This is a genomic window from Fictibacillus aquaticus (assembly GCF_002245695.1).
GTDB classification, from domain to species: domain Bacteria; phylum Bacillota; class Bacilli; order Bacillales; family Fictibacillaceae; genus Fictibacillus; species Fictibacillus aquaticus.
The window spans coordinates 1145462-1201852 of record NZ_NOII01000001.1 but is presented as its reverse complement, the minus strand read 5'-3'; the positions used below and the strand labels follow the sequence as shown (position 1 = coordinate 1201852).

The following is a 56391-nucleotide window of genomic DNA, read 5'->3' as shown; positions in this document are numbered from 1 at the left end:
GTATTGAAAGAAGAGGATTAATTTTGCCAAAAAAAGATAAAGAACATCATATACCAGGCTTAGGCAAAGCGGGTGTTGATACGAGTGTGTGCACGGCTCAAGTTACGACTAGCGGTTTGCTAAGCGCCAATATTTGTCCGTTTTGCACATTACAATACAGCTCTTTAAGATATAGAGAGTTTATCGCAACAAGTTTTGATCAATTCATTTATAACCCTAAAAAAAATGAAGTAACCGTGACTGGAAATGCATTGTTAGGAGATATTCCATACCAATATATTGTAACGTTTAAACCTAAGGATCATGATATTACATTTACTGCAATCAGAGGAGAAGAGCGAAGAAAATTCTCTGTTCGTCAATCTATTACAATTACACCGTGCAGCGTTTAACGTTCTATTTTATTTAAAATGATTGCAAAATAAAAGGCTCACAGAGCTTACTGTGAATATAGCTAATTTATGAAAAGTTTCCGTTAAGCGTCTTTGTCAAGGAGACGCTTTTTGTATTTTAAGAAAAAGTTGACAATCTAATTTTCTCTCCTTATAATACTGAATAATTTTGCCAAATGGTATAATTGATTCGTTAAAAAGCGAATCAAAGGGTGGTTGATGTGAATTTAAATAAATGGCTTTATAAAACAGTAAAAGTGACCTACTCACCATTTCGTGAACTTATTTGCAGTCTGCATGTCTTAAGCTATCCCGATCACCATACAGCACGTCTGGGTTGGACCCGCGATATGCAGCAAACCATGTCACCAAAATTAAAGGAACAATTACTGAAATGGGGGGAAGTGACCAATCAATGGTTGTATCTGCTGGATTATGTAGATACAGTTCAGCTAGAAGAAAGTTATGCAGAGGAAGCGATTGACCAGCTGAGGTATTTGAGCACAGATGATTTCAGGAAATGTATCCTTGGAGCAAAGATGGAAGCACCGATTGAAACACTTACTGAATTTGAACAAGCGATAAAAACCGATGCCGAACGGATGCAGAGAGAGTTGTCTGATCTGCTTTTTGAGTACCACCAAAACCATTTCTCGAGAGAGCTATACCGAATTGAGCCGTGGCTTGTTAAAGCAAAACATGAGCTGATGTCGGAAATGGAAACAGCTCCTTTATCAGCACTTCAAAGCATTCATCCGCGCTTTGAACTGAATGATAGTGAGCTGATCTTTTACAAAGCGCAGACGTGGAGATTTCGATACAGCGACCTGAATTCGATCACGATTTATCCATCAACGTTTATCGCGCCGCACCTTTTAGTAGGCATTGATACCCCGGATATTGTGGTCTTCCAGCATGTCGATATACCCGGTCAAGTCGAGCAAAGAATCGGGGTGCCTGAGGATTTGCTGCGGATGACGAAAGCTCTGGCAGATAAGAATCGGCTGCAGATGCTGCAAATGCTGTTTTATCATCCATACTGCACTCAGCAGCTCGAAGATATCACCGGGCTTGCGAAAGCAACGATATCGAAGCATCTCAAAATCCTCATGGAAGCACGCTTCGTTTATACCGAACGAAGAGGGCATTATGTGTTTTATCATATCAACAAGCATCAGATGGAAATGATCAAGGTGGATCTCGATCAATTCTTTGATCAGCCAAAGATCGTAAAAAAGGGGGATTACTAATGTGGCTGCCTTTTAGCGCTACATTTAAACGGAACTTTATCGTCATGAAAAGAGCATATCCGTGGTCGTTTTTCATCGGGCACATATTGAGCGGTGCTTATATCGTCTTTTTTGCTTATTTAAGCTATACCTTCGTTTTTAATAAGGATATGGATACGCGATTCACAGCTTATGCCGGAACAAATGATTATTTATCCTATGTCATCCTTGGCGGCGTCTTTTTTTCCTTTGCCGTTTCCATGCTCATGATTGTAAGCCGTTCGATCATTTCAGAGTTGAGAGAGGGAACATTGGAAGCCTTGCTATTAACGCCATCATCACGTAAAGGCTATTTCTTAGGAACGATGTCACAGGGTCTGACTAGAGCTGGCATAGAATTGCTGTCTATTTTAGTGATTGGATTCTTTTTCGGATTGCAGATGGCGATTCAGGACCCTATCGCAGTCATAATATTATTCATCATCCTTCTTTTCTCACTGTTCAGCCAGGCGCTCGTTCTTGGTGCCTTTATGCTTTATTTCCGCGATACATATATTACGCAAAATACACTGTTTGTCTTGATGGGACTCGTGTGCGGTGTGACGTTTCCAGCCGCATACCTTCCAAATTATGTGGAATGGCTGTCCTATTGCATGCCTTTAACTTACGGCATTGACGCTTTCAGGATGGTGATGACTGAAGGGGAAACATTGGCAGGTATTCAGTTCAATCTCTTTTATATGATGGCAGCCGGAATTCTTTATTTAGTGATCGGCTCGATTGCGATCAAGCGAATGGAATACGTCGTACTAGAAAAACATTTTGGCTAAGGGGGAGTACCGATGATAGAGGCGATCAATGTATCAAAGCATTATACATTAAAAGAAAAGAAAAGATGGTTCCGTTCTGAAAAGAAGACCATAGAAGCCGTTAAAGAGCTGAACCTGAGCATTAATAAAGGAGAAATCATAGGCCTGCTAGGGCTGAATGGTGCGGGGAAAACAACGACGATTAAAATGCTGTCCACCTTGCTAAAACCGAGTTCGGGAACGATTACTGTCGATGGAGTGGACATCGAAACCAATCCGATGGAGGTCAAAAGGAAGGTGAACATGATTGCAGGCGGCGAGCGCATGCTGTACTGGCGATTGACTGGATACGAAAATCTCATATACTTTGGAAAGCTCTACGGCTTGGCTGGTGATGTGCTGAGAAACAGATGTCAGAGCCTGCTTGAAAACATGGGGCTGGGCGAGGCAGCTCATATTCCTGTCGAGCGGTATTCTAAAGGAATGAAGCAGCGCCTGCAGATCGCGAGAGGATTGATCAACGATCCTACTTACTTGTTCCTAGATGAGCCAACACTTGGGCTCGATGCACCGGTTGCCAAGCATTTGCGGAAGTCGGTAAAAGAACTGGCGCATCAGCAAGGGAAAGGCATTCTATTGACCTCGCACTATCTTGAAGAAGTAGAAGAGCTTTGTGACAAGGTTTATATCATCGATAAAGGCATCATGGTGCTCGAGGATACGCCTAAGAATATCATCGAAACGTTTGTAAAAGAATTCCGGGTGACGGTTGAAGTTCAGAATGCCAGCACTGAGCAAATTCATTCTGTCCAGCGCAGGATTCATGAAAAAGGAGCATCGTTCGTGAGTACAGAAGCAGCAGGAGGCTTTGTGTTCGAGGTTATATCACCGTTCGATGCCACTCCGCTTGCCGCATCAGTTTGCTTCGAACTCGGTCTGGACATTCAAAGACTGGAAACGAAGAAACCAAAACTTGAGGATGCGATCATCCAAATGTCAGAGGGGCTGTCGGCATGAAGATTGCAGAGATCATCTTGGCTGAGATCAGTAAGAGCCACCGCCACAATTTTCATAATCGAATGGTGTATTTCTCACTTTTGATCTGGCCGGCGCTGCTGTTTGTGACAGCTTATTATTCTTTTAAACCGTTTAACCTCGAATCTTCAAGCCCTGTATTTGACCACATTCAGACTGACAGCTTAATTTTGTTTCTATTAACAGGGTATCTCGGCTACATCTTTTTTTGGAGTCTCGTTCAATCGGCTTGGCAGATGGCACACGAAAGACAGTCGGGTACTCTTGAAATCGTATTTCTGAGCCCTGTTTCAAGATACACCTTAATGTTCGGGCGTGCAGCAGGAAACCTGATCGAAGCCGTCTGGATGTTTACCGCATTCGCGGTCATTGCCATGGCCAGTGTTGCGGGAATCGAATCAATCGCCTGGTGGAATGTACCAATTGCCTTTTTCATTCTCGCTTTCTCGGCCATAATTTGGGGCGGATTTCTAAACATCGTATTTCTGTTCTCGAGAGATGCTGGGATCCTTTTCACTGTCCTCGAAGAACCGATGCAATTCTTTTCAGGAGTTAGGATTCCAGTCCTCGCCCTGCCATTATGGGGAAAAACGATCGCGTACATGTTTCCGCTGACATATGTGCTCGACATTATGAGAGAATTATTGTTAGAAGGGGCCAGTGTTGTGCAATTAGGTACATCGCTCGGGCTATTAGGAGTGGTGCTATTGGTGCTGTGTTCAGCATCGTTCTTCATTTTGCGCAGAGCGGAACAGCACGCCAGAACGACTGGGAATATGGTGTTGTTTTAAAAATAGATTGCAAGACACTTTTCTTGATGGAGGAAAGTGTCTTTCTTTTTTGCAAAAATAAAGGAATTCAAAAAGGACTAATGAATTGTAATATAGTGGAAAAGGACAGGGGGCGAAACGATGGAATGTACGAAGGTTAAGAAAACGTTCAAGGTTGTAGGAATTAAGGGACATGGTGTTTATGATAATTTTGGTCATGATGTACCGAAGCTAGCTCAGAAATTTCTTGTCCGCAAAGATGAAATTGAAAATCGATCAGACACTGAAATCGCACTTTTTGAACCGAAAAGGGATGCGAATCATATGGAAGGCCATTTTTATGTAGGATTAATGGTGAACGAGACCCTTAACACCGTTCCAGAGGGGATGGATTACATTGAAGTCGCTCAAAACTATGTCACGGTAAGAGGAGAAATAAGTAATATCGGCAGTCTGCATGACTATTTATTGAAATGGTCAGAAGAAAATAATCATAAAAGAGACTTAGAATCTCATATTGTCGAAACCTATCACCCAATGGAAAATGGTAAGGAAGAAGTAGAGATTTATTTGCCGGTCAAAGTATAGCATTACTAAAATGTAAAGGAGGTAGAGTAATGATTTACGAGGTTACGTTTCAAGTATGTGTTTCGGATTTTAACAAGGGCGTAGATTGGTATAAAGCACTGCTTCAGAGAGAGCCAGATTTCAAGGCTCATGGTGGTTTTGTGGAATGGGAGCTGCTGCCGGGGGCTTGGCTTCAGGTGGCGGAGGGAACACCTGTTGAAGGGAACGGTCCTTTCCGTTTAGGAGTTACTAGCATTGAAGAGGAGCGTCAACGCATTTGTACTGCTCTTAATGTAGAAGAGTTTGAGATTTTTTCGCGCGATGGGGTTCCGGTCACATGGGGAACTTTTACCGATCCTTGGGGTAACCGCATCGGACTGTTTGAGTACATAAATGAGGAAGAAAAGCAGGCGAAGGTTAGAAGTCTTGCAAACTTAACAGCAGGAAAGCTGTAAATGTTCATCTCCATCACAAGGCTCCATTTAAGAGGAAAACGGATGCTCCCAATGTTCGTTTTTCATACAGTCCGTTCTATAATGCAGGCAAAAAAAGCAGAAGGCATTCTACATTCTACATACATCAATGAAGGATGGCTCACTTACTGGACACTGACCGTGTGGGAAAGCGAGCAGCATATGAAAAACTACCGTAACAACGGGAACCATCTTAATGCGATGAAGGTTTCACGCAGAATTGCTAATGAATTAGAGAAGGTAAATTTCGAGGGTGAGAAAATTCCAAGCTGGAAGGAAGCGCAGGGAATTTTGCATGAGCACTATGGCAGGCAGGACAACGACAAAGTAATACAAGCAAGGTAGAATGCTTAAGAACTAGGGGGGAAAACTGCTTGTTATTTTTATTGATTTGTTTGCTGCTGTTATTCGCTGTATGGTTTGTGTTTAAAAAAGCAGGTATCTTGCAGCCTTACTCTAAAACGATATCAATTGCTATCGCATTAGCGGTTCTTTCCGTGCTGTCTCTATCACAAAATTACACGCAGAGCCTGATTCCAGAAGCTAATGATGGAATAGGCATCTCAAATATTCTAGCCTATTGGATTATTGGTGAAACCCAATGGACGCAGGAAATGTTTAAAAGCTTTTACGACCAATCGACATATCTAGCTTTATTATTGATCTTACTATATCCCGTTGTTCTATTGGCAGAGACAAAATTGAAAAGAAGATGAATGATAAAAGGACCCAATAACCAGGGTCCTTTTAATTATTTGTTTAATCGTTCTGAAACGTCTTCAGTATTATGGATAGCAGGGATTATGCCATTAGCATCCCTTGTAATCATGTATGAACCAGAATCGTCTTTATGTCTGACAATCAGCTCGATCTCTTTTGCGCCATCCTTTTGCAAAGCTTGATAATAGTTGAAGATTCCTTCTTCAATACTTGCTGCCTTTTTCTTTTTAAAGGAGTCTTTTAAATCTACATAAATGGTAATCCATAAATGATGCTGTATGTCTTCTATTGGTTTTGCCGGCAGGTGTTTATCCTTTGGCGATTCTTCACGGTAGCCAATATTTAAATGAACATTGTCCACACTGGGTATGAAGGTGTCAGCATAGCCCCATTTATGCAGCCCTTTCTTAGTCCAAATTGCTTCCTGATAAAAATCCACAACACCTGTTTGACGATTCCATGCATCAAAGGTTAGTCCGTCCTCTGTAGTTAAGGTGGCGCCATACCCGATAACATTTTCATAAAACCCTTTACTGTCAGTAATCACGATATCGTATTTATCTTCTATTTGATTTTTAAGGATTTGAGCCGTATTTGATACATGAACCGGATCGCCATTCAATCGTTTATCCAAATAGCTGAACCCAAAAATCCCTATAATAAGAATGCCAAGTAAGATAATTGTGAGAGTAAGCCTCTTTCTTCTCATTTCAATTGTGCCCCCACCTTAAGTTCTCTAATTCAACCCTGTAATCATCTGGCTCAACGATTTCGCGTTATTTACTACCCTCGCAAAGCTCTCCACGGCAGGCTCGATCTGCTCCTCGCTAATATTGGAGAAGGCAATTCTGACATGTCCGTTCTCAGCCCCGTAGACGGAACCTGGTACGACTAGCAGGTTTTCTTTTATGCATGCTTCAAGCAGATCGGAATCCTTCCAATAACCCTTCATTTTAACCCAAACGTACAATCCGCCATCCGGCTCTTGAAAAGAAAAGAGGTCAGATAAATGGCGATTTAGACTCTCCGTAAGCAGTTTTTTTCGATTTCGGAGCACGGTGTTTACTCTCTCAATATGTTCATCCCAGTGCGCAGCCAAAAATCTTGAGGCGAGCTGCTGAACGAGGTTCGGCACAGATAGCCCCATCTGGTATTTCGCATCGGTTAGTCTCTCGATAAAAATCGGCGAGGCAAGAAGCCAGCAGACAGGCAGGCCTGGACCGACCGTGTCATTAAAGCTGCCGGTGTTGATAACAAGCCTTTTTTTCTGGTCAAGTGTATAAAGAGAAGGCGGCAGTACCTTATCGCCATCATGCATGAGCGGCGCTGTACAATCGATTTCGACGATCGGAATATCGAGGTCTGAACACACGTTGATCAGTTTTTTTCTGCGCTCAAGGCTGAGAATACTTCCCGTAGGATTCTGGTGGGACGGTTCGGTGATCACAAGCTTGATTTTGTGCTTAGCATATAATGCGCTGACACCGTCCGGATCTAGTCCGTTTTCATCCACTGGCAGCCTGACCATCCTGACGCCGGCGCTTGCAAAGAGCTTTACTGTATATGAGTAAGAAGGGCATTCAATTGCCACAATATCGCCAGGATTTAGCAGACAACGCGTGATCAGAAGCAGCGATTGCTGAATGTTGGAAAGAAGCATCATGTTGTTTGGATCTGCATCAATCTGATGCTTCAGTAAATGTGACGCGAGTGTCTCTCTGAAATACCGATCATCTAGTGGGTGAGAATAGTCCGCTGCACCTTCTGTAATCAAATTTTGCATGACGCTATTCAGAATGGAAGCAGGGTATAAATCTGGCGAAAGCTCACCGTTCGCCAGATTGTAAATACCGTTATTCATTCTAGCATGCTCGATTCTTTTCACCATTGGTGCGGTCGGAGAAAATGAATAATTCTTAAAGTGGTTCCAGTTTAGAATTCTTTGAGGCGAGAGGTCCCATGCGTGCTGACTCACTCTCGTACCGCTTCCTTGCACCGATTGAATCAGTCCGGAAGCCCGCAGTTCCTCATATGCCGTGTTCACGGTACTGCGGTTTACGTTCAGCTGAAGAGCGAGTTCTCTTTCTGTCGGAAGCCTTGTATCTGGCGGAAGCTCTCCTTTTAATATACGATTTTCAAAATATGAAACAATTTCCCGGTAAATTGGCTTCGTTCGCTTTAGTTCAGGAATAATCATATTGTCATCTTCTCCCATTTATTTTTCTAAACACTTATATTCGGATATCGATTTAACATTCCTTCTAATAATCCAATTGGTTGGTAAATTTATTTTGGAATTGGTCGGTATAAAAGAAACCAATACCCGATAAGATGAAATTATCCAATCCAGCACAGGTCGAAGGGGCAGCAGCAACACTCACTTAAGAAGTTGATCTCCCCAAGACATTTTCTTATAAAATACAGCCGCTTCCCTTATGCTGGCAAGGTGAAAAACGAGGAAAGACAAAGGGGGATAACGATGAAAAAGACACCACTAAAGGTTCTGTCAGCTATTCTGTTTTCAAGTCTAATGCTGACGGCCTGCACAGGCACCGGATCAAAAAATGACAGCAGGACTGAAAACGGCAGCGGAAATGTTCCGCAAGTGCTGAACCTGCTCGAGAAATCCGAAATACCATCAATGGACACATCAAAAGCAACCGATTCAGTTTCGTTCGATGTTATGAACAACGTGTTTGAAGGGCTGTACCGACTTGATAAAAACAACAAACCGGTTCCCGGGGCAGCGAAATCCGTTGATATCAGCAAAGACGGCAAGACCTATACGTTCCATATTAATGAGAATGCGAAATGGAGCAACGGCGATCCGGTAACAGCAGAGGACTTCGTTTATGCTTGGAAGAAGGCGCTGCATCCAGAGACTCTCTCTGAATATGCGTACATCATGGGGCCAATCAAGAATGCGAATGCTATTCAAAACAGCAAAGATCCTTTATATGGAAAAGTTGACGAGCTTGGCATCAAAGCAGTAGATGCGGCAACACTCGAAGTGCAGCTCGAAGCACCGGCACCTTATTTCCTTGGTTTAACGGGTTTTCCTACCTTTTATCCGCAGAATGAAAAGTACGTAACATCACAGGGTGACAAGTATGCACTAGAAGTTGAGAACATGATCTACAACGGACCGTTCGTATTGAGCGAGTGGAAGCATGAAGAAGGCTGGGTGTATAAGAAGAACAGCCAGTACTGGGATAAGAAATCTGTGAAGCTGGATCAAATCAATGTGAATATCGTGAAAGATGTTGGAACTGGCGTCAACCTTTATAACACAAATGAAAGTGATTTTGTCTACCTTTCTTCAGAGTACGTTGATCAATACAAAGATAACGAAGACTTTAACACGATCCTTGATTCAACTGTTTTCTTTATGAGAATGAACCAGAAAACAAAGGGGCTCAATAACCTCGATATTCGTAAAGCGATCGACATGGCCTGGGATAAGCAAGGATTGACGGATGTTATCTTAAATGACGGGTCCATCCCTGCTAATTTCTATGTACCGAAAGATTTTGTATCAAGTCCTGGCGGCACCGATTTCCGGAAAGAGAATGGAAACCTTGGAGAGTACAATCCCGTTAAGGCAAAAGAGCTGTGGAAGAAGGGATTGAAGGCGATTGGAGAAAAAGGCTTGAAGCTGGAGCTGTTAAACTATGATTCTGAAAACAGCAAAAAGGTTGGAGAAATGATTCAAAGTCAGCTGGAAACGAATCTTCCGGGGCTGAAAATCACGATCAATCCACAGCCATTCAAGCAAAAGCTAAAGCTTGAAACAAAAAAAGAGTATGACATTTCTTATGCGGGATGGGGTCCTGATTACCAGGTTGCGATGACGTTCCTAGACATGTGGATCACAGACGGCTCACACAACCAAAGCAACTATTCGAACCCTGAATATGACAGGCTGATCCAAGAAGCGAACGCTGAGATCGATCAGGAGAAACGCTGGAAGCATCTTCTTGATGCAGAAAAGCTAATGTTTGCGGATCAAGTGATCAGCCCAATGTTCCAGGAAGGGCATGCCTACCTGCAGCGCGGCAAGGTGAAGGATATATTGTTCCACTCTTTTGGACCGAGAAAGAGCTTTAAGTGGACGTATATCAGCAGCGAATAACATTTAAAGGAGGAAACGAAATGGCGTTTCCTCCTTTTTTGAGTAAATACGGGTTTCGTTTTTGGTTCGCTTTAAGCTGATATTAGTTTGCGGCCGCATATTTTTAATCAAAGGATGTGGATAGCTCTTGAAGTTTATTCGTATGTTTGGAGTTCCGAGCAGCAGCGGGTCGCTGTATTCGGGCACAGATCTAGCGCCTGACGCTTTTCGAAAAGCCGGTCTGCGCGAGGCGCTTGCACGTAGCGGTTTTGCCGTAGAGGATAGAGGCGATATTCTGGTTCCGGCTTTACTGCCTAAGCATAACTGTGCTCCAATACGTAACTGGCCGGCTCCGCGTATGGTGTGGGAAGCGATCATTCAGGAGAAAAGCATGTGGGCAAATCCTGAAGATCTGACACTAATGATTGGAGGTGACTGCAGCATAATTATCGGAACAGCGGGTAAATTTTATCAGCGTTATAAGCAGGACACACACCTCCTAGTTATCGATGCGCATATTGATGAAGTGAAGCCGAAGCCAGATGTCTGTGTAGGAGCAGCGGCAATGGGACTTTGGGTGCTGACTAATGATAATGTTTTTTGGAATGAAAAAGTAAATATTCCATTACCGCAGATTACGGTGATGGGCTGCAGCGATCATAACAGCAATTCCTTTTCGATTATTTCATTGAAAGAAATAAAAGAGAAGGGAGCGAGTGCGGCAGCTCAGCGTTATTTGACTGACTTGCCGCAAAACGCTGCTGTGCTTCTTCACTTTGACGTGGATGTGATTGACCGGCTTGAAATGAACGCGGCCTATGCGCCTGCTGCAGCCGGCTTGACACTTCAGGAAACAAAAGAACTTCTGCAGCCGTTATTGGCTGACAGCAGAATCCGTTTCGTAGAGGTTACTGAGTTTTCAGGCTTGCGTGATCCAGACGGAGAAGAGGCTGCAAAAATCGTAAAACTATTAAAAGAATCGTTTTCTGCACGAATCGTCCAGCACGTTTAAAATCCATAAAATCGTACGGTGTTTTGATAAATTGTTTTATAAACAAGTTCAAGTTCAAGCTGTTGGATCTTTGCTATCTTTGCGATTGACTGATGAATCATGAGAGGGTGAGTCAGCTGTCCAGCAAAAGGACCTTGAAACGGCCAGGGTCCGTCGGTTTCTGTCATCAGCTGGTCAATTGGATAATCTTTAGTTAATTCTTGAATCTCACTCTCATACAGAACATCGGGTGTGACGGAAACGTAGTAGCCGTTGCGTGCCATCCGTTCTGTCGTGAGCGAATCGCCTTTAAACCAGTGAAAATGGGCACGACCGGCATTATGCTTTTCCAGTAAAGCGCATACGATTTGGGCATCATCATATACAGCATGCAGCACGATTGGCTTATTCCACTTAACAGCTAGTTTAATATATTCCTCTAAAAGCTCCACATAGCGGTCCCGGCATAAACCGGGATTTTGCTGTCTCATATAATAGGGAAGCCCGACCTCGCCGATTGCTGTCATATCGGTGCGGTGCTTGCTCATCCAATCCAGCAGATCCGCCATTTCTGAGTCAGAAGGGAGTGGCTGTTCTGGATGATAGCCGAATGCACACTTAATGAATGGTGAATAAGCTCGGGCTAGTTCCAGGTTTCTTTTATTGGAAGCAAGATTAAATGAAACAGAGAGCAACCCTTTTAGAGTACTTAAATCATGATTGAACAGTCGCGTTAGCTCATTATCGCTGTAATGATCCAAATGAATGTGTGCGTCGATAATGTGATTCATGACATCGACGCTCCTTGTTTCAGAGTATAATAGACTTCTTTCTTAACTTCTAAAAATTCTGGCGTTAGCAGTATTTCCTCGCTCCGCGGCCGCGGAAACGGAACTTCAAACTCTCGTAAAACACGTGCAGGCTTTTGCGACAGCACAACAATTCGGTCTGATAGAAATAGAGCCTCATCAATATTATGAGTAACAAATAAAATCGTCTTTTGATGCTCCTGCCAGATAGAGAGGAGCCATTTCTGCATCTCCAGCCGAGTCAGTTCATCAAGAGCTGAAAACGGTTCGTCGAGACAGATGACAGATTGCGGGCTGAGCAAGGCTCGAATGAATGCGGCCCGCTGCTTCATACCGCCGGAGAGTTCATGCGGATAGGCGTTTTCATAGCCGGCGAGTCCGGCTTTTTGGAGCATCTGGCGGGCAGCTGCAGTGTCCTTTACACCTGTTAGTTCCTGCCCGAGTATCACGTTTTGCAGCACTGTCCGCCATGGCAGGAGAGATGCTGACTGGGGCATATAGCTGATATGCCCTCGTTCACCTGTTATCTTGTTCTGATCAAGCAAAATGCTGCCTTTTTCAGGCTGCAGTAACCCGCCTATCAGGTGAAACAGCGTGCTCTTTCCACTGCCGGAAGGACCGAGTATGGTGACGAACTCTCCTTGATTGACGTGAAGATTAACAGAGTCAAGAATCTGTTTTTCTCCGAATGATAGGGAGACATTTTGAAGTTCGAGCTGTGCCATCATCTCAGCTCCTTTCTTTGATATCGGACGAAATAACGCTCCAGCAGAACGATGACGAAAAAGAACAGAAGGCTAAGAAGCATGATCGCAAAGATAGCAACAAAAACGCGGTCGGTCCGGAATGATGAGGAAGCGAGCGTCATGTACACACCGATCCCTTGCTTCGATCCGAGCCATTCGGAGATGACAGCACCCATCACGCTGTAAGTGGCGGCAATCTTCAAACCGGAAAAAATAGAAGGCAGGGAATGAGGGACTTCAAGCTTCCAGAACAGCTGCTTTTTCGAAGCGCCAGACATGGTGAAATAATGAACAAGATCCCGATCGGTCTGTTTGAATCCATCAAGAGCTGCAATCGTTACAGGAAAAAAACAGACGAGTGTGATGACAATGACCTTAGGCAGCAGCCCGAAACCAAACCAGATGACGAGCAGCGGTGCGAGTACGATGACGGGCACGTTCTGCGATAAGATGATGAATGGGTATAATGGATGCCTTAAGCCAGGTACTCGGTGAAGCAAGACTGCGGCAAGCAATCCTGCTGCAGCACCTGTCAGAAATCCGCCTAATGAAAGAGAAGCGGTAGACAGGAGATGAAGGTAGAACCTTGTCCAATCTTCAATACCAGCTTGGAATATTTTCAGCGGGGAAGGGAGGAGCCATGCGGGCACCTCCATCCAGCGCCCAGCCGCCTCCCATCCGATTAGAATGAAAAGGAGGAGCCAAATTGCGCTCCACCTTTTTTTCATCGGTATTTCTCCGTCAACTGACTCATCGTGATGCCTTCTGGCTGGTACAGCACTTTAATCTGCGAAATCACATTAGGGCTGCCGATCTCAATCATGCGCTCGTTCATCTTCTGGATGACAGCGAACAGCTCTTTGAGTTCGCCCTCCATCGTCGTTTCAAGCGGATGCACCTCATATTTCACGCCGCTTTCATCAATAATTTTGATAGCCTCGTCTACATACGGAATTACGCTTTCTCCGTCTTTTGTTTTCGGAATGATTTGAATGTTTACTAATGAATTGCTCATTTTAATGGGCCTCCTTATTTCGGCAAGAATTCGTTCGTGTACGCTTTTTTCGCATCTAGCTTTTTCTCTAACAGCTTATGGTCATACATCCAGTCACCGTAGTTCTGCCAAACAGACAGCTTCTGCTCGCCCCAGCGGTCTGCATCGTCCTGATATTTTGGCGACAGCCACTGCTGGCTCTTTTTCACAAGCTCAGGATCAAGGTCCGGCACTTCTTTTATTAAAATATCAGCTGCCTCATCTGGCTTGTCGATCGCAAACTCATAGCCTTTAGATGAAGCTTTTAGGAATGCCTTAACAGTTTCCGGATCTTTCGCGATCATTTTTTCGTTTGTCGCGAGCACAGGTGTATAGTAATCTAGCTTCTTGCTGTAATCCGTAAGATACTGCATGTTCAGCTTCTCTCCGCGAATCTCGGCTTCAATTCCTGTCCAGCCGTAAAAGATCCACGCAAAGTCGATATCACGCTTTACCGCTGTGAAAAAATCGGTGTCGCCCATGTTCACGATGTTCAGCTTCTCAACATCAGCGTTTTCTTTTTCCATTAGAGAAGAGATAATCTGTTTTTCAATCGGGGAGCCCCAGCCGCCGTATGTTTTCTTTTCATAGTCCTTCGGTGAAGTGATGTTCTTGTCTGCAGGTGATGCGAATCCTGACGTGTTATGCTGGATGACCGCTGCGATCGACACGATCGGAACATCTTGGATTCGAGCCTGCGTGATACCCTCCTGATAGCTCACACCGAAATCCGCTTTCCCGGAAGCGACAAGCTGATCCGCTCCTGCATCACCAGGCATGATGATATCCACGTCGAGCCCTTCTTCTTTAAAGAAGCCTTTTTCCTTTGCTACATAAAGTCCGGTGTGATTCGTGTTCGGCGTCCAGTCAAGGACGACCGTTACCTTTTTTAGTTTATCTGTTGTTCCTGTTTTTTCCCCGTCAGACGAGGTGCCGCAGCCGGCAAGTAATACGATGGCGCTTAACGCAGCAAGCCATTTCTTCATGTTGTTTCCCCCTTATTTTTTCGCAAGACAACAAAAAAGCACCCGAGGATGATACCTCGGGTGCATACGTGGTTTTTTACGTTTGAGTGATAGTGCGTTCGCGTATGTTCCCTCCGCTGGTATCAACCAGATCAGGTTCAAAGGGTCAACGCCTAACGGACGAAATCTCAACCGGCAACACCGGTCCCCCCACATGTCTTGCTATTCAATTGTTACGGCTAAATTATAGCATAGCTTTTCGTAGTATACTAGCCGTTGTCTATTCGGGGAAATAGTTGGGGTACGGTACCCAAATAGCACTGGTCAGCTTTTTACGGGTCTAAATGTAAATTTACAGATCTAAGTGAAGGTTTTGCGGGTCCAAACAAAAATTTACGGGTCGAACTGGAGATTTTGCGGGTCCAGCCTCAAAAAAAGTGAAAAGGCATTCAACTGTTTTTAGAGAATAATAGAAATGAAAAGGAGCTGAAGAGCAGGATGCTAGAATATACGGTAAAGCTGCGTGATACGTTCGCGCTGCATAAAAATGAAGAAATTGCTGGTCCGATGGAAGCTTACATGCGTGATCAGTTCGCATTTTTGGGGATAAAGTCGCCAGTCAGGAAGGACATTTTTAAGCAGTTTATTAAAGCGAACGGGTATCCGGCAAAGGCAGAGCTTCATACTGTTGTGAGGGAGCTTTGGGAAATGCCGGAGCGGGAGATGCAGTATTCGGCCCTCGGACTTGTAGACGGCTGGCTGAAGAAGCTGGAAGAGAGCGATCATGAATTGCTGGAGTACATGGTAGTCAACAAATCATGGTGGGACACGATTGATCATATCGCTTCAAATCATGCAGGCAAGCTCTTCAGACTGTATCCTCATCTAATCGAAACAGTGGGGAAACGATGGAGAGAATCAGAGAATTTTTGGCTGCGCCGCATTATGATACTGTTCCAGCTGAAAGATAAGGGCAATACGAACAAAGAGCTGCTTTATGAGATTATTGAGGAGAACCTGGGATCAAATGAGTTCTTCATCAACAAGGCGATTGGCTGGGCACTGCGCGAATATGCGAAGACGAATCCCGAGTGGGTAGTGGAGACAGCTGACAAGCTCGATCTCGCTCCACTTTCGAGGCGGGAAGCGCTGAAGAATATTAAAGATAATTCTATGAAAGTATAAAGGATAATAGCCTGGTCATGAGCCAGGCTTTTTTATTTGTACAAGATTAGGACATAACCGGGAACTGTGTTGTCAATTATAGTTAATTCAAAAACGTTAGGAAATTCATACTACTATTGTAAAAAATGTGTAAGTCTTTGGAACCGTTTTAACAAAAGCCGAACAATATAGCAGGAATTTTTGTGTTATATTCTAGTTAAATTTACTTGTTTTACATTAAAAGTATAGGAGTGGTAAATATGGCGGTAAACAGTTTTCGTCATTTTTCTAAACTGGCTCTCATCTTGACGCTGGTTGTCAGTATGTTTGCACCGTTTTCGCAGCAGAAAGCGAGTGCAGCAGATGTGCTGACGGTAGCGGAGGCAATGGGGAAGCAAGATAAAAGTAAGGCAACAGTGGAAGGCTATATAGTAGCCTTTACTAAAGGAACGAAATCCTATCAATTTACAGGACCGTTCACTTCGAACCAAAACACGAACATTGCTATTGCGGATTCTCTTGATGAAACGGATCCGGCCAAAATTTTACCTGTACAGCTTCCGAGCGGAGATGTTAGGAACGCGGTAAACCTATATTCCCACCCTGAAAATTTGCACAAAAAAATTCAGATTACCGGAACATTAGAAACATACTTTTCTTCACCAGGATTAAAGAATGCCTCAGCTTTTCAATTTGTATCCGACGGCCCATCTGAACCACAAGCCGAAGAAGTAACAGCTTCAACGGAAGGCGTCGTTTCTAAAGGAACTTCTGTAACGCTTGAAACAAAAACTGAAGGCGCTTCCATCTACTATACGATTGACGGAACGGTGCCGACGAAAGACAGTACGCTTTATACAGCTCCTATCACAATAAATGAAGATACAACCATCAAAGCTATCGCAGTAAAAGAAGGCTTGAAAGACAGTGCGGTAAAGGAGTTCAAATACCAAGTTGCGATTTCCGGCCTTCGCATCCATGACATTCAAGGTGCGAGCCACTCTTCTCCGGTAGCGAACAAACCAGTTGAAGGAGTAGAAGGAATCGTCACACATGTTGTGGACGGGAGCAATTTCTACATGCAAGACCTTAAGCCAGATGAAAATGAAAATACATCAGAAGGTGTTCTTGTTTACAAAAAAAATGGGCACGGAGTAAACAAGGGTGATGTTGTAACCGTTAACGGACTTGTGAAGGAATGGGTGCTTGAAGGTTACAGCGATAAATTAAAAACAGATCTTGCGATGACAGAGATCAATGCAGACAATGGTGCAATCGTTTTGAAAGAAACGGGCAAGAAACTTCCGGCGGCTACGATCATTGGACAATTTGGCCGTATGCAGCCGACAAAGATTATTGATAATGACAACTTTGGACTGTTTGATCCACGTGAAGATGGTATTGATTTTTACGAAAGCATGGAAGGCATGATGGTTCGGGTGTACAACCCTTCTGTTATTGCACCGCAAAAATATGGTGAGCTTGTTGTCGTCCCAGGTTATTCTAATAAAGAAAAAAACAAAGCAGGGGGATTGAACATCACAGCTGATGATTATAACCCTGAGCGTTTATTCCTTGATATTAATGATGAGTCGTTTGTTGCTAAAACAGGTGATTTCTTCTTAGGATCGGTAACAGGAGTTATGAGTTATGGCTTCGGGAACTTTAAGGTGCTTACTAACCGTGATGAGCTGCCAAGATTTTTCGAGGGCCGCACAGAACGCGAGTCTACTCATTTCCATGAAAAACATAAAGAACTGACAATCGCGAGCTTTAACGTAGAAAACTTCTCTACAGATGAAAAAGAAACGACAGATGAAAAAGTCAGCCGTATAGCAGGTTCTATCGTAGAAAACCTAAATTCTCCTGATATTGTTGGTCTTGTTGAAATGCAAGATGGAAACGGACCAAAAAATGACGGAACGACAGATGCAAAGGAAAGTGCAGAACGCTTGATCGCTGAAATTACAGCACAAGGCGGACCAGAATACGTATACACTGATATCGCGCCAGTGAATAATGAGGACGGCGGACAGCCAGGCGGAAACATCCGCGTCGGCTTTATCTACAACCCAGAGCGCGTTAAACTTGCAGAAGGTGCAAAAGGGTCTGCAACTGAGGCTGTAGCGTTTAAAGAAGGAAAGCTCACAGCGAACCCAGGCCGCATCGATCCAACAAACCCAGCATTTGAAGACAGCCGTAAGCCACTTGCTGCACAGTTCGAGTTCAACGGCGAAAGTGTAGTAGTCGTAGCGAACCACTTTAACTCAAAAGGCGGAGATCAGCCGCTGTTCGGAAAAAATCAGCCGCCATTCCTTGGCAGTGAAAAACAGCGCCATGAGATTGCAGGCATCGTAAACAATTTTGTAAAAGAAGTAAAAGCTGATGATCCAAATGCAAAAGTCGTACTTCTTGGAGACTTCAACGATTTTGAGTTCACGAAAACATTTGATATTTTAAAAGGCAGTGAACTAACGAACATGATTGAAGAAGTGCCGTTCAAAGAGCGTTTCACGTATTCGTACCAAGGAAACGCACAGGTGCTTGACCACATTCTTGTTTCAAACAATATGGCGAAAAAGACGAAGGTCGATATCGTCCACATCAACTCACAGTTCATGGAAGAACACGGCCGTGCGAGTGACCACGATCCGGTCATCGTTCAGATTAAACTCGATAAAGTAAAAGACGTAAAAGTGAAGTAATAAGAAGCCGCCGCTCGCACATGCCGAGCGGCGGCTTTACTTGTGTATGGGGTACGGTACCATTCATCTTCATCATTGCAGCAGCAACGTTTGTCAATGAATGGTACCGTACCCCCGAATTTTTTTTTTCCTGACATCGGCTTGACATATTTGTTGGATAAATTAAGGGTGCAGGACAAACTAGTGCCTGTTAATACTCTTATCAGGAGGAAGAAAAACATGTTTAAAACTAAGAAATCTATGTATGTTGCAGCAGGAATTCTTTCACTTGGGTTGATCGGGGCCGTGCCGGCTCTTGCAGCGACGAACGATGCAGCGCCTAAGCAAGAGGCGAAAGAGATCAAAGGCCATTTTAAAAAGAAGCATCACCGCGGCGGTCATGGATTTGGAATGAAGATGGATCGGGCTATCATTGAAGCTAAAGCGAAAGAGCTTGGCATTAAAACGTCAGGTAAAGATACGGCTGAGCTTGCACAGGAAATCTGGGAGACAGAGCTGAAAAAGCTCGCGAAAGAAAATAACATCACAATTGACGGAAAAAGCTTCCGAGAAGTGAGCAGGGAGATTGCTGAAGCAGAGCTTAAGAAGGAAGCGAAAAAACTTGGTGTGAGCACCGCGAACAAAGACGTGCGCCAGTTGGCTGAAGATGTGATGACAGCAAAGATTAAAAAAGAGGCAAAAGATCTGAACATCAGCACGGACGGCAAAGACATCCGAGAAGTAGCCCAACAAGTCCGGAAAGCGAAAATCACGAAAAAAGCAAAGGAACTTGGAATCGCAACAGCGAATAAGGATACACATGAACTTGCAAAAGAAGTGAGAGAAAAGCAGATTTTAAAGGCAGCAGACAAACTAGGCGTCTCTACTAAAAACAAAACACTTGAAGAAATCGTTCGTGAGCTTGTGACGAAGCATCCGGATGAACTGAAGAAGCTTAATCTTTTTCAAGGTAAAAAGGATGGGTTCTTTTTCAAGATGAAAGGTTTCCATAAGCATGGGGCACCGGGGATGGCGCCAGGCGGTGAAGAAGGACCTGATGCTCCAATGAGCAGCGAAATGGCTCCGGCAGATACGGGTCTTTAAAAACATATATGTAACTAACCCCGGTGGATATCGGGGTTTTATCATTTACAATAGAAACAAAGAGGTGAGCCGGATGAAGACAATACTCGTGGCAGAGGACGAAGCTTCAATCAGCGCGGTGCTGAAAGCGTATTTGACGAACGCAGGCTACAAAGTGGTTCAGGCATTTGACGGTGACAGCGCGGTCAAACAGTTTCAGCAGTCAGAGCCTGCATTAGCTATACTCGACGTGATGATGCCAAGCCTTGACGGATGGCAGGTGCTCAAGAGAATCCGTGAAAATAGCACTTGTCCTGTGATTATGCTCACTGCCCTCAGCGACGTATCTTCACGGCTCGCCGGATTAAATGGAGGAGCGGACGATTACATCGCTAAACCATTTATCGGTGAAGAGGTCATAGCACGTGTTCATGCGGTGTTAAGAAGAACGAGTCAGCACCAGAACAGCGATGAAGATCAAAAGTCATTTGGCAGACTGCGCATAGACTGGCGGTCACATGCCGTTTATCTAAACGGCATTGCGGTTGAATTGACGCCCCGCGATCTATCGCTGCTGCTGTATCTCGCAAGACACCCAAACAGGACGTTCACACGAGACATTTTAATCGAACAAGTATGGGGTCTCGATTATTTTGGGAGCGACAGGGCGGTCGATCTTTCCATTAAACGCATCCGAAAATCGCTCGAAAACTGGCCGGAAGAAGAAGGCGAGATCAAAACATTGCGGGGAGTGGGGTATCGGTTCAGTGTCAGCTAAACAAAATCAGAAACGAATTTCTCTGTTACGCTTCTGGACAACCCGATACTTTGCCACGCTTTGCATAGGTCTCATCGTTATTGGCACCATCGCTGCATTATGGATAAGGCATGCTGCATTGCAGAACAGGCTCGAACTGTTTGAGTTTATGGCTGAGGAAGCAGCGGCTGCAGTAGCCAGCCATCAGGAAGGCAGGTTTCAGCGTGGCGGAGGGCTTCCGGGATTAATTAAAGAACGTGAACGCTTCTTGGGAGAATTCGAAAAACCACCGACCATATTTGTCCTCGATCTTGAGGGAGGCGTGCTTTTTTCCAATCTCCCTAGACGTGAGTTCAAGAATGGACAGACATTCCCTGCTAAACTTTTAAAGAAGAAAAAGACAGTGCAGCAGGTGAAGGCAGCTGGAACGAATCTGTATGTTGTAAAAAAACCGATCACTTCATCTGACGGTTCAAAGATTGGTTATGTTGCTATCACACAGACAAAAGAAGAACTGACTAAGGTGAATCAGGAGTACCGTCTGCTTGCGGTTATGCTTCTTTCACTCGCTGTTCTCGGCTGGCTTGCGATCTATTATTTTTCAAGAAAAGTGTCTCGTCCATTGCAGCAAGTCGCTGAGGCGGCAGCACGAGTCCGCGACGGGAATTATAGCTTTACATTGCCTGATGATGTGCAGGAAAAAGAAGTGTATGAACTAGTTCATGCGTTTCAAGATATGGCGGAAAGACTTCAGCTGTTAGAATCAATGCGTGCTGAGCTGCTGGCCGGTGTTACACACGAGCTGAAGACACCTGTAACTGCGGTGAGCGGACTGATGCAAGCGATAAGAGACGGTGTCGTTAAAGGGAAGGACGCCGATGATTTTATTGCGGCTTCGCTTACAGAGACGGATAAAATGCAAAAGATGGTTGAGGACTTGCTTGATTTCAATTCTTTTACGGCAAATGCCGTACCTGTCAAGCTAGAGCAGCATAATGTATTACACCTTCTGCAGGAGATTATCCATCAATGGGAGCTTGTTAACAGCATAAGTGTCCAATTGAAAGCGGAGATAAATGAGGGCTTGCTCATCAGCACCGACTCGCTTAGGCTGCAGCAGATCATCGTCAACCTGCTAAATAACGCCAAACATGCCTGTGATGAGAGCGGAGAGATCGAGGTTAGAATACATGACGGAAGCGGCAAGGTAATAATCGATGTCACGGATCATGGAAGCGGGATTCCAGATGAAGAACAGGATATGATTTTTGAACGTTTTTACCGTGGAAAAGTGAAGAAATACAAGGTGCGCGGGCTGGGGCTCGGTCTTCCTTTCAGCAAGCTTTTAGCTGAGGCGCTTGATGGAGAGCTGATGCTGGAAAGAAGCGAGCCGGGACACACGAATTTCCGGGTCCTTTTACCCAAATATTAAATATTTTAGAATAATAAGTTTCGTCAAAGGATGACCTGGGTATTATCACTATAAAACTGGTAAGGAGGGATGGTCATGCATACTAGCATTCATAATGAGCCTCTTACAAAAAAACCAGTAACACTGTTGCCGATCCATACTGCAGCAATTATCGCAAAACCGTCTGTTATTAAGGAAGAGGCGAAACAACCGGAATACAAAACAACATTTCTTAATCCGAATTAACTCGGCGCATGCCGAGTTTTTCATCGTGAAAAAGGAATGAAGACTTACATAGCCAAATAGTTTAAAGGAGAATCTATAGAGATGGCTCCTTTTTTTGTTGCCTGTGAAAGAGCTTTACATTTTGTGTTTATATGAAAATCGTTTACAATGATTCTTCACTAATTGTACGTAAAGATGGCGAAGGAGAGATGTCATGGGTACGTGGGAACAGGAATGGATCGATGAACAAAGAAGGGTCGATCAGCTTTCACGCAAAATAGACAGAAAGATGAAGGCGATTAATAAAGTGCTTGGCGGCAAAAAAGGCGAGGTCGTCGAGATTCGGAAAAACTTCTGGGAAGATGTGACCGTCAACTTCGAGGACGCAGCTGAGGCGGCTGAAACGGCGGCAAGCATCCGGCAGCAGGCAGAGCTTTTATCTGAGATCGAGCGAAGCCACCAGGGTGCCGCTCAACAGATGAAAACATATGTAAAACTGAAAAATTCTCCTTACTTTGGGAGGATTGATTTTAAAGAAGAAACAGAATCAGACGCAGATAAAATCTATCTCGGCATTTCTTCTTTTTATGATGAAGAGACGAACGATTTCCTTATATATGACTGGCGCGCTCCAATCTCGAGTTTATATTATGATCATGGATTAGGTACTGCATCGTATACAGCCCCTGGCGGTGAAGTTTCGGGTGAGATGGAGCTGAAAAGACAATACATCATCCGCGGCGGTAAGATTAAGAGTATGTTTGACACAGGCGTCACAATAGGCGATGAGCTGCTGCAAGAGGTGCTCGGCAACGAGGCGAACGCTCAAATGAAGAGCATCGTCGCCACGATCCAAAAGGAGCAGAATGAGATTATCCGCAGTACAAGGGGTGATCTGCTCGTCGTTCAGGGTGCGGCAGGCTGCGGCAAGACATCTGCGGCATTGCAGCGTGTGGCGTATTTGCTGTACAAATACCGTGAAACGCTGAACGCCAGTGAGATCCTGCTTTTCTCGCCGAACGCCATGTTTAACACATATGTCGCGAACGTACTTCCTGAACTTGGTGAAGAAAACATGGAGCAGACGACGTTTCAAGCGTATATCGAGCATCACCTCGGCCAGGATTTTGCGATCGAAACACCGCTTGAGCAGATGGAGCATATGCTCTCCTCACAGCATGAGGATGGCTACGAAAAAGAACTAGCCGGGGTACGGTACAAAGCGTCGCTCACTTTCCTTGAAGGAATCGAACGCTATCTCGGCAATTTGAAGGAAAGCGGCATGGTGTTCCGCGGAGTTCATTTCCGCGGAAAGCCTATCTTGTCTGCAAAGCAAATCACTGAGTACTTTTACTCGTTTGAAGACAGCATCTCGATTCCAAACCGGCTGAAGACTGTTTCAGAATGGATTCTGAAGAACGTCAGGGAATTTGAAAAGAAGGAACGCAATGCGGATTGGGTGAAAGAACAGCTGCATTATCTGGACGAGAGTGTCTATACGAAGCTATACAATCGTCTGCGCAAGAAGAAGCAGTATTCAAATGATACATTCAACGACTTGAAGCGGGAAGAAGAAGAGCTTTCCGCCGTAATTGTGCATAAGGCAATCAAGCCATTACGGAACAAAATTCAAAAGCTGCAGTTTGTAAATGTAAAGGCGATTTACAGTAATCTTATCCGCAACGAACATGACTGTCTGAAGGAGCTTCCGCAAGATTGGGAGTCGATCGCCAATCAGACGAAAATTGATCTTTCAGAAAGCAGACTATCGAATTCGGACGCAACACCGTATTTGTTTTTAAAAGAAAGAATTGAAGGGTTTCAGACGAACACGATGGTGAAGCATGTGTTTATTGACGAAGCGCAGGATTATTCGCCGTTTCAATTTGCATTCATTAAACGGATCTTCCCGCGGGCAAAATGGACGGTTCTCGGTGATTTAAACCAGTCCATTTATGTACACTCACCGGAAAATGCGTTCGACCATCTTCGCACGCTGTTCAGTTCTGACCGGACAGAGAAAGTGCATCTATCCCGCAGCTACCGGTCGACGCGGCAAATCGTTGAGTTCACCAAACAGCTGTTAAAGAATGGCGGCAGCATCGTTCCATTCAACCGCGACGGCCAGCTGCCGGGTGTGCGTAAGCTTTCAAGCCGTTATCAGCTTCATGAAGAGATTTTGGATAAAGTGGCTGCCTATGAACGCGAGGGGCACCAGAACATTGCCGTCATCTGCAAAACAGTCAAAGAAAGTCAGGATGTTTATTCCGTACTGAAGGGAAGAATGAAAGTCAAGCTTATGGCAGAAGAAACGGTTGCGTACGAGAAAGGCGTGGTCGTTATCCCATCATACCTCGCTAAAGGAATTGAGTTCGATGCAGTGATCATTTACGATGCATCGAATGAAATCTATAGCAAAGAATCTGACCGAAAGTTGTTTTATACCGTTTGTACCCGGGCGATGCATGAGCTGCAGATCTTTTATGTCGGAGAGCCATGTGATTTTCTGACAAACGTCTCAGCCGGCTCGTTTCAGAATGAAAAAGCGCCGGCACCACAATAAATGCGAAAACTCCGAAGCCATAGAGCTTCGGAGTTTTTTATCTTGTGTTCCAATATTCATGAACCGGCCCATTTTTCCCGAGAACCGGATCGTTTTCAGGTATTCCGGTATGTTTGATGTTCTCCATCACTTGCGGCCGTTCAAGGGTTTGTCCTGTTTTCGTGTCATAATCAGCACCGTCCGGATAGGCGCCGGTCACCTTGAAATCAGGGCTAGCCGATATCCGTTTATGCCCAGTGCCTGCTGGCAGCAGCACAACATCACCAGCCTCGACTGCAACCTCCTCGCCGTTCTCGCCGCCAAGCTTCAGAACAGCCGTGCCTGAAACGACACCCAGCACCTCATGCGTGTTGCTGTGATAATGGTGGTAATTAAACACACCGTTCGTCCAGCTGTTCAGCCATCCGTTTTCATTAAACACCATTTCTGTCTCGCTTTCTCTGCCAGCTAGCGCACCTTTATACAAAATTACAGGGTAAAAAGGGTTGTTTGGAATGTAGCCGTCGTCTTCAAATGTTCGGGTAATTATATCCATGGATCAAACTCCTTTTTAGAAGGTATTACATTAATTTTCCCATGATGATGCGGACTGAAACCGACAAAATTCTCTCTAACTGTAGAAATAAGGCGAACGAAATGTTGGTTTATTATGTTTTTAAAGTGAATTCAGGTGGTAAAGTAAAAGTACCTAAATTTAACCAAACGCTCTTGACCCAATAAAACCTTTAGAAAAGGAGGAAGCCTGCATGGTTTATAAAGCTAAAGACTGGCTGCGTCTGACTCACAAAGAAAGGTATTTACTGTTGGTTGCGATTTCCAAACTACAAAAAGAACAGCGGGCACAAGTATAAATGATTACCCATGACAGACCTTCCTATCATCTTAGGAAGGTCTTTCTGTGCAAAGTACAGGTTTTACTTAAAAACTTGTACTGCCTAATATCGGTGCGTATAATGAGGGTGTACTATGTTAGTTCAATAGATGTATAAGAAAAGAAGGGGACATCATGAATTTATTTAACACTCAGCTCATTGAATACTTAGAGCAAAACGCCTGTGATATAACTGAAAAATGGTTACAGACTCGAGCGCCAATTGGTAAATCCGTTTATGCTGTTAAAGACGATAAAATAGATGCACTTCTAAGGGAACAAAACCGATTCACAATTAAAACCATCATTAGCAGTCTTTGTGATGATCAGACCGCATATAAGGAAAATAGTGAAGAGTGGGCCAAAACCGTGGCTAAAAGCAGGGCTGAATCAGAGACACCGATCTATGAAGTGCTCGATGTAGTTTCAAAGTTCAAACAAATTTTCATACAGTACATGGAATCTTTTTTCGACAATCATACAGATGCTTCGCAAAAACAGATGATGCCTTCCATGGTCACAGTTGGCAAAGCATTCGATGATTTATATGTTAAATTTACGGAGCATTATTATCATTATACAACTGCGAAACTTGAAGCCCAGCAGGAGCTTATCCGTGAATTGAGTGCGCCGATCATCCCGATCACTGATTCGATCGGTGTACTGCCGCTCGTCGGAGACATCGATACGAAAAGGGCCAAGACAATTGTGGAAGTTATACCTGTTCAATGCATGCAGCAGAAGATTACGCACCTTTCCATCGACTTATCCGGCGTGCCGGTAGTGGACACGATGGTCGCAAACCAGCTGTTTCAGCTAATACAGACACTGCAGCTGCTCGGTGTGACCTCCATGATTTCCGGAATTAATCCTGCATTCGCCATCTCTTCGGTTCAGCTCGGAATCGATTTTGAGAACGTCGAAACACATGCCACACTAAAAAAAGCCCTTGAGAAGATGGGGCTGAATACAAACATATGAGATGAAACCTCCTGAATGCAGGAGGTCTTTTCTTTTTTCAAGCGGATAGGATTACATCACACATTACTAGAATACATAGTTATAAGATGAGTTTCTTTAATGAAAACGAAAAGAGGGTATGGGTGAGACTAATATGAAAATACGCCTTTTGAAGTGGTCGATTATTTTAGCCGTTGTCTTTGGTGCCGTATGGACATTTCAGTATGTTAGCAACGAGGGTAAATTTACAAAGCGGAGTCATACTACAGTTGACATAGAAACTCTCCAAAAAGAAAAAGCTGTTTACATCGGGTATGATTTAAAGTGGGAAGGACTTGGCGCTCCAGTACTTCAGAAGGCTGAATTGATAAAGACTGATAATACCATTGTGGCAAAAGATGATAAGCAAATTCTGATCAGACTTTTTATTAATAAGACGAATTTCGGTGCTGTCAGTGAAGAAGAAGTGATTAAAGAAGGACTATATGATAACCTTCTTCCTGTGAGAGGGTATAAGGCAGATGGTGATTTTTCTTTAGTGCTGCGTGTTGAACTAGTAGATAAAGACTGGAACCAAGATATTAAATCAGTGAAGATTACCTATAAAAAGTTTGGCATCACTCACGTTCAAAACATCTCATTTAGTGATGGGATTATAACGAATAAATAAAAGAACGGCCAGAGAAATTTACTCTGGTCGTTCTTATTGTTATTTCGCGATCGGATAGCGTGTATTCTCCACCGCGAGCGAGTGCTCGTTCGGATGAAATTCATTTTCACTCTTCGAAACAACAACTGTTGCCACACCGTTTCCGATCAAGTTCGTAATAGCACGAGCCTCAGACATGAAACGGTCGACACCGATCAGTAGCGCCATTCCTTCAACTGGAATCATCGGGAATGCAGCCAATGTTGCAGCAAGTGTAATAAATCCTGAACCTGTGATGCCTGCTGCACCTTTACTTGTCAGCATCAAGATACCGAGTAAAGTAAGCTGTTGCCAGATCGACAAGTCTACGCCGTACGCCTGTGCAATGAACATTGCTGCCATCGACAAGTAAATGGAAGTTCCGTCAAGGTTAAATGAGTAGCCAGTAGGAATAACTAGCCCGACAACCGACTTAGAACAGCCGTACTTTTCGAGCTTTTCCATCATTTTAGGAAGAGCCGATTCAGAGGAAGAAGTTCCGAGTACGAGCAAAATTTCTTCTTTAATGTACGCGATGAATTTAAAAATACTGAAGCCATAGTATTTTGCCACCGCTCCAAGCACGAGTACGATAAACAAAAACATCGTTGTGTAAACGGCAGCCATGAGCTGACCAAGTGAAACGAGTGAACCAACACCGAATTTTCCAATCGTGAACGCCATCGCACCGAATGCTGCGATTGGAGAGACCTTCATGATCATGTTTACCACTTTAAAGAAAATCTCAGTAAGGTTCTCAAACATCTTTATGGTAGGCTTTGCTTTTTCACCAAGAGAAGCAGCAGCAAGACCAAAAAGAACAGCGAAGAACAAGATTGGAAGCAGCTGGCCTTCAGCTAGAGCGCCAACTACATTTTCCGGCACGATGCTAACCAAGAAATCAACAGCACCATGGCTTGTTTCTGCCGCCTGTTTTGTAAACTCAGAAACATCGCCGCCTTTCGCAGCCGAAGTATCAAATCCCTTTCCAGGCTGCAGGAAGTTAACGACTAATAGTCCGATAGCGAGAGCAAATGTTGTGATGAACTCGAAATAAAGCAGCGCCTTGCCGCCGATCCGTCCGACCTTCTTCATGTCTCCCATGCTTCCGATTCCGATAACGACGGTAAAGAAGATGATTGGTGCAATAACCATTTTTATCATTTTAATAAAAACGTCAGCTAAAACCTTGAGCTCGGTCCCGAAAGCCGGAAACGTAAATCCGACTGCAATTCCGAGCAGGATGCCGATGACAACTTGAACGGTAAGATTTCTGAAATTAATCCTCATTTTCGTAGCTCCTTTCTATTTTGACAGCGCTTTCAATATAACTCATATATTATCTGACATTTCCGAAAACAAACAGTTTATGGTGATACTGTTCTTTTTGGTCTTTTTGGTCAATTGTAAAAAGAGGAAAAGTCAGTAAAGGAGCGTATATGTAAGAAAGATATAAGGGGGAGACAACATGATCATTAGAGAAACAAAAGACGCTGCACTCATCGCGTCATTAAACAGACACGTCCAGGATGTGCATGTGAAGATGAATCCGGCGCATTTTAAGCCATTCGAGCAAGAACCAATCCAGCATTTTTTTGAAAGTCTTATAGAGAAGCCAAACCATAAAATGCTAGTGGCAGAGGATGAAGGGGAGCCAGTCGGGTACGCCTGGATCGAAATTAAGCATTTCCCGGAAAACGCGTTCAAGCACGCATATGACATGCTCATGATCCATCAGATCAGCATCAACAGCACAAAAAGGAACATGGGGTACGGTACTCGAATGCTGGAACATATTGATGAGTTGGCCAGAGAGCGCGGCATCAACAAAGTCGAGCTTGATTACTGGAATGATAATACAAAAGCAAAGCGATTTTATGAGAAGAATGGTTTTGTTATTTACAGGGAGTATGTGTTTAGGGAAGTGAACTGAAGTGGCCGATTCAATTGGCAGGCTGATTGGAAAAGGCAATACAGCTGATGTATTTGAATATGGGGACAGAGCGATAAAGGTTTTTCATGATTGGGTACAGCCCTATTACATAGAACAGGAATGGAAAATCAGCTGCAGTATTTACGACAGCGGGCAGGCCGCTCCGAAAGTGTATGACCTGATAGAGTTTGAAGGAAAAACGGCGATTGTCTTTGAGAGGATAATAGGTAACTCACTTAAAGTACAATTAATGAAAAATCCATTACGGCTGTTCAAAATGTTGGAGATGATGACGAAACTGCATGCAGAGGTGCATCGAGTATCGGGCCTGCCACTCGCTTCACAAAAGTTTAAACTAAGGCATGATATTCAACATACTGACATGCTGCTTGATGAAGATAAGAGAGAACTAGTTAATCTTCTGAAGGAGCTGCCTAAAGGAAATCAGCTGTGTCATGGAGATTTCCATCCAGACAATATTCTGATAGGTGATAATGGTCCGGTCATCATCGACTGGAACGATGCCACTTCTGGAAATCCATTGGCTGATGTGGCAAGAACCTTCCTGCTGCTGAGGTATGGAGGATTGCCGGAAAAAACGAGTCTTCAAACTATTTTTCGCAGATTGCTAAGTGCTTATTATCTTCGGTTTTATATAAAAGAACATGGCAAGGAATCGGGTGAATGGATTCGCAAGTGGCTGTTGCCTGTAGCGGCTGCAAGGCTTTCGGAGAACGTGTCGATTGATGAAAAGAGGGTGCTGCAGAAAATCATACGTACTCAATTAGAGATATTGAGGAGATAAACCTACAATGAAAATCAGTGAGTTCAACAGTCTAATAGAGGAACTTTTTCAAAAAGTACTGCAGTTATTTGACGAGGATGAGTATGGTTTTATGATCTGGAGATCTTTAAAATTGAGGAACGCCATTTTGAGTTGAATGGAAATGAAACGCGGTAAAGTGAGCCGCGTTTTTTTATGTTCTCTTATTTCCTTTTTATGGTATGTTTAGTAAGAGGGGAGATGTTGAGGTTGAAACCGAAGCATTTTTATATCGCCATAATGGCTGCTGTAATAATTTGGGCGGGGAACTATACATATTTCGAAGCAGCGCAGCTGGAGAAACCGGTATTTCTGGATCATTATTATGAAATGGATTTTGACAGTGCCAGGTTTTTGGCGTTTTATTTTATAACAAATAAGTTCGATGATACTGAAATTCAAAGCGTAGAGTTAGATGGAGTAGAGGCATATAACTATAATGAACCAGACAGGGATTCTCAAGAAAAGGTGGTACAAGAGTTTCAGCATCAAAATTTGAAAACTATTTTGGTGTATTTACCTAGTGTACCTGCTGAAAAATACAAAAATGGTACTTGGCAGTTCGAAAATATTACTGTTCATTATGAAAACGGCAGCAGACAGACGGTTCCGATTGGCATGGTAAAGATTAATGCACAGCCACGGACTATTTCAACAAAAGCGTTTGAATTTAAAGGCAGCGGATCAAACCAACAAAGAGATGTTCTTAAGGTAAGAATTATTGATAATCTTAGTATAAAAGAAATATCAAGTCCATTTCTGTCACTTGAAAATGATACAAAGATAAAAGTGCATCACATCCACAAGCAAAGTGAAAACATTCAAAACCCACTTAGAATATTATTAAAAACTGAATGGAACAAGGTGCCTGGAAAAGATAAAAACGATGTGCTGTATCCTATGCAGATGAAGAAAAATGAATGGCTTGGACTGTATGTACAAAAGGGAAAGAAAGAAATGGCATTTCAGAAATATGAACTAAAAATAGAAGGGACTACAGAGGACGGTGAAAATGTGGAAAGCTTTATGTACGTACAGTTTTCCCCTTATCTAAGTGAGAAAGACGTTCAAAGCATTATTGCACTGAAAAGCAGAAAGACCAAATAATCAAGCGCGGCGAAATATCAGCCGCGTTTTTTCTATATTTACGTTTTCCTTTTTATGGTATTGTGAATATAAGGGGGAGAGTCAAACATGAAGAAGCCATTCATCTTTTACACCATTATAGTCGTGGCTGTTTTAAGCTGGGCAGGGAATACGGCATACATGAAAACCGTAGAAAGAGCACATAAGCTAGAGTATCCTGTTTTCCTTGATCATTATTATGAATTCTCCAAAGAGCGTGATGCAGAAGGGTATTTTACTCTTTGGTTTTTAGCGAATGAAGATGATGAAACTTCTTTACAAAATGTGACGTTAATTGATGATGAAGAAAATCGTACGAAGTTTGTCATGAATGAACGAGCACCCACTGTGATGAAAAAGTTCGATCATTATGTTTTAAAGTATGTCTCCATTCCAATCAAAGAAGTGTATGAAGACAATATAAATGACAAAGGATTAACTCGTTTTAATAAAATAAAGTTTCTCAGCAACGGAAAAATGCGCACTGCCGAAATTGGAGAAGTTAAGATTCTTTTAAACGAAGAGGGAGATCATATCGCTGTTTCTCGTTCACAAGGTGAGAACTTAGACAGCATGATGCACAGGATTAGCTTTATTGCGAGTCAAAATGCTGTGCTGCAAAGTATTGCTTCTCCATTTCCTAAGGTAAACGAAAAAGCACAAATTAAAATAAATCATAAACAATACAAATATAATGTAAATAATGAAGGAAACTTGATGCAGCTGCCAGAGCCTATTGAGGTAAAAAAAGGAGAACGAATGGGCTTTTTTATAAATCTAAAAGATGCTACCGGCTTAATGCTTGATTTATCGTTTCATGTAAAAGGTGTAGATCAAAAAGGAAAGCCATTCGACGTACCTTTCCGAATCATTAAAGATAAGGTGATAAATGAAGAAACAGCCGAAAAGATTATCGCAGCCAAGAGAAAGAGGTGAAGAAAAATGAGCGCAGGCTTTCATAAGATTTTTTGGGGATTTTTATTAGTATTCTTGAAAATCCACATTGTAAATGTAGATATCCTTCCTGATCCACTTGGGTATTTTCTCATTTTTCAAGGAATCAAGATACTACTGATGGACGGAAGCGGTGATGGCAAGAGGGCGAAATGGATAGCAGCTGGCCTTATCTTTTTATCCATTCCATCAGTTTTTATGTGGAACAACGCAGGAGAGCAGCCGGCAATGCTTGTGCAGCTTTACGGAACAGCGTTAAGCTTGCTGAAACTTGTTCTTGTGTTCCACGTCTTCAGAATGGTATTGGAGATTGCTATACGGCATGGACAATCAGAACTCAAAAAACGAGTTGCGTCCACATTTAATACTTATATGGCTGTATTGCTTCCGGTCACGATCGCCGAATCGTTCCTTATGAACATGTCCGGTGATTGGCTGACCGCCGTCTCCATCGTTCTGATCATTGCGGCAGTTGTGATGGAAATTGTATTCTTAGTTTTGCTGAGGGCGTTGATGAAACATCCGTGGGAGATTGCAGAGGCATAGATTTTTGGTAGGCTGTGATGAAAGTGATATGTAAAAGCCCTGTTCTGGATTGAAGAGGGCTTATTTATACAATTTTCAAGAATACTGGACGCTTCCAGACTGCATAACAGAGATTTGTTTGCGATTTTCAAGGTCTTATTTGCGATACTTCGCTATTTATTTGCGAATCTAAAGCATTTATTTGCAGAAATAAAAATTTGTTTGCAGCCGGAATTTTTATTTGCATAAACGGTATTTTATTAGCGTCTTCTCCTGTTTATTAGCATAAAGAACTATGTGGGGTACGGTACCAAAAGGTACCGTACCCCACATACATATATAAACCACAAAAAACCAGCCGCCCCGAGGGATGGCTGGTTTTTTTAAAAGGTCAATTAAACCTTTTGTACGTTAGTAGCTTGAGGTCCGCGTTGACCTTGTTCTACTTCAAAAGTAACTTCTTGACCTTCGTCTAAAGACTTGAAGCCTTCAGATTGGATAGCTGAGAAGTGTACGAATACATCGTCTCCACCTTCAACTTCGATAAATCCGAAACCTTTTTCTGCGTTGAACCACTTAACTTTTCCGTGTTCCATGTGTATTGCCTCCTATTTTGTGCGAGATCGCACGTTATAATACTATTCTTGCTCATCGCAATAGAAAGCATTAAAGCTATTCATCACTTGTATTATTGTTACATACCCGAACAAAAATAATTCTTCTTTATACTAACATCAATAATTAGAATAAGCAAGTTCACACAGAAAATAGTGAAAAATGATTTTTAATGGATGCCGTTTTCAGCCACTTTAATAGCATGAATTAAATCGGCTTCAATTTCTCTCTCCGCCTGATCATAGACCTCTTTGAACGCCTTTTTCCAATCATCTTTTTGCTTTACAGACAGCCGATAAAATGACATCTCTCCTGAATTCTGCAGCTCCTGCAGCTGGCTTGAGTTCATTTTCTGTGACTGCTGGACGTTCCATTGGGTCGCTTCTTCCATCGCTGCCGACAAAATGCTTTGATCATGCGGACTCAGCTTTTTCCAGACAGAACCGTTCATGAGGACGGCGTAGCCGAGTATCCCGTGATTGCTGATGGTCATATATTTTTGCAGTTTATAAAAGCGTTTTGAATAAAAGTTGGACACGGTATTTTCCTGGCCGTCAATCCGGTTCGCCTCGAGCGACTGGTAAACATCATTGAACGAAATAGGAACAGGCTGGGCACCAAGTTCTTCATATTGCATCTGTATTAGACTGCTCGGCTGGATCCGAATCCGTTCATTTTTGAAATCGGCAGGTGAAACAAGGTGTTTTTTGTTATGCGTAACTTGTTTGAAGCCGTTGCTCCATAGTGCCATCGGTTTAATATGACTCGTCTGCACCCTCTGCAGCAGTTTTTTTCCGACCGGACCAGTAAAAACAGAGCGGACATGCTCGTCGTTACGGAACAAAAAGGGAAGATCGAGCACCTCCAGTTTCTGTAGCTTGGAAAAGGAGGGGGCGATCATCTGAACCTCGTTATTCTTTAAGGCATCGAGTTCCTCGCCGTCACTGTACATGATACTGTTCGGATAAACGAGCACCTTGATGCGGCCATCCGTTTTATCCTCGACAAGGTCGGCGAATTTTTGCGCGGTCAGACCTTTAGGGGTGTTTTCGGCTACGACATGGCTGAAATGAATCACAATCTGATCTTTCAAACCTGCCTGTTCATCGTCATGCGGCATTTCTTTTTCGCTGATGCCGGATTGAAACAGCAGAAATGCCAAGAGTCCGAAAACGGTCACGGCGCTTGCTGCGATAAAATACCTCATACTGCCACCACACTCATCTTTACAAATTAGGTTAGTGTTAGTGTACGATGGAGACAGAACAAATACAATGTTAAACGTTAGCGCTTACAAGAGGAGCGTCATAAAGATGAACTACTTTTCTATTCATACAAAAATCACCGCACTGATTTTCTTTATCATTGGATTTTCGCTGCTTCTCGGCGGAATGGTTCTGTTCGGAAACACGATGAGCGAGAAAGAAAGCGACCTCGAGGAAAGAGGCAGGCTGACTTCGAGAACCGTCGCTGAACTGCCCGAGCTGCGCCAGCTGATCACAGGCAGCGAGCGTGACAGAGAAAGAATTAATGGCATAGTGGAGCGAATCCGGATCGTCAATAATGCCGATTATATCGTAGTGCTGGATATGAACCGTGTGCGTTTGTCGCATCCGGTAAAAAAACAGATCGGTACCATTTCAGAAGGCAGTGATGAAGGTGCAGCTTTCGCCGAGCACTCATACACCACTGCCGCCAAAGGCGAGGTCGGCACGATGATCAGAGCGTTCGAGCCAATCATAGGCACCTCACATGAACAAATCGGTGTCGTGATTACAGGATACAGGCTGCCGAGTTTATGGGAAGTCCTATCAGATGTGAAAACAGAAATCTGGCTGACGGGTGCACTTTCACTCTTTTTCGGAGGATGGGGCGCATGGCTGCTCGCCCGCCATGTAAGACGCCAGATGTTCTCGCTCGAACCGCACGAAATCGCCCGGCTGTTTGTTGAGCGGACAGAAACATTCAACGCGATGCACGAGGGTGTAATCGCCATTGATACGAATGAGCGGATTACTATTTTTAATGAAAAAGCGAAGCAGATGATTGGAGTGAGCGGGGATGTGACTGGCAGACTGATTCGAGAGGTCATTCCGGACACGTATCTGCCGGAGATACTCCGGATTAACCGGCCGATCTATAATAAAGAGCTTCAGCTCGGCAGCTTGAACATTATGAGCAACCGTGTTCCGATCAAGGTAAACGGGGTAACAGTCGGAGCGGTAGCGATTTTCCAGGACCGGACTGAAGTGAAACAGATGGCTGAAGAGCTGACAGGGGTAAAAGCGTTTGTCAATGCTCTTCGCGTGCAGAACCATGAGCACATGAATAAACTGCATACGATTGCGGGACTCATCCAGCTTGGCAGCCGTGATAAGGCGCTTGATTATGTGTTTGCCGTAACAGAAGAACAGGAAGAGCTGACTAGGTTTTTGACAGCTAATTTGAAAGATGACAGCATTGCTGGTCTGCTTCTAAGTAAGGTAAGCCGCGGTAAAGAGCTCGGCATCGTGGTCCATATTGACCGAAACAGCCGATTAGAGAGACTGCCTAGATGTCTCGATCATCATGATGTTGTGATCATACTTGGCAATTTGATCGAAAACGCGTTTGATTCGTTTAATTGTGTCGACATTCTGGAAAAAGAAATATACGTCAGCGTCGTACAGACGGAAAAACAATTTACGATTTTAGTAGAAGATAACGGAGCAGGCATAGAACAGAGCGATGTGCCGCAAATTTTTGAGCAAGGATATTCGACGAAAGCGGATGAAGGACGCGGCATCGGTTTGTATCTCGTGCAAAACATTGCAGCAAAAGGTAAAGGAGAACTGGAAGTAGAGTCGAAGCCGGGGCAAGGTTCAACATTTGTTGTGTTGTTCCGGGTGGAGGAGTGAAAAAATGCTGAAAGTGGTACTGATCGAGGACGATCTTATGGTACAGGACGTGAACCGGATGTTTGTAGAGAAAGTGGACGGCTTTTCAGTGGCGGCGATCGCTTCGAACGGCAGAGAAGGAATGCGTAAGATTCGTGAAGTGCAGCCGGACTTGGTCATCATTGATATGTATATGCCTGAACAGGACGGACTTGAGACGCTGCGTCAAATTCGGAGTGAAGGAATAGACACCGATATTATTGCGATTACTGCCGCTAGCGACATGGAGACCGTGCGCTTATTCCTGCAGAATGGTGCGTTTGATTACATCATGAAGCCGTTTAAGTTCGAAAGGATTCAGCAGGCGCTTTTGAAATATAGAGCATATCGCGAGGAGACCGGCAGCAGCGGTCATTTTACACAGACAGAGCTCGATAAGATGATGTTTCAGCCTTCGCAAAAGGCCGAGAAAAAAAGCGACGAAGAAGAGCTGCCGAAAGGGTTGAACGGTGTAACGCTGAACAAAATCTTAAGTTATTTAAAAGCGCAGAGCGATGAAGTTTCTGCAGAAGAGGTAGCGGAAGGAATCGGACTCGCCAGAGTGACAGCACGGCGTTATCTGGATCATCTCGAGAAAACAGGCAACATCACGATTCATATGACATATGGCGGAGTGGGACGGCCGGTGAACCGTTATAAGATTAAAAGGTAAAGGCGGGATAACGATGATTACAGCAATATCTTGGAGCGGCGGTAAGGATAGCTGTATGATGCTTGACAAGCTGGTTAAATCCGGGCATAAGGCCGCGTGTCTGATCACAACTGTCCCGGCAGACATCAACCGGACGTTCGGGCACGGTGAGAGAATAGAAGCAATACAACGCCAGGCGGATGCACTCGGTATACCGCTAGAGTTCGTCAGCTGCACGTTTGAAACATACACGACTGACTATGTGGAACGGTTGAACGTTTTAAAACAAAAATATGAATTAGAAGCGATAGCGTTCGGTGATCTTTACTTGACTGAACACCGCGAGTGGGGAGAAAAGGCCGTAGATGAAGCGGACATCAGTGCGCTTTATCCGTTATGGATGAAGGAGGATGAGGCGTTTTCCGCTTTACAGACATTTATTGAATCAGGCTACAAGGCAGCAGTCATCCGAGTCCGTGACGACAAACTGTCTGAGGATTGGCTGGGGCGCGAACTTGATAAATCTTTTTTGCAAGATATTGCGAGAGAAAAGGTTTGCCCTATGGGGGAGGCTGGTGAATATCACACTTATGTGTATGATGGACCGTTGTTTAAGCAGCCAATACTGTTTGAAAAAGTCGAGGTGCTGCAGCTTGAGACAACAAAGCGGCTCGAAATCGCTTTTTAATTAAAGCTGCTGTAAAATAAGAAAGTAAGAATCATACTTTTAGGAGGATGATGATGAACGAATTTACTTTGAAAAACTTTGAAATGACACGCCGATTTTTTCTGAGAAATGTAGATGGGCTCGATGAAGGCATACTGGATGTTCAGCCAGAAGGATTCAATAACACGATTCGCTGGCAGATCGGTCATGTTCTGACTGTAACTGAGCAATTCATGATGGGCTTTCCAAAGAAATCGTCTTATCTGCCCGAAAAATATCTAGATCTATTTGGAAAAGGAACAAGACCGTCCGAGTGGAGCGGGGAAGTGCCTTCCCTTTCAGAGCTTGTCGAACATCTGAAGAATCAGGTGGATAGACTGCAGCAGATTCCGTCAGAAGCATATAACCAAGTGCTTACAAAGCCTTTTCTTGGGCTTGAAACTTTTGGGGAGCTGGCGAATATGGCTGCTTTTCATGAAGCGAATCATCTTGGCCAAATTCAGAGTATGAAGAAAATCGTCCAAAATGCTATCGTCAACAAATAATTTACAAAGCCGTGAGCCCCTTTCAGCAGAGGGTTCACGGCTTTTTTAAAGGATGGTGCCCTATCTATTTTAGGGAAAATTTGTTATGGTGAAGCAGTAAATATAATATTATTTGGGTTCTTTGTACGTTGAAGCCCCCCTATAATGGAAAGGGGTTACAGTATGAACCAGCAAAGCATTGTATTTATTCTGGCAGAATTGCAGACAAGCCCTTATGCGGAATCAGAAGTGACGCATACGTTCAGCCATGAAAATCAAGAGCTGTTCACACTCAGCTACTCCAAGACCCATCAAACCTTCAGTATTTTTTGCACAGCAACGAGCCATCGCGAGCAATATGCTAAGATACAGGACGCCACAGAAGCCATAACTGCGCTCATGAAGTGATGAGATAAAAGCCGCGAAATGCGGCTTTTTTTGTGCTGAAAATGCAAAAGGAGATCACAGCATTTTTAATCTTTATTTTTTATGGCGTAATTAAGGCTGCGGTTTGACTGTAGGGATATTTTAGGTTTTCCACAGCTTCCTCTGCCAAACTGAAATCATCATAGAAAAACAGCAGCAGGTCACCTGGTTCAGAGAGAGTTACCGCTTGTTCGAAGGCGTCTTTTTCAGACATAAGCGCGTATAGTTCCAGATCTCTTCCGGATGAGAGTGCCCCATCCTGCAATAGCCTAATTGATTCACCTGACTTGCGCCCGCGCAGGGTTCGATCCTGTTTGGCAATGAACACATCCGCAGATTCTCCTATAATTCGTCCCATTTGGAAAATCGTGTCGTCAGGCCGGTCGCCTGCGGCTGATGCTGCGACAATGATCCTGTTTTTAGGAAGAGAAGCAATCGTTTCAAAAATAGCATTCATTCCTGCTGGATTATGTGCATAATCGATGATTACCGTTCGTCCATTCGCATGCTCCATGTTGAAGCGTCCCCGGCTCTGTTCCATAGAAGGCTGGAACGTAATGATCTTGCTGCGCAGTTCGGCAAGGCTGCGGCCAAGCGAGTGAGCAGCGGCGAGTGCGGCGAGAGAGTTAGCGATATTATGGCGCGCAGCTCCGCCAATGGTAATCGGAATATGTGATACAGGGAGGAAGCGCACAACTTTTCCTAATTCCGCCATCATCACCCAGTCATCCTTCACGTACCATACGGTGTCACCGTTTTCAATTGCATCGATAATGAGCGGATTATCCTCGTATAATGAAAAGTAAATAATTTTGCCTTCTGTATGCTCAGCCATAGCCGCACAGCCGAGATCGTCCGCGTTTAATACACAATGCCCTTCAGACAGTACAACTTCAGGGATAGTGCGCTTTAACTTTTGCAAATCTTCTAGAGTCTCGATTCCGTTTTGGCCAAGATGGTCCTCCGACACGTTTGTGACAATGCCAACGTCGCAATAACGGAAAGCTAGACCTTCACGAAGCAGGCCGCCCCTTGCTGTTTCAAGTACAGCAATATCAGTGGACGGATGAGACAGCACTTTCCTCGCCGACTTTGGTCCGCTGCAATCACCAGAATCGATCTGATTGTCATTCAGCCAAACCCCATCAGAGTTTGTCATTCCTATATTTAAGCCTTCTTTTTGAAGAAGGTGGGCGGTGAGTCTTGTGACAGTTGTTTTTCCATTCGTGCCGGTGACCGCTACGACCGGAATGGCGGCTTCTTCTCTTGAAGAAAACAGATAATCCACAATCGCCCCGCCAGCATCTCTTGCCTCACCTGCAGAAGGGTAGAGATGCATGCGGATGCCTGGAGCTGCGTTAACCTCTAAAACCGCTCCGCTGCCGGCTTTATATGGTGCAGACACGTCGTTTGAGATCAAGTCGATTCCCGCAATATCGAGCCCGACTGCATGAGCTGCTGAAACGGCGATGTCACGGTATGTCCGGTGCACGATGTCTGTCACATCGATGGCAGAACCGCCGGTGGACAGGTTAGCGTTCCCGAGCACATCAATTCGCTGCCCTTCTTTCAGCACAGTGTGGAGAGAAAATCCAGACAGCTCGAGGTGGCAAGCTGTGCGCTCATCGAGAGGTATTTTTGTCATCGCTTTTTCATGTCCATCTCCGCGGAGCGGATTCATATTCTCCTCTTCAATCAATTCAGCGATTGTCCGTACTCCATCGCCAATTACCATAGGCGGCAGGCGAAGGCTCGCCGCAACTAATTTTCCGTCGACAACAAAAAATCGGTAATCATTTCCTTCGTAATAACGTTCAATAATATAAGAAACGCCTTCGCTGTATACGCAATGAAAAGCATTCAGCAGCTCGGCTTCATCTCTGATGTTGGTCACGATATCCTTACCCTGGCGTCCATTGAGCGGTTTGATAACGAGAGGGAAGCCCAGCCGCATACCCGCATCAACAAGCTCTTGTTCAGTGGTGATCACCTCGCCAGCTGGGACAGGGATTCCAGCGCCTGCAAGGAGCTGCTTCGTCATGTCTTTGTCACAAGCATTTTCAACAGCCATATACGATGTCTGGCTTGAAATGGTCGCCTGTACATATTTTTGCTTCGAGCCGGTGCCGATGCGGAGAAAACTGTCTGTGCCGACACGCTCGACTGGTATCTTGCGAGCGAGTGCCGCTTCGTAAACGGCTTCTGTGCTCGGTCCAAGTTTATATTCATGGTATAGCTGTGATGTTTTTTCAATATATGGTGCGGCATAGATCGTGTCGCCGTTCAAAATAGCGGTGACGATTTCCATAGCCGCTTCAAAGGCGTAATAGCCGGATTTAGGTTCTCGGTAATCATATGTAACGAAATAAATGCCCTTCTGCTTGCTCGTGATGGTCTTGCCGCGTTTCACTTTAATGCCGGCAAGGTGCTGAATCTCAAGCGCGATATGCTCTAGAATGTGCCCCATCCAAGTGCCTTCATGCAGGCGTTCAACGAATCCGCCTGGATAACCGCGTGAACACGTATGTGTGTGCAAGCTTGGAATGATTGAAAGGAGAGTGTCAGTGAATCCAGGTATAGCGCTGGAAGGCTTTTCTTCCAGGTCCTCGATGTCGAGTTCAATCCAGATAGTAGGCTTAAAGCTGTGCAAGTTCGGTCCGGATAAATAATTGACACGATTAATTTTCATATTCGGTTTTCGCTCCTTAGGGCAGTATAAGTTCACGTTTTTGAAGATGGAAAATCGCGCCTTCACCAAGTGTGTGGAAGCGGATGTCAGAAATGGTCATGTTCGTTGTTGATTTTTCTGCAATATCTATATATACGGATTTCTTCCCGTCAAAGATGCTCACGTTATACTCGCCGAGCACTTCAAACAATTCTCCTTCATTCTTGACCCAAATCGCCGTGTTTTCATCGATTCCTACACCTATGATTTGCGGATTAAGAGCTATCGCACGCATGAGTCGTGAAAATCTGTCACGCTGTGAAAAGTGCTGGTCGATGATAACGTCTTCAAGAAAACCGAAGCCTGAACCCATCTCTAGATAGGCTGCCTCTGCGTTTTTTAAGTTTTTGGAGGAGAAGATCATCAGCCTGCTCATAACAGCTGCACCTGCACTCGTTCCTCCGACTATCATGCCATCGTGCCAGTTTTTAATCAGATGCTTGTAAAAACATGTGCCGCCGAGGATGCTTGTCAATCGAAGCTGATCACCGCCTGTCATGAATAGGCCGGACAGTTCACTAAGTCTGCGGGGTAGATTATCGCATTCTGCCTTTTCTCTTGTGTCCAAGTGAAACAAGACAGGCTCCTCTCCATGAAGCTCTTGGAAAAGCTGTTTATATTCATCTCCCACTTCTTCTGGAAAACCGGATGCAGTCGTTAAAATACCGATAGGACCCTTTCGGTCAAGACAGAGAGAAGAAAACTTCTGAAGGATCGTTCTGTTCTCTTTTTTATCTTCATTGCCGCCGATAATGAGCAAGTCTCCTTTAGCCATCTATTCATCACCTTTTGCTGTAAATTAACATAAAGCCAATAAGGCTATTTCCCCACTTTCCTGAATTTGAAACCAATATTAGGAAAAATAAACATAAATTTCTTCTGTTTCGCTAAAAACAGACAAAAAGAACGGTTGTATTTTGTCAGAAAATTTCGTAAAATAATAGTACAACAATTGAATATTCCATATGCCGCCTTTGTTAGCTGATGAATATCCCGTATAGGGAAGGGGAGACAAGTTATGGACGTTTTACGCGTTAAACTGATCCTCTTAGAGCTACAAAGCAAACAGTATATCAAATCTGAAGTTACCCATACTTTCTTCTCAAAAGGAGAGCCTGTCTTTTCAATCGGTTTTTCAAGGCCTCTGAACGCTTTCCTGATATATCATTTCATGGACCAGCAGACGAAGATGTATGAGCTCATAGACGAAGCTGCAGAAGCCATCACGCAAATGATTACAATTCAAACCGCTGAATAGCGGTTTTTTTGTTGTATACGAGTTTGGGGGTACGGTACTATGCAGCAAATAATGAAAGAAAAAGCGCGCTGCTGCAGAGAATTGAGAATAAATATGCCTATCGAGTACCGTACCCCATGCCAAACCTCAAGCCAGAAACGACATAAATTTCTTGATAAACGGGTAAGCGTTTAGAAACAGCGGTGATATGGCAAGAATGGTATGGTAGATTCTGTTTTTAGGAGGCGTTAGTATGACGCAGCATAAACAACCGGGAGAGATGCCCCGGTATCCGGAGCCGTTTTGGCGTGAAGGAGTGGACATTCCGTCGTTTCCGAAGCTTCAGGATGATATCAGCGTGGATACGGTGATTGTCGGCGGCGGTATAACTGGAATTACGACGGCCTACCTTTTGGCTAAGGAAGGCAAGAAGGTTGTGCTGATCGAGTCGGGGAAGCTGTTCAACGGAACGACAGGACATACGACGGCGAAGATCACGGCACAGCATGATCTGATTTATGATGAGTTCATCTCTCACATGGGTGAGAAAAAGGCTAAGTTGTATTACGAGTCACAGAGTGAGGCGCTGGAGTTTATGCGCAGCCACATTCGCGAGCACAATATCGACTGTGATTACAGCGAGCAGGACGCCATCATTTATGCTGAGAAATCGGAAGACGTTGATAAGGTTAAAAAGGAATACGAGGCTTATCAGAAACTCGGAATTCCGTCCGATTACTCCGAAACGATCCAGCTCGGGCTGCCAGTAAAAGCCGCTGTTACGATGAAAAATCAGGCGCAGTTTCATCCGGTCAAATATTTGCTTCACCTTGTCGGCCATATAACCGAATCAGGCGGACAGATTTTTGAAAACACAACAGCCAAAGAGATGGACGGCAGCTCGAGCATCCTGACGATGGACGGCTACCGCATCACGGCCGAGCATATCGTCGCTTGCTCGCACTTTCCTTTCCACGACGGAATGGGCTTTTATTTTACAAGGATGTACGCAGACCGTTCGTATGTGGTCGCGGTTAAAACCGCAAATGACTATCCAGGCGGCATGTATTACGGCGAGAGCAGCCCGTCGCGGTCGATGAGGTTCACGCCGGATGGTACAGGCGGCAAGCTTGTTCTTATCTCGGGTGAAAGCCATAAAACCGGTCAAGGAGTTTGTACGATTAAGCATTATGAGGCCCTTGAACAGTATACCCGCGATACGTTCGGATTACAGGAGTTTTCTTACAGATGGTCAGCTCAAGACTTGACCACTCTCGATAAAGTGCCGTACATCGGCTACCATTCGGACAACTATTTAATTGCGACTGGATTCCGCAAGTGGGGAATGACGAACAGCGGGGTAGCGGCTAAATTGCTGACCGACCTAATTCTGAAGCGTGACAATCCTTATAAGGAGCTATATGATCCATCCCGTTTCCGTGCTGATCCGAGTGTGAAAAAGTTTATTCAGGAAAACGCAGATGTGGCGAAGCACCTTATTTCAGGAAAAATAGAGCGTCCGCATAAGCATCTTTCAGATCTGGCAAAGGACGAAGGATCGGTTGTGAAGGTGGACGGCAAGCGAGCTGGAGGATATCGTGACGCGGATGGCAGGCTGCATGTGGTCGACACGACATGCACACATCTCGGCTGTGAGACAGAATGGAATTCCGGCGACCGTACTTGGGATTGCCCATGCCACGGATCGAGGTTCTCTTTTGATGGAAAAGTGATCGAAGGCCCAGCGAAAGAACCGCTTAAAAAAGTCGATTATCATGGATAGTGTTGGAAACGCCCCGCGGCTGCGGGGTGCTTTTTTATTTCACTTTAAGAAAATAGTCTAATATGTGCCGTTTTTTTTTGCTTATGTGCCATATTTTCTGCTTATGTGCCATTTTCATAAAATATGTGCCATTTTATTAACTTAAGTGCCATTTGACAAAATTCGACACGTATCGCATTTTTATAGCAAATTTCATACAACTAAACAGGATTATCCATCCTTTTACTAGAATAAAATGTTATTCAGTAAAAAGGAGAATGAAAGATGAATGGCAGTACGCCAAAACATATCGTTTCTGTATCCGCATTTGTAACGAACGAAAGAAATGAAGTTTTGCTAGTGCAGGCTCAGTGGCGGAAGGATACGTGGGAAATGCCAGGAGGTCAAGTAGAAGAAGGAGAAGCTCTTGACGCAGCAGCCGCTAGAGAAGTGCTTGAAGAAACAGGAGTTGTGATTGAGCCCATCGGCATTACAGGGGTGTATTATAATGCCACGAGACAGGTTTTATGCGTTGTATTTAAGGCAAAGTACATAAGTGGGGAGATCAGTGTTCCGGCTGATGAGATTCATGATGCTAGATTTGTAGAGTTAAATGAAGAGAATATCGATCAATACATTACACGGCCAAATATGAAGTCACGTACATTGGATGCAATGAATGCGTTTCATACAATTCCATACGAAACATGGGAAGTGAATCCATATAATTTAGTAGGCAGGATTTAATATAGGGTAGTATTACACGAGGCTATTAGTGCTACGCTCAAACTATCTTAGCAATAGCAGGAGGCATTTATGGTAACAAATGTGAGTGAAGTAGAACAATTAAAGAGTGAAATAGAAGAGTTAAAGAAAAAGTTAAAAGAGAGCGAACGGCTCATTTCAGATATTTCGGTGCCGATGATTCATTCCATTCTTCCGGAAACTGCACTTGTTCCGATAACAGGACATCTGTATCCCGAACGTTATGAAATGATTACGTCCAAGATTGTGAAGCTGTCAGCAGCTGATAACATTACAAACATCGTTATTGACTTCAGCGGTATCGGAGCAGACGAGATCGGTGATATTGATAATTTTGGACAAGGTATTAAAACATTAACGTCAAGTCTGTCCCTCATGGGTGTTCAGGCGATATTTACAGGATTCAGTCCATTTGTCTCTATGCAGCTCGTCACATCTGGCCTTACAGAAATGAAGGACATCCGCGCCTTCACGTCATTCCGTGCCGCGTTAGCGGAGCTGATGAAAGAGAAGAAGCTTAAATTTCAAACACAAGATTAAGAGAAAGCTGTGCCATAACAGGCACAGCTTTCTTTTTGTTTAATAGACTCTTTCAAACGTCATTACATTAGCGGTGTTGCAGATCAGCTTAAAGCCGTTGTTTAACAGGCAGTGTCCAGCACTGTACGCATCACTGCCTGATTGCAGCTTGCAGGGCGGGGCGCTGCCAATTACACAAGAGTTAATGATCTGCTGCTGCTGTGTAAAAGGATTCCGTTCATATACGATCGTTACCGCGTCAGGCGGACGGGGGATGCGTTCGTCTTTACTCAATCACACCATCTCCTTAACTTTTTTCCTCTAAACACATATATGCATTGTGCCTGTAAGTTAGTTAATAATGGATAAAAATTAGGGAAACAGCCCTAATACGGCCAACTGTAATATAACAGTTGGCCTATTTTTATAAAAAAATACAAAAATCTGTTGCATAACAGAAGTTAATGTTATATATTACATTACAAGCAAATTAAACTGTATTATAACAGATAAAAACAGAGGAGGAAGAGAACATGAATTGCACAAAATGTGAAGGAAACGGCGAAACAAAATGCACGCATTGCAGCGGAACGGGGCACCACCAGGAAGGAAATTGCAAAAAGTGCAGCGGTCACGGAAACGTATGCTGTCACCGCTGTAATGGAAACGGACTTGTAGATTGATAGGAGGGATGAAGTTGGAAAACTTACTGTCACCGCTGCAAGTTACTGTTTCTGTGAAAAAAGAATATGAGCACATACTGAGCGAGGAAGCGCTCCATTTCCTCGCCAGGCTTCACGATACATTTGAAACAGAGCGTCAGTCACTTTTGCAAGAGCGGGCAAACAAACAGGAAGAATTGAACCAAGGGAAACTGCCACAGTTTTTAGATGAAACTGAATGGATTCGTAACTCAGATTGGCAAGTAGCCGATGTTCCGCAAGACCTGCAGGACCGCCGTGTGGAAATTACCGGCCCGGCTGGAGATCCAAAGATGGTTATCAATGCATTGAACTCCGGGGCGAAAGCCTTCATGGCAGACCTTGAAGATGCCAACTCCCCAACGTGGGACAACACGATTGGCGGCCAAGTTAACTTATACGATGCGGTACGCCGCACTCTCGCACATAAAGCAGTTACGGGAAAAGAATACAGCCTGAACAGCGAGATCGCCACATTGATCGTGAGACCGCGCGGCTGGCATTTGAATGAGAATCATATTCTCTATAACGGAAAGCCGTCATCTGGGAGCCTGATCGATTTCGGATTGTACTTTTTCCATAACGCTAAAACGCTTGCTGAAAAAGGCAGCGGGCCATACTTTTACTTACCTAAGCTTGAAAGCCACCAGGAAGCACGTCTCTGGAACAAGGTGTTCGAGTTTGCACAATTAGAGCTTGGCATTCCAGCCGGCACGATCAAGGCGACTGTCCTGATCGAAACCGTACTGGCTGCGTTTGAAGCGGATGAAATTTTATATGAATTAAAAGACCATAGCGCAGGACTAAACTGCGGACGCTGGGATTATATTTTCAGCTTTATTAAAAAGCTGCGCAGCCACAATCAGTATTTGCTGCCAGACCGTGCGCTTGTCACAATGACGGTGCCATTTATGAGAGCGTATACACAATATGTCGTGAAAACTTGCCACCGCCGCAACGCTCATGCGATAGGCGGAATGGCCGCACAGATACCGATTAAATTCAATGACAAAGCGAATGAAGAAGCGCTTGCGAAAGTCAGGGCAGATAAAGAGCGCGAGGCGAATGACGGTCATGATGGCAGCTGGGTCGCCCACCCAGGGCTTGTACCTATCGTGCTTGATGTATTCAATGAAAAAATGCCGACGCCGAACCAGCGTTTCCGCCAGCGGGATGATGTTAAGGTGACGGCAGACGACCTGCTCCAGCCGCTAGATGGACCGATTACAGAAGCTGGGCTGCGTACGAACATTTCTGTCGGGATCCAATATATTGGCGCCTGGCTGCTTGGCAAGGGTGCCGTGCCAATTTTTAACTTAATGGAGGACGCCGCTACAGCTGAGATTTCAAGGGCGCAAGTGTGGCAGTGGATCCGGCATGACCGCGGAGTGCTTGATGATGGACGGAAAATCACGAAAGAGCTTGTTCAGGAAATGACCGAAGAGGAGGCTTTATTGCTCGGCGGACGTTTTGAGGAAGCGAAAGATCTATTTTGGCAGCTTGTAAATGATGATGAATTCTGTGAGTTCTTAACATTGCCTGGCTATAAAAAATTGACCGAGGGAGCGAGATAAAATGGAAAAGGAAATTCAAGCACTAGAGGAAAGCTGGAAAAGTGATCAACGCTGGAAGGGGATCGAGCGTCCATACACGGCAGCTGAAGTCGTGAAGCTCAGAGGATCGGTACAGATCGAACATACGCTTGCGCGAAAAGGGGCAGAGAGGCTGTGGAACCTGATTCATGAAGAGGATTATGTCCACGCACTCGGCGCATTGACCGGCAACCAGGCTGTTCAGCAAGTAAAAGCTGGCCTGAAAGCCATATACTTAAGCGGCTGGCAGGTGGCGGCAGACGCCAACCTTGCAGGCCACATGTATCCTGACCAAAGTCTGTATCCGGCTAACAGCGTACCTCAGGTTGTAAAACGCATCAATCAGGCGCTGCAGCGTGCTGACCAGATCGAATACAGTGAAGGAAAGACCGATACGCACTGGTTCGCACCAATCGTCGCTGACGCAGAAGCAGGATTTGGCGGTGCCCTCAACGTATTTGAATTGATGAAATCGATGATTGAAGCTGGAGCGGCAGGTGTTCACTTCGAAGACCAGCTGTCTTCAGAGAAGAAATGCGGACATTTAGGCGGAAAAGTACTGCTGCCGACACAGCAGGCAGTCCGCCACCTAGTTTCAGCACGTCTAGCAGCAGATGTGCTGGGGATCCCTACAGTCTTGATTGCCCGGACGGATGCGAATGCGGCCAACTTGATCACTAGCGATGTCGATCCGTATGATCATCAGTTCTTGACTGGCGAGCGGACAGCAGAAGGTTTCTACCGCACAAATGATGGCCTTGATCAGGCAATTTCCCGCGGACTCGCATACGCACCTTATGCTGACTTGATCTGGTGCGAGACGAGTGAGCCGAATTTGGATGAAGCACGCCGTTTTGCTGAAGCCATCCATGAAAAGTTCCCAGGGAAGCTGCTTGCATATAACTGCTCGCCTTCGTTTAACTGGAAAAAGAAGCTGGATGACGAAACGATCGCCAACTTCCAGCGTGAACTAGGCAAGATGGGCTACAAGTTCCAGTTCGTTACACTTGCAGGATTCCATGCTTTGAACCACGGCATGTTTGAACTCGCACGCGGCTACAAAGATCGCGGTATGGCGGCATATTCCGAGCTGCAGCAAGCAGAGTTCGCGAGCGAGGAGAACGGCTATACAGCAACACGCCATCAGCGTGAAGTCGGAACAGGTTATTTTGACGAAGTGGCACAGGTCATCTCCGGCGGAACGTCGAGTACGACTGCGTTGAAAGGTTCGACCGAAGAAGAACAGTTCAAATCGGCAATCTGATGAAATAAATTCATTTGAAAAGCTGTCCTCTCTTAGGGGGCAGCTTTCTTTGCATGGTTTTTAAAATGGAACCTTCAAAAGAAAAAATGGTATATATTTCAAATGCGATATCAAGTACAATTTTAATAATGCTAAGTGGAGGGGATATCTTGGTAATCTTTTATAAACTGTTAAAGTTTATTTTTATCGTATTTTTTATTATCGTTTATTTAAATGGTGTACATTACCTTACCACTTTGTTTGACTTGCAATATACAATGTTTGAATTTGTACTAATAATAGCAGCAGTAATTTTTGCTTTTATTACAAGTGAAATGTTATTTAAAGAAAAGGCTCAATTTTAAAAGAATGATGCATGCAGGATAATACATAAGTTCTCAGACAAGGAGCATCTCCTATGAAAAAAACTACAAAAACCAACGCGATGCGGATTTTAGAAAGAAATAAAGTAGATTACTTTATGATCACGTACACGTCGGAGGACGGTAAGATCGATGGTGTATCGGTTGCGGACAAGATTGGCAGAAATGCAGAAGAAGTTTACAAGACTCTCATCGCGCAGTCTGCTCGCAAATATCATTACGTATTTGTCATTCCAGTGGAAGATGAGCTGGACCTGAAGAAAGCGGCAAAAGCGGCAGGTGAGAAGAAGGTGGAGATGATTCCGGTGAAGGACATTACACCAATAACAGGGTATGTCCGAGGCGGCTGTTCACCGATTGGTATGAAAAAGGCGCTTCCGACATTTGTCCACAAGAATGCACAACAACTGGAAACAATCATTGTAAGCGGCGGCCAGATTGGGATGCAGATCGAACTGTCACCGCAAGATTTACTAATGGCGGCAAGGGCGTCATTTGCTGATCTTACAAAATAAAGAGGCTTCAGCCAGCATGACTGCCGGCTAGAAGCCTTTTACACTTTTTCTTCCATTTCGCTCGCTTTTTCAATCTTTTCTACGAACATCTGGTAAACTCTTCTTTTTTCTTCAATATCCTTTAAGCTTTGTTTCAGCTCATTGAACTTCTCTTCAAAAGGAATTTGATAAGTAGTTTTGATGTTCTTCACGATTTTGTCGTTGGAAGTGGACTGGATGACCTGTTTCGTGATCCCGAACTTGTATGAATACAGCTGCAAGTCTGCCTTCAGCCTTTCGTACTCTTCATCAAGCTCCTGCTTCTGTACCATCATTTCCTCTTTCCATTGTAGCAGTGAACTCTTTACATATGCGTCCATAACTAACTTTCCCCCTGTCAATAAAACGGTTCATCCTAAACTATTAACTTCAAAAGGTATCTTTATGGGGGTAAGATGTGCGCCGATGCAGGAGATTAGAAATGAACCCCTTTCTTCAATTCATAATAATCAATCTTGCTTTTCTCGACAAAGCCGCATGACTTGTACAAGCCAAGCGCCCGGTCGTTAGTCGCTGCAACCTCAAGTGACTGATGTAATCTGTTCATCTTTTCTTGGCTATAAACGACCGCGTTCATTAAAATGTTGCGCCCGTAGCCTTTCCCGCGGAATTCCTTGGCAACGACAAAACCATATATGAACGCATGATTGTCTGTATCCCTTAAATTCAGCTTTCCAATTGCTGTTCCGTTAAGCTCCGCAATCAGCGTATCACCTTTTAAAAGGCTGGATGAAGCGAAGTTCGCCGCATCCTCCAATGCCATGTCAAACCCGTTCTGATTCAGTCGGGCTATGGCATCTAGGTCCTCTTTCATCGCCTGCCGGATTCCGAGTCCTGAAACAGCGGGAATGTCCATCAGTGTGTTGTCATTGCGCTCCATATAATATTCAGTAAACGAGTAATCACTGCCAACATTTTTACAGAAGGCGTGTCCGCTTGCCGAATTGCCTGGGCAGATCAGAATGAGACAGCTGATGCTGCGGGAAGAGCACTCTTCCTTTGCTGTTTGCACCAGCTGTTTGTAAATCCCGCGGCGTCTGTATTCAGGATGCACCATGCCGCTTGCTTCAATTTCGTCTCTGCCAAAATAATAGAGTCCGAGAAACCCGACAAGAACGTTATTTTCATAATAAAAAATATGATTTTCTGAATCACGTTTATTGTCGCGAAGCATGCTCCAGTTAAGTTTCAAAGTAATGTTTTCATAATTAGAACAAATATCCTCTAGAACTTTGATGTCATCAAGTTCCTGCTTTGTCAATTGGCTGCGCTTGACAATCCCTTGTAATGCATTCATGATTTCAGCCCCCTTTTTATAAATAAAATAGTACCATATAATGGAATGTCCAAACACATAGGTGATAGATTATTATAAACATCAGCTGATGCATTTTACTCAGATGTACGGGTTTGAAAGAGCAACGCTTATTCAACATTGCAAAACAAGCGGCCCGCATGCACAACAGCATTTTTGAAAAGAAAGCATACGCCGTATGTTCAGCAGGTTTAAAGTCAGTAAAATAAAAATATCCATGCCTGATTTTCGTCGGCAGACGGCTGAATTAATGGGTACACTTTATATAAAAAAGGAGGCAGAAAGATGAGAGAACAGGAATTCTATCAGGCACTTGTCGAGAAAAAATCAGAATATGAAGGTGTATTTTTTGTAGGGGTAAAATCGACCGGTATTTTCTGCCGTCCAACATGCCCGGCAAGAAAGCCGAAATTCGAGAATTGTGAATGGTACACAAACGCCAAAGAGGCATTACTTGCTTCCTATCGGCCTTGCAAGCGCTGCCGGCCGCTTTCTCATCCGAATCAGGTGTCGGATGTGGTGCAGAAGCTTGTGCAGGCAGTGGAGGAGAATCCGGAAAAACGCTGGCGCGATGCGGATTTTAAAGAGCTGTCTGTCGATGCCTCGACGGCACGACGGCAGTTTAAGAAACGATTTGGCATGACGTTCGTGGAGTATGCCCGCGCGCGGCGGATGGGTCTTGCGATGAAACAGATCCGTTCAGGCGGAGCCGTGATTGACGCTCAATTAACAGCAGGCTATGAGTCGGGCAGCGGTTTCCGCGATGCATTTTCACGGTTCATGGGCGCGCCGCCGTCACGTTCTGGAAGCAGCAAGCTTCTTAAAGCAAGCTGGATTGATACAGAGCTTGGACCAATGATTGCAATTGCAGATGACAAGGCGCTTTACTTGCTGGAGTTTATAGACCGGCGCGGACTTGAGCGCGAGGTGGAACGCTTGAGACAGAAAACGAAAGCAGCGATCGTGCCAGGTGATACATCTCCAATAACATCCATTCGCCATGAGCTTGACCTTTATTTCAGCGGACGTCTTGACCGGTTCGAGACGCCGGTGCATATGATCGGCTCAGATTTTCAGAAGAATGTTTGGAAAGAGCTGCTAAAGATTTCCCCGGGCAGTACGGCATCGTATTCGAGCATCGCCGCAGCGCTTGGACGTCCGTCTTCATACCGTGCCGTAGCGAGAGCGAATGGTACGAACCAGCTGGCGGTTATCATTCCATGCCATCGCGTCATCAACGCCAACGGGGATTTGTGCGGTTATGCAGGAGGGCTGGCAAGGAAAGAATGGCTTATTAATCACGAAAAGCAGATGAAAGAAGTGAGTCAGAGCAGGTAATGATAGCAAAAAGCTTAGGAAATTGACCTAAGCTTTTTATAATAATTTTATATCACTCGAATTCTGGTAGTGCTCGGACGGAAAGATTTCATCCTCCATGAGAATAAAAGGATGGGTTTCCAACAAGATTTTTTTAAGGTGGTCGGGCATTCTTGCTGCCTCGTACGCGCAAACGTGTGAAAACGACAGTTCATTGACAACCTCATTTACGATTTCCTCTAATTCTTCAATCAGGTACAGCGGGTCTTTTACCGTTGCCCATTCCACATGTGCCCATGAGCGGAAAGGCAGTTTATTTTCCACATATTGCTGAACTGTTTTATTGAAATAGTCCACAATGGCAGGAGGATGATAACTGCCGCTTGAGTAATAGAAATCAAAGTTGTTGACGTAATGGACGAGCTTCATCTCATCTTTACTAAGACAGAGGATCAATTCTTTGTGAATAATACGGTAATTTCGTTCGTTTTCGATTAATACAATATAATCTCCCGCCTCAACCCCATTTTGGATATAGCTCACAGCCTGTTCGATGTAACTCTTCATCCCGTTATAGGAATACAGAACATGAACACTTCTATTATCCTCAATCAACTGGTTCAACGTATTACTCAATTATCATCCCTTCTTTCCTAAAGTTCTTACAGTTTACTAGAATTAAAGAATTTATGCGAATACCGAATTGTTAGAAAATGGATATACAAAACTTATAAACAAGGATTACATAAATAAAACTCTGATTTTACACGAAAATTGTAAATCAACTGTAAAAGTTATAATGAAGGAATAACAGGGTAACAAATCTAATACTTACTGTAGGGGAATATGAAAAGCGAGGGATACAATCATTGGATATTAACAAATTGGAACAAATGATAAATGAAAAAATGAAAACTGCCGCAGTTCCAGGACTTGCAATTGCAGTCGTGGATAAGGACGGAGTCATATATGAAAATGGGTATGGCACTTCAGGAACTTGGGAAGGGGCAGAGCCGGCCAGTACAGAGTCACCATTCTATATTGGCTCACTCACTAAGACTTTGACAGGCGTATTAATCATGAAGATCGTTGAAGAAGGATTGCTAGATCTTGATACGCCGATTGTTAAATATATACCATGGTTCACTTTAGAGGATGAGGAGGCAGCAAATGCAGTGACAACGCGTATGCTGCTCAGTCACACATCTGGATTGCCGCACGTGTTCGAAGCGTTTGGCAGCATGGAGCCTGACGGATTAGAAAAGCTTGTCCGCAGTCTGCCGCAATACAACCTGTTATTTGCACCTGGAAAAACATGGTGCTACAGCGATCTTGGCATTGATACAGCAGGTTATGTCGCAGAAGCTGTAACAGGAAAATATTATGCTGATCTTGTAAAAGAGTACGTATTCGAGCCGCTCGGCATGACGAACTCAGGTTTTGATCACACTGCGTTTAAAGAATTGTCGCAATTGGCTGGACTTCCCGGAAACTCAGCGCATCTGCCTTCTAGTTTTGCCATTTCATCAACATCGGACATGGGAAAATTTGTACAGATGCTGCTGAAGGAGGGTGACGGATTTTTATCTGCAGAATCGATAAAAGAAATGTATACCATTCACGGCGATTATTATTTACCGGATCGCAGCGGTTACGGGCTTGCGATCGAGGTGGATTACTTCCGTTCAGTGAAGCGTCTTTGGCATGATGGGGCAGTCCAAAATTACGGAGCTTGGATGTACGCAGTTCCAGACAGTGAGATTGGTGTCGTCCTCTTGACGAACGGACGCCACGGATTCTGGGACTCTGCCCTCGATATCATCGCGTCAATCTTTAATGAATATATTCGAGAGGATTCAACCGACAGCACTGAACCTTACAACGGACCAGTGATCAGACCGGAACTTTGTGAAGGGACATATACTGGTGCATGGAAGGGTTATGTAAGTGTTCGGGAGGCAGATGGTCAGCTGTATTTTAAGCTGAATGGCGAAGAAACCGTACTTGCTCCGTTTGGCAGGGACCGTTTTATCGGAATGATTGATGGGGAGCAAGTATCTGTCGGGTTCCACGAAAATGGCGAGGATCCGGTCACACAGATCATGGTCGACGGCGTCACTTGTGAAAAGGTATCGCCTATTCCGGATTACGAATACGACCCTGGACATCTGCTTGATTTTATTGGAATCTATAAGAAAAACAGCGATTTACTTCAGTTTCACGTGATAAATAAAACGCTGCACTGCTACGACCAATATGACGATGCATCGCATGAGTGCAAGATTATCAGCTATGATACCGTCGTGGCCGGAAACGTGCTAATCACGTTCGATCGGAAACAGTGCGGTGAACCGACAGGGATCTTGGTTAATAAAAGCGTTCATATGCCGCGTTCTTAACTGTATTCAGCTTAATTTCAGGCACTTGCCACAAGCAAGTGCCTAAGTTATGTAAAAAGAAGAAAAAAGAATGGTAAACTTGCATTATGAGCTGTTTAGTCCAATCAGTGAGCAAATGGATTTACGCAGCGGATAATAGGATAAGGAGTTAAGAAACACATGGAATTAAAAATTTTGGGTCTTTTAGCAGGTATGACAATCTTTTATTTAATTCGATATTTTGCAGAAGAGAGCTATAGAAAACGTGGAATAAAAGGACTGCTGTTCGATATTCTCGTTACGACATTGCTTGGATCAGGTGTGATATGGATTGTTGAGCTTATAAGAAATTAAAAAATCATTCACTAATATTCCTTTACAGGAATATTCTGATGTAGTAATATATAAAATAACATAAGCAAACGGTCATCCAAGATTTAAAAAATGAAACTTGGAGGAGTTAACATGGCAGCTAATCAATCGGCAAGCAGCTTAGTATCACGCACGGAAGGCAAGACTCTTGTTATTGAGCGTGTGGTTAACGCACCGAAAGAACTCGTGTTCAAATGTTTTTCTGAAAGTGAGCATCTGGCAAACTGGTGGGGACCTCAAGGCTGGGAGACGAAGAACTATACGTTCGAGTTTAAGCCGGGTGGAATGTGGCATTATTGCATGACATGCACCGACAAGAATCAAGGCGATTTCTTTGGGATGGAATCGTGCGGAATCGCGGTTTACGAGGAAATCGAGGCGCCAAACAAATTCGTTTATAAAGATTCGTTTGCAGATAAAGAAGGAAATGTTAACGAGAGTATGCCGAGTATGATCGTGACGATGGAATTCGTGGAGTACGAAGGAAAGACGAAAATCATTTCAAGCACGGAATTCGTGACAGAAGAGGCGCTTCAGCAGGTCGTGGACATGGGTGTAGAGCAAGGCTACGCCTCTCAGCTCGAACGCTTGGACGCACTGCTTGAAAAGCTTCAATAAAGATAGGTGAATAAATATGGGCTTACATTTGATTACAGCCATGAACGCACTTTCCGAGCCCAACCGATTTCAGATTGTAGAGCTGCTGCGCGACGGTCCGCTGACTGTCGGCGAGATTGCCGTCAAGCTGGGTATGCTGCAGCCGCAGACATCGAAGCATCTTCGTGTCCTGAATAAAGCCGGCATCGTGAAAGTGGAAGCATCGGCGAATAAAAGGATCTATCACCTGCAGCAGGAGCCGTTTCAGGACATCGATGCCTGGCTGGGCTCTTTCCGGCAATTATGGAATGACCGGTTCGACAGGCTGGAAGATTATCTGAAACAGATGCAGGAGAATGAAAACAATAATTAATTTGAAAAGGCATCCCCGAATGTTGCGGGAATGCCTTTTCGCGCTTTACTTCAATATAAAAATACCGACGAGCGAGTAAACAATGACCGTTGAAAACAAGATCGTCATATGAAACAAGGAATAGATAAAGAGCAGCTTCGCCCATTTTTCGGAATCTTTCTTTTTGCTGTAGCCGTATATACTGAGTACGAGCCAACCGGCGTTAATCAATAAGGCAACGAGTGTCAGCCCTAAACTTAAAGGCAGGAAAAGAAAGCTTGTCAGACAAAGCAAAACGAGATACACATTCGTCTGTACATATGTCCGTTTAATACCCTTTTCAACAGGAAGCATCGGAATT

Annotated in this window: 62 protein-coding genes and 1 riboswitch (1 of these 63 running past the window's edge); of the genes, 44 read left to right on the top strand and 18 right to left on the bottom strand. The window is 44.2% G+C overall.

Going from position 1 to position 56391, the window contains the following annotated elements:
- The first annotated feature begins 23 nt into the window (after positions 1–23).
- The 9 genes from CGZ90_RS06260 (at position 24) to CGZ90_RS06220 (ending at position 5991) form a co-directional block, all read left to right on the top strand.
- Positions 24–392, top strand: coding sequence for a hypothetical protein (locus tag CGZ90_RS06260; RefSeq protein WP_094251450.1), 369 nt, complete (start codon positions 24–26; stop codon positions 390–392).
- Positions 393–613: 221 nt separating this feature from the next.
- Entirely contained in the window at positions 614–1642 is a 1029-nt protein-coding gene (locus CGZ90_RS06255; RefSeq protein WP_094251449.1) for an ArsR/SmtB family transcription factor, read from the top strand.
- Positions 1642–2451, top strand: coding sequence for an ABC transporter permease (locus tag CGZ90_RS06250; RefSeq protein WP_094251448.1), 810 nt, complete (start codon positions 1642–1644; stop codon positions 2449–2451). The genes CGZ90_RS06255 and CGZ90_RS06250 overlap by 1 nt, the downstream gene beginning before the upstream one ends.
- 12 nt (positions 2452–2463) lie before the next feature.
- On the top strand, positions 2464–3447 hold the full coding sequence (locus CGZ90_RS06245) for an ABC transporter ATP-binding protein (RefSeq protein WP_094251447.1): 984 nt from the start codon (positions 2464–2466) through the stop codon (positions 3445–3447).
- On the top strand, positions 3444–4256 hold the full coding sequence (locus CGZ90_RS06240) for an ABC transporter permease (protein ID WP_094251446.1): 813 nt from the start codon (positions 3444–3446) through the stop codon (positions 4254–4256). The genes CGZ90_RS06245 and CGZ90_RS06240 overlap by 4 nt, the downstream gene beginning before the upstream one ends.
- A gap of 120 nt (positions 4257–4376) precedes the next feature.
- The gene (locus tag CGZ90_RS06235) at positions 4377–4823 is read left to right on the top strand and encodes a GyrI-like domain-containing protein (RefSeq protein ID WP_094251445.1); all 447 of its coding nucleotides are present in this window, start codon (positions 4377–4379) and stop codon (positions 4821–4823) included.
- Positions 4824–4852: 29 nt separating this feature from the next.
- On the top strand, positions 4853–5257 hold the full coding sequence (locus tag CGZ90_RS06230) for a VOC family protein (RefSeq protein ID WP_094251444.1): 405 nt from the start codon (positions 4853–4855) through the stop codon (positions 5255–5257).
- 51 nt (positions 5258–5308) lie between these two features.
- Positions 5309–5620, top strand: a complete 312-nt coding sequence (locus CGZ90_RS06225; protein ID WP_240515358.1) for a hypothetical protein — start codon at positions 5309–5311, stop codon at positions 5618–5620.
- A 29-nt stretch (positions 5621–5649) separates the two neighbouring features.
- Positions 5650–5991 (top strand): hypothetical protein, encoded by a 342-nt coding sequence (locus CGZ90_RS06220; protein WP_240515357.1) that lies wholly within the window; start codon positions 5650–5652, stop codon positions 5989–5991.
- Between the two features lie 35 nt (positions 5992–6026).
- On the opposite strand, the gene CGZ90_RS06215 is transcribed toward CGZ90_RS06220, so the two are convergent.
- Both CGZ90_RS06215 and CGZ90_RS06210 read right to left on the bottom strand, forming a co-directional pair.
- On the bottom strand, positions 6027–6704 hold the full coding sequence (locus CGZ90_RS06215; protein WP_094251442.1) for a hypothetical protein: 678 nt from the start codon (positions 6702–6704) through the stop codon (positions 6027–6029).
- Positions 6705–6731: 27 nt separating this feature from the next.
- Positions 6732–8192, bottom strand: coding sequence for an aminotransferase-like domain-containing protein (locus tag CGZ90_RS06210; protein WP_165766784.1), 1461 nt, complete (start codon positions 8190–8192; stop codon positions 6732–6734).
- Positions 8193–8474: 282 nt separating this feature from the next.
- Between CGZ90_RS06210 and CGZ90_RS06205 the strand changes: the two genes are divergently transcribed.
- Positions 8475–10127, top strand: a complete 1653-nt coding sequence (locus CGZ90_RS06205) for a peptide ABC transporter substrate-binding protein (protein ID WP_094251440.1) — start codon at positions 8475–8477, stop codon at positions 10125–10127.
- Positions 10128–10254: 127 nt separating this feature from the next.
- Positions 10255–11118: an arginase family protein gene (locus CGZ90_RS06200; protein WP_094251439.1), complete on the top strand. Its 864-nt coding sequence runs from the start codon at positions 10255–10257 to the stop codon at positions 11116–11118.
- On the opposite strand, the gene CGZ90_RS06195 is transcribed toward CGZ90_RS06200, so the two are convergent.
- The 5 genes from CGZ90_RS06195 to CGZ90_RS06175 are packed head-to-tail and all read right to left on the bottom strand — an operon-like array spanning position 11115 to position 14671.
- Entirely contained in the window at positions 11115–11888 is a 774-nt protein-coding gene (locus CGZ90_RS06195; RefSeq protein ID WP_094251438.1) for a TatD family hydrolase, read from the bottom strand. The genes CGZ90_RS06200 and CGZ90_RS06195 overlap by 4 nt on opposite strands.
- A complete protein-coding gene (locus CGZ90_RS06190; RefSeq protein WP_094251437.1) occupies positions 11885–12631 on the bottom strand; it encodes an ABC transporter ATP-binding protein in 747 nt (248 codons plus the stop codon). Before CGZ90_RS06190 ends, CGZ90_RS06195 begins: the two co-directional genes overlap by 4 nt.
- Complete coding sequence (locus CGZ90_RS06185; RefSeq protein WP_094251436.1) at positions 12631–13380, bottom strand: ABC transporter permease; 750 nt, start codon at positions 13378–13380, stop codon at positions 12631–12633. Before CGZ90_RS06185 ends, CGZ90_RS06190 begins: the two co-directional genes overlap by 1 nt.
- Positions 13377–13667: an MTH1187 family thiamine-binding protein gene (locus CGZ90_RS06180; protein WP_094251435.1), complete on the bottom strand. Its 291-nt coding sequence runs from the start codon at positions 13665–13667 to the stop codon at positions 13377–13379. The genes CGZ90_RS06185 and CGZ90_RS06180 overlap by 4 nt, the downstream gene beginning before the upstream one ends.
- A gap of 14 nt (positions 13668–13681) precedes the next feature.
- Positions 13682–14671: an ABC transporter substrate-binding protein gene (locus tag CGZ90_RS06175; protein WP_094251434.1), complete on the bottom strand. Its 990-nt coding sequence runs from the start codon at positions 14669–14671 to the stop codon at positions 13682–13684.
- Positions 14672–14762: 91 nt separating this feature from the next.
- Positions 14763–14872, bottom strand: a riboswitch (TPP riboswitch).
- 276 nt (positions 14873–15148) lie between these two features.
- On the opposite strand from CGZ90_RS06175, the gene CGZ90_RS06170 reads away from it, so the two are divergent.
- The 7 genes from CGZ90_RS06170 to helD all read left to right on the top strand — a co-directional run bounded on the left by CGZ90_RS06170 (position 15149) and on the right by helD (position 24537).
- A complete protein-coding gene (locus tag CGZ90_RS06170) occupies positions 15149–15835 on the top strand; it encodes a DNA alkylation repair protein (RefSeq protein WP_094251433.1) in 687 nt (228 codons plus the stop codon).
- Positions 15836–16074: 239 nt separating this feature from the next.
- Complete coding sequence (locus CGZ90_RS06165) at positions 16075–18519, top strand: DUF6359 domain-containing protein (protein WP_094251432.1); 2445 nt, start codon at positions 16075–16077, stop codon at positions 18517–18519.
- Positions 18520–18738: 219 nt separating this feature from the next.
- Positions 18739–19602 (top strand): hypothetical protein, encoded by an 864-nt coding sequence (locus CGZ90_RS06160; protein WP_094251431.1) that lies wholly within the window; start codon positions 18739–18741, stop codon positions 19600–19602.
- A gap of 73 nt (positions 19603–19675) precedes the next feature.
- Positions 19676–20359 carry a response regulator transcription factor gene (locus CGZ90_RS06155; protein WP_094251430.1) on the top strand — a complete coding sequence of 228 codons (684 nt, stop codon included), beginning with the start codon at positions 19676–19678 and terminating at the stop codon, positions 20357–20359.
- Complete coding sequence (locus CGZ90_RS06150) at positions 20349–21770, top strand: HAMP domain-containing sensor histidine kinase (RefSeq protein ID WP_094251429.1); 1422 nt, start codon at positions 20349–20351, stop codon at positions 21768–21770. The genes CGZ90_RS06155 and CGZ90_RS06150 overlap by 11 nt, the downstream gene beginning before the upstream one ends.
- Before the next feature lie 75 nt (positions 21771–21845).
- A complete protein-coding gene (locus CGZ90_RS20665) occupies positions 21846–21995 on the top strand; it encodes a hypothetical protein (protein WP_165766783.1) in 150 nt (49 codons plus the stop codon).
- A gap of 193 nt (positions 21996–22188) precedes the next feature.
- The gene (helD, locus tag CGZ90_RS06145) at positions 22189–24537 is read left to right on the top strand and encodes an RNA polymerase recycling motor HelD (RefSeq protein WP_094251428.1); all 2349 of its coding nucleotides are present in this window, start codon (positions 22189–22191) and stop codon (positions 24535–24537) included.
- 37 nt (positions 24538–24574) lie between these two features.
- Here the strand turns inward: helD and CGZ90_RS06140 are convergent, their stop codons facing one another.
- Entirely contained in the window at positions 24575–25072 is a 498-nt protein-coding gene (locus CGZ90_RS06140; protein ID WP_094251427.1) for a cupin domain-containing protein, read from the bottom strand.
- A gap of 471 nt (positions 25073–25543) precedes the next feature.
- Between CGZ90_RS06140 and CGZ90_RS06135 the strand changes: the two genes are divergently transcribed.
- Positions 25544–26389 (top strand): STAS domain-containing protein, encoded by an 846-nt coding sequence (locus CGZ90_RS06135; protein ID WP_094251426.1) that lies wholly within the window; start codon positions 25544–25546, stop codon positions 26387–26389.
- A gap of 133 nt (positions 26390–26522) precedes the next feature.
- The gene (locus CGZ90_RS06130; RefSeq protein ID WP_094251425.1) at positions 26523–27038 is read left to right on the top strand and encodes a hypothetical protein; all 516 of its coding nucleotides are present in this window, start codon (positions 26523–26525) and stop codon (positions 27036–27038) included.
- Positions 27039–27077: 39 nt separating this feature from the next.
- Here the strand turns inward: CGZ90_RS06130 and CGZ90_RS06125 are convergent, their stop codons facing one another.
- Positions 27078–28346 (bottom strand): dicarboxylate/amino acid:cation symporter, encoded by a 1269-nt coding sequence (locus CGZ90_RS06125; RefSeq protein ID WP_094251424.1) that lies wholly within the window; start codon positions 28344–28346, stop codon positions 27078–27080.
- 178 nt (positions 28347–28524) lie between these two features.
- Between CGZ90_RS06125 and CGZ90_RS06120 the strand changes: the two genes are divergently transcribed.
- The 5 genes from CGZ90_RS06120 (at position 28525) to CGZ90_RS06100 (ending at position 32437) form a co-directional block, all read left to right on the top strand.
- Positions 28525–28989, top strand: coding sequence for a GNAT family N-acetyltransferase (locus CGZ90_RS06120; protein WP_094251423.1), 465 nt, complete (start codon positions 28525–28527; stop codon positions 28987–28989).
- Between the two features lies 1 nt (position 28990).
- Complete coding sequence (locus tag CGZ90_RS06115) at positions 28991–29794, top strand: phosphotransferase (RefSeq protein ID WP_094251422.1); 804 nt, start codon at positions 28991–28993, stop codon at positions 29792–29794.
- Between the two features lie 228 nt (positions 29795–30022).
- Positions 30023–30919: a hypothetical protein gene (locus CGZ90_RS06110; RefSeq protein WP_133063557.1), complete on the top strand. Its 897-nt coding sequence runs from the start codon at positions 30023–30025 to the stop codon at positions 30917–30919.
- Positions 30920–31078: 159 nt separating this feature from the next.
- Entirely contained in the window at positions 31079–31873 is a 795-nt protein-coding gene (locus tag CGZ90_RS06105) for a hypothetical protein (protein ID WP_133063556.1), read from the top strand.
- A 6-nt stretch (positions 31874–31879) separates the two neighbouring features.
- Positions 31880–32437, top strand: coding sequence for a hypothetical protein (locus CGZ90_RS06100; protein ID WP_094251419.1), 558 nt, complete (start codon positions 31880–31882; stop codon positions 32435–32437).
- Positions 32438–32811: 374 nt separating this feature from the next.
- Here CGZ90_RS06100 and CGZ90_RS06095 read toward each other — a convergent pair whose 3' ends face one another.
- Both CGZ90_RS06095 and CGZ90_RS06090 read right to left on the bottom strand, forming a co-directional pair.
- Positions 32812–33012, bottom strand: a complete 201-nt coding sequence (locus CGZ90_RS06095) for a cold-shock protein (RefSeq protein ID WP_094251418.1) — start codon at positions 33010–33012, stop codon at positions 32812–32814.
- Positions 33013–33200: 188 nt separating this feature from the next.
- Positions 33201–34238: a DctP family TRAP transporter solute-binding subunit gene (locus CGZ90_RS06090; protein WP_094251417.1), complete on the bottom strand. Its 1038-nt coding sequence runs from the start codon at positions 34236–34238 to the stop codon at positions 33201–33203.
- A 106-nt stretch (positions 34239–34344) separates the two neighbouring features.
- Between CGZ90_RS06090 and CGZ90_RS06085 the strand changes: the two genes are divergently transcribed.
- The 5 genes from CGZ90_RS06085 (at position 34345) to CGZ90_RS06065 (ending at position 38197) form a co-directional block, all read left to right on the top strand.
- Positions 34345–35928, top strand: coding sequence for an ATP-binding protein (locus CGZ90_RS06085; protein WP_094251416.1), 1584 nt, complete (start codon positions 34345–34347; stop codon positions 35926–35928).
- A 4-nt stretch (positions 35929–35932) separates the two neighbouring features.
- Positions 35933–36619 (top strand): response regulator, encoded by a 687-nt coding sequence (locus CGZ90_RS06080; RefSeq protein ID WP_094251415.1) that lies wholly within the window; start codon positions 35933–35935, stop codon positions 36617–36619.
- Between the two features lie 13 nt (positions 36620–36632).
- A complete protein-coding gene (locus CGZ90_RS06075) occupies positions 36633–37286 on the top strand; it encodes a Dph6-related ATP pyrophosphatase (RefSeq protein WP_094251414.1) in 654 nt (217 codons plus the stop codon).
- Positions 37287–37339: 53 nt separating this feature from the next.
- Positions 37340–37810, top strand: a complete 471-nt coding sequence (locus CGZ90_RS06070) for a DinB family protein (protein WP_094251413.1) — start codon at positions 37340–37342, stop codon at positions 37808–37810.
- 162 nt (positions 37811–37972) lie between these two features.
- Entirely contained in the window at positions 37973–38197 is a 225-nt protein-coding gene (locus CGZ90_RS06065; protein WP_094251412.1) for a hypothetical protein, read from the top strand.
- Positions 38198–38276: 79 nt separating this feature from the next.
- Here the strand turns inward: CGZ90_RS06065 and cphA are convergent, their stop codons facing one another.
- Both cphA and CGZ90_RS06055 read right to left on the bottom strand, forming a co-directional pair.
- The gene (gene cphA / locus CGZ90_RS06060; protein WP_094251411.1) at positions 38277–40904 is read right to left on the bottom strand and encodes a cyanophycin synthetase; all 2628 of its coding nucleotides are present in this window, start codon (positions 40902–40904) and stop codon (positions 38277–38279) included.
- Positions 40905–40920: 16 nt separating this feature from the next.
- Complete coding sequence (locus CGZ90_RS06055) at positions 40921–41718, bottom strand: cyanophycinase (protein ID WP_094251410.1); 798 nt, start codon at positions 41716–41718, stop codon at positions 40921–40923.
- 243 nt (positions 41719–41961) lie between these two features.
- Here CGZ90_RS06055 and CGZ90_RS06050 point away from each other — a divergent pair, with 243 nt between their 5' ends.
- The 4 genes from CGZ90_RS06050 (at position 41962) to CGZ90_RS06035 (ending at position 45247) form a co-directional block, all read left to right on the top strand.
- Entirely contained in the window at positions 41962–42201 is a 240-nt protein-coding gene (locus CGZ90_RS06050; RefSeq protein ID WP_094251409.1) for a hypothetical protein, read from the top strand.
- Between the two features lie 232 nt (positions 42202–42433).
- A complete protein-coding gene (locus tag CGZ90_RS06045) occupies positions 42434–43963 on the top strand; it encodes an FAD-dependent oxidoreductase (RefSeq protein WP_094251408.1) in 1530 nt (509 codons plus the stop codon).
- Between the two features lie 264 nt (positions 43964–44227).
- A complete protein-coding gene (locus tag CGZ90_RS06040) occupies positions 44228–44689 on the top strand; it encodes an NUDIX hydrolase (RefSeq protein WP_094251407.1) in 462 nt (153 codons plus the stop codon).
- Between the two features lie 69 nt (positions 44690–44758).
- Positions 44759–45247, top strand: a complete 489-nt coding sequence (locus CGZ90_RS06035; protein ID WP_094251406.1) for an STAS domain-containing protein — start codon at positions 44759–44761, stop codon at positions 45245–45247.
- 39 nt (positions 45248–45286) lie between these two features.
- On the opposite strand, the gene CGZ90_RS06030 is transcribed toward CGZ90_RS06035, so the two are convergent.
- Positions 45287–45520: a hypothetical protein gene (locus CGZ90_RS06030; RefSeq protein WP_094251405.1), complete on the bottom strand. Its 234-nt coding sequence runs from the start codon at positions 45518–45520 to the stop codon at positions 45287–45289.
- Between the two features lie 239 nt (positions 45521–45759).
- On the opposite strand from CGZ90_RS06030, the gene CGZ90_RS20660 reads away from it, so the two are divergent.
- Genes CGZ90_RS20660 through ybaK form a run of 5 tightly spaced genes read left to right on the top strand, consistent with a single transcriptional unit; the run spans position 45760 to position 49660 of the window.
- Positions 45760–45909 carry a hypothetical protein gene (locus tag CGZ90_RS20660; RefSeq protein ID WP_165766782.1) on the top strand — a complete coding sequence of 50 codons (150 nt, stop codon included), beginning with the start codon at positions 45760–45762 and terminating at the stop codon, positions 45907–45909.
- An 8-nt stretch (positions 45910–45917) separates the two neighbouring features.
- Positions 45918–47501 carry a malate synthase A gene (gene aceB / locus CGZ90_RS06025; RefSeq protein ID WP_094251404.1) on the top strand — a complete coding sequence of 528 codons (1584 nt, stop codon included), beginning with the start codon at positions 45918–45920 and terminating at the stop codon, positions 47499–47501.
- A gap of 1 nt (position 47502) precedes the next feature.
- A complete protein-coding gene (aceA, locus tag CGZ90_RS06020) occupies positions 47503–48783 on the top strand; it encodes an isocitrate lyase (protein ID WP_094251403.1) in 1281 nt (426 codons plus the stop codon).
- Positions 48784–48836: 53 nt separating this feature from the next.
- On the top strand, positions 48837–49127 hold the full coding sequence (locus CGZ90_RS06015; RefSeq protein ID WP_094251402.1) for a hypothetical protein: 291 nt from the start codon (positions 48837–48839) through the stop codon (positions 49125–49127).
- Between the two features lie 53 nt (positions 49128–49180).
- On the top strand, positions 49181–49660 hold the full coding sequence (gene ybaK / locus CGZ90_RS06010) for a Cys-tRNA(Pro) deacylase (protein WP_094251401.1): 480 nt from the start codon (positions 49181–49183) through the stop codon (positions 49658–49660).
- A gap of 38 nt (positions 49661–49698) precedes the next feature.
- On the opposite strand, the gene CGZ90_RS06005 is transcribed toward ybaK, so the two are convergent.
- Together CGZ90_RS06005 and CGZ90_RS06000 are read right to left on the bottom strand one after the other, a co-directional pair.
- A complete protein-coding gene (locus CGZ90_RS06005) occupies positions 49699–50019 on the bottom strand; it encodes a hypothetical protein (protein ID WP_094251400.1) in 321 nt (106 codons plus the stop codon).
- Between the two features lie 95 nt (positions 50020–50114).
- Complete coding sequence (locus CGZ90_RS06000) at positions 50115–50996, bottom strand: GNAT family N-acetyltransferase (RefSeq protein WP_094251399.1); 882 nt, start codon at positions 50994–50996, stop codon at positions 50115–50117.
- A gap of 303 nt (positions 50997–51299) precedes the next feature.
- Between CGZ90_RS06000 and CGZ90_RS05995 the strand changes: the two genes are divergently transcribed.
- Positions 51300–52352, top strand: coding sequence for a bifunctional transcriptional activator/DNA repair enzyme AdaA (locus tag CGZ90_RS05995; protein ID WP_094251398.1), 1053 nt, complete (start codon positions 51300–51302; stop codon positions 52350–52352).
- Between the two features lie 36 nt (positions 52353–52388).
- On the opposite strand, the gene CGZ90_RS05990 is transcribed toward CGZ90_RS05995, so the two are convergent.
- Positions 52389–52967 (bottom strand): MEDS domain-containing protein, encoded by a 579-nt coding sequence (locus CGZ90_RS05990; RefSeq protein WP_094251397.1) that lies wholly within the window; start codon positions 52965–52967, stop codon positions 52389–52391.
- 233 nt (positions 52968–53200) lie between these two features.
- On the opposite strand from CGZ90_RS05990, the gene CGZ90_RS05985 reads away from it, so the two are divergent.
- The 4 genes from CGZ90_RS05985 to CGZ90_RS05975 all read left to right on the top strand — a co-directional run bounded on the left by CGZ90_RS05985 (position 53201) and on the right by CGZ90_RS05975 (position 56051).
- The gene (locus tag CGZ90_RS05985) at positions 53201–54730 is read left to right on the top strand and encodes a serine hydrolase domain-containing protein (RefSeq protein WP_094251396.1); all 1530 of its coding nucleotides are present in this window, start codon (positions 53201–53203) and stop codon (positions 54728–54730) included.
- Between the two features lie 159 nt (positions 54731–54889).
- Positions 54890–55063, top strand: a complete 174-nt coding sequence (locus tag CGZ90_RS20655; RefSeq protein WP_165766781.1) for a hypothetical protein — start codon at positions 54890–54892, stop codon at positions 55061–55063.
- 111 nt (positions 55064–55174) lie between these two features.
- Positions 55175–55699: an SRPBCC family protein gene (locus CGZ90_RS05980; protein ID WP_094251395.1), complete on the top strand. Its 525-nt coding sequence runs from the start codon at positions 55175–55177 to the stop codon at positions 55697–55699.
- A 16-nt stretch (positions 55700–55715) separates the two neighbouring features.
- Complete coding sequence (locus tag CGZ90_RS05975) at positions 55716–56051, top strand: ArsR/SmtB family transcription factor (protein ID WP_094251394.1); 336 nt, start codon at positions 55716–55718, stop codon at positions 56049–56051.
- Positions 56052–56096: 45 nt separating this feature from the next.
- On the opposite strand, the gene cyoE is transcribed toward CGZ90_RS05975, so the two are convergent.
- Positions 56097–56391: the 3' portion of a heme o synthase gene (gene cyoE, locus CGZ90_RS05970; RefSeq protein ID WP_094251393.1), read on the bottom strand. It continues 614 nt past the right edge of the window; 295 of the gene's 909 nt are visible here — the last part of the coding sequence; its start codon lies off the right edge, out of view — the gene reads right to left on this strand; the stop codon is at positions 56097–56099.

What these genes read in the sequence shown, in the direction of transcription:
- CGZ90_RS06250 (WP_094251448.1), top strand. Translation starts at nt 1,642, where the DNA reads ATGTGGCTGCCTTTTAGCGCTACATTTAAACGGAACTTTATCGTCATG.
- CGZ90_RS06245 (WP_094251447.1), top strand. Translation starts at nt 2,464, where the DNA reads ATGATAGAGGCGATCAATGTATCAAAGCATTATACATTAAAAGAAAAG.
- CGZ90_RS06240 (WP_094251446.1), top strand. Translation starts at nt 3,444, where the DNA reads ATGAAGATTGCAGAGATCATCTTGGCTGAGATCAGTAAGAGCCACCGC.
- CGZ90_RS06235 (WP_094251445.1), top strand. Translation starts at nt 4,377, where the DNA reads ATGGAATGTACGAAGGTTAAGAAAACGTTCAAGGTTGTAGGAATTAAG.
- CGZ90_RS06230 (WP_094251444.1), top strand. Translation starts at nt 4,853, where the DNA reads ATGATTTACGAGGTTACGTTTCAAGTATGTGTTTCGGATTTTAACAAG.
- CGZ90_RS06225 (WP_240515358.1), top strand. Translation starts at nt 5,309, where the DNA reads ATGTTCGTTTTTCATACAGTCCGTTCTATAATGCAGGCAAAAAAAGCA.
- CGZ90_RS06215 (WP_094251442.1), bottom strand. Translation starts at nt 6,704, where the DNA reads ATGAGAAGAAAGAGGCTTACTCTCACAATTATCTTACTTGGCATTCTT.
- CGZ90_RS06210 (WP_165766784.1), bottom strand. Translation starts at nt 8,192, where the DNA reads ATGATTATTCCTGAACTAAAGCGAACGAAGCCAATTTACCGGGAAATT.
- CGZ90_RS06205 (WP_094251440.1), top strand. Translation starts at nt 8,475, where the DNA reads ATGAAAAAGACACCACTAAAGGTTCTGTCAGCTATTCTGTTTTCAAGT.
- CGZ90_RS06195 (WP_094251438.1), bottom strand. Translation starts at nt 11,888, where the DNA reads ATGAATCACATTATCGACGCACACATTCATTTGGATCATTACAGCGAT.
- CGZ90_RS06190 (WP_094251437.1), bottom strand. Translation starts at nt 12,631, where the DNA reads ATGGCACAGCTCGAACTTCAAAATGTCTCCCTATCATTCGGAGAAAAA.
- CGZ90_RS06185 (WP_094251436.1), bottom strand. Translation starts at nt 13,380, where the DNA reads ATGAAAAAAAGGTGGAGCGCAATTTGGCTCCTCCTTTTCATTCTAATC.
- CGZ90_RS06180 (WP_094251435.1), bottom strand. Translation starts at nt 13,667, where the DNA reads ATGAGCAATTCATTAGTAAACATTCAAATCATTCCGAAAACAAAAGAC.
- CGZ90_RS06175 (WP_094251434.1), bottom strand. Translation starts at nt 14,671, where the DNA reads ATGAAGAAATGGCTTGCTGCGTTAAGCGCCATCGTATTACTTGCCGGC.
- CGZ90_RS06170 (WP_094251433.1), top strand. Translation starts at nt 15,149, where the DNA reads ATGCTAGAATATACGGTAAAGCTGCGTGATACGTTCGCGCTGCATAAA.
- CGZ90_RS06165 (WP_094251432.1), top strand. Translation starts at nt 16,075, where the DNA reads ATGGCGGTAAACAGTTTTCGTCATTTTTCTAAACTGGCTCTCATCTTG.
- CGZ90_RS06160 (WP_094251431.1), top strand. Translation starts at nt 18,739, where the DNA reads ATGTTTAAAACTAAGAAATCTATGTATGTTGCAGCAGGAATTCTTTCA.
- CGZ90_RS06155 (WP_094251430.1), top strand. Translation starts at nt 19,676, where the DNA reads ATGAAGACAATACTCGTGGCAGAGGACGAAGCTTCAATCAGCGCGGTG.
- CGZ90_RS20665 (WP_165766783.1), top strand. Translation starts at nt 21,846, where the DNA reads ATGCATACTAGCATTCATAATGAGCCTCTTACAAAAAAACCAGTAACA.
- helD (WP_094251428.1), top strand. Translation starts at nt 22,189, where the DNA reads ATGGGTACGTGGGAACAGGAATGGATCGATGAACAAAGAAGGGTCGAT.
- CGZ90_RS06140 (WP_094251427.1), bottom strand. Translation starts at nt 25,072, where the DNA reads ATGGATATAATTACCCGAACATTTGAAGACGACGGCTACATTCCAAAC.
- CGZ90_RS06135 (WP_094251426.1), top strand. Translation starts at nt 25,544, where the DNA reads ATGAATTTATTTAACACTCAGCTCATTGAATACTTAGAGCAAAACGCC.
- CGZ90_RS06130 (WP_094251425.1), top strand. Translation starts at nt 26,523, where the DNA reads ATGAAAATACGCCTTTTGAAGTGGTCGATTATTTTAGCCGTTGTCTTT.
- CGZ90_RS06125 (WP_094251424.1), bottom strand. Translation starts at nt 28,346, where the DNA reads ATGAGGATTAATTTCAGAAATCTTACCGTTCAAGTTGTCATCGGCATC.
- CGZ90_RS06120 (WP_094251423.1), top strand. Translation starts at nt 28,525, where the DNA reads ATGATCATTAGAGAAACAAAAGACGCTGCACTCATCGCGTCATTAAAC.
- CGZ90_RS06105 (WP_133063556.1), top strand. Translation starts at nt 31,079, where the DNA reads ATGAAAACCGTAGAAAGAGCACATAAGCTAGAGTATCCTGTTTTCCTT.
- CGZ90_RS06100 (WP_094251419.1), top strand. Translation starts at nt 31,880, where the DNA reads ATGAGCGCAGGCTTTCATAAGATTTTTTGGGGATTTTTATTAGTATTC.
- CGZ90_RS06095 (WP_094251418.1), bottom strand. Translation starts at nt 33,012, where the DNA reads ATGGAACACGGAAAAGTTAAGTGGTTCAACGCAGAAAAAGGTTTCGGA.
- CGZ90_RS06090 (WP_094251417.1), bottom strand. Translation starts at nt 34,238, where the DNA reads ATGAGGTATTTTATCGCAGCAAGCGCCGTGACCGTTTTCGGACTCTTG.
- CGZ90_RS06085 (WP_094251416.1), top strand. Translation starts at nt 34,345, where the DNA reads ATGAACTACTTTTCTATTCATACAAAAATCACCGCACTGATTTTCTTT.
- CGZ90_RS06080 (WP_094251415.1), top strand. Translation starts at nt 35,933, where the DNA reads ATGCTGAAAGTGGTACTGATCGAGGACGATCTTATGGTACAGGACGTG.
- CGZ90_RS06075 (WP_094251414.1), top strand. Translation starts at nt 36,633, where the DNA reads ATGATTACAGCAATATCTTGGAGCGGCGGTAAGGATAGCTGTATGATG.
- CGZ90_RS06070 (WP_094251413.1), top strand. Translation starts at nt 37,340, where the DNA reads ATGAACGAATTTACTTTGAAAAACTTTGAAATGACACGCCGATTTTTT.
- CGZ90_RS06065 (WP_094251412.1), top strand. Translation starts at nt 37,973, where the DNA reads ATGAACCAGCAAAGCATTGTATTTATTCTGGCAGAATTGCAGACAAGC.
- cphA (WP_094251411.1), bottom strand. Translation starts at nt 40,904, where the DNA reads ATGAAAATTAATCGTGTCAATTATTTATCCGGACCGAACTTGCACAGC.
- CGZ90_RS06055 (WP_094251410.1), bottom strand. Translation starts at nt 41,718, where the DNA reads ATGGCTAAAGGAGACTTGCTCATTATCGGCGGCAATGAAGATAAAAAA.
- CGZ90_RS06050 (WP_094251409.1), top strand. Translation starts at nt 41,962, where the DNA reads ATGGACGTTTTACGCGTTAAACTGATCCTCTTAGAGCTACAAAGCAAA.
- CGZ90_RS06045 (WP_094251408.1), top strand. Translation starts at nt 42,434, where the DNA reads ATGACGCAGCATAAACAACCGGGAGAGATGCCCCGGTATCCGGAGCCG.
- CGZ90_RS06040 (WP_094251407.1), top strand. Translation starts at nt 44,228, where the DNA reads ATGAATGGCAGTACGCCAAAACATATCGTTTCTGTATCCGCATTTGTA.
- CGZ90_RS06035 (WP_094251406.1), top strand. Translation starts at nt 44,759, where the DNA reads ATGGTAACAAATGTGAGTGAAGTAGAACAATTAAAGAGTGAAATAGAA.
- CGZ90_RS20660 (WP_165766782.1), top strand. Translation starts at nt 45,760, where the DNA reads ATGAATTGCACAAAATGTGAAGGAAACGGCGAAACAAAATGCACGCAT.
- aceB (WP_094251404.1), top strand. Translation starts at nt 45,918, where the DNA reads ATGAAGTTGGAAAACTTACTGTCACCGCTGCAAGTTACTGTTTCTGTG.
- aceA (WP_094251403.1), top strand. Translation starts at nt 47,503, where the DNA reads ATGGAAAAGGAAATTCAAGCACTAGAGGAAAGCTGGAAAAGTGATCAA.
- CGZ90_RS06015 (WP_094251402.1), top strand. Translation starts at nt 48,837, where the DNA reads ATGGTTTTTAAAATGGAACCTTCAAAAGAAAAAATGGTATATATTTCA.
- ybaK (WP_094251401.1), top strand. Translation starts at nt 49,181, where the DNA reads ATGAAAAAAACTACAAAAACCAACGCGATGCGGATTTTAGAAAGAAAT.
- CGZ90_RS06005 (WP_094251400.1), bottom strand. Translation starts at nt 50,019, where the DNA reads ATGGACGCATATGTAAAGAGTTCACTGCTACAATGGAAAGAGGAAATG.
- CGZ90_RS06000 (WP_094251399.1), bottom strand. Translation starts at nt 50,996, where the DNA reads ATGAATGCATTACAAGGGATTGTCAAGCGCAGCCAATTGACAAAGCAG.
- CGZ90_RS05995 (WP_094251398.1), top strand. Translation starts at nt 51,300, where the DNA reads ATGAGAGAACAGGAATTCTATCAGGCACTTGTCGAGAAAAAATCAGAA.
- CGZ90_RS20655 (WP_165766781.1), top strand. Translation starts at nt 54,890, where the DNA reads ATGGAATTAAAAATTTTGGGTCTTTTAGCAGGTATGACAATCTTTTAT.
- CGZ90_RS05980 (WP_094251395.1), top strand. Translation starts at nt 55,175, where the DNA reads ATGGCAGCTAATCAATCGGCAAGCAGCTTAGTATCACGCACGGAAGGC.
- CGZ90_RS05975 (WP_094251394.1), top strand. Translation starts at nt 55,716, where the DNA reads ATGGGCTTACATTTGATTACAGCCATGAACGCACTTTCCGAGCCCAAC.